The organism is Roseovarius confluentis, assembly GCF_002917925.1.
Lineage (GTDB): Bacteria > Pseudomonadota > Alphaproteobacteria > Rhodobacterales > Rhodobacteraceae > Roseovarius > Roseovarius confluentis.
In genome coordinates, this window is sequence record NZ_PPFE01000003.1 from 338,037 (window position 1) to 393,797 (window position 55,761).

Consider the following 55,761-nt stretch of genomic DNA (forward strand, 5'->3'; position numbering starts at 1 on the left):
GCTAGGCTCCACCAAATCCCGTTGAATTTATTGATGAAATTCGCACCGTGACCACTGTGCCCCGCCCATGCCCCTAAATTTCAATAGTTCATTTGCTCCAACAGAGCAGCAGTTGAGTGGACTTGAGTATGATACTGGATTTATCGGACATGACAGGCTTAGTAGTGTGAGTCGTTACTTGGTTTCTGGTGATTGTTTCTTGGTAAGTTTATTAAGTTACAATCAGAGTTAAGTGCCCCGGGTTGCCGGAATATTGCCTTGACGGCGGCACCATTCCGGCAGGCGAGGCGCTGCTGCACATGATAACCGACCGCGCGATCGAGCCCACGCGCAACGTGTTTCGCGCCAGCCGCCCACTGCGTACGATGTCCGGGGCAATCCCGTCCCTCGAGCGCTGCCACCCATTCCGCATCTTCCCGCGGCCATGGACTGCCGTGTCGCCGTGCGCCGGGCATTGCGGGCCGGACCCAACCGGGGGCTGCCGCTGTAGGGGTTGGGCGCGACCGCCACACGACGCCATTTCCCCACGCGGCAGGATGTTCTGGGCGACAACGAGGACATGCTGATCGCCGCGGTGACCCTGTTGCAGCAGCCGCCTCCCTGACCGGAGCAGCACCGACCGCGTGGCAACGCAGGGCGGAACCTTGCGCCTGGGCCGCACGTTGATCGGGCAGGCTTGCACACACTGCAGGCTGAAGTTCGCGAAAGGATTTTCCCGATGTTCCTGCTGCATTCGGTCGTTGTGGCCCTGACTCGCCGTGTTGCAACTCAACCCGTTCGCATCGCGCCCTGGCGGCTAAGCGTCGGTGCAGAGCGTGACAGGTCGTGATGACCGACAGCGACCACACCGCGCGACTGGCTCGGCTGGACCGGTTGGCCAACACTCTGGATTCCAAGTTCCGGATTCCACTGCTCGGCATCCCGGTCGGGTGGGATTCGATTTTGGGGCTGATACCGGGGGTGGGTGACTTGGTCCCCCTTGGGCCCGGTGCCTGGATCATCGTCGAAGGGCACCGGATGGGGGCGCGCAAGCGGGTGCTGGGGCGCATGGCGCTGAACACCGGGGTCGACACGGTAATTGGTGGCATTCCCCTGATCGGCGACGCGTTTGACCTGTTCTTCAAATCCCACCGCCGCAACGTGGCGCTACTGCGCCGCGATCTGGATGTTCCGTCGGCAGCAGGAGGGCAGACGCCCGAATTTGCACGCAGCTGAAGTGGTGCTCTGGCGCAACCTGCAAAAGGCTTGGCAGATCAAGAAGCCGTTGTTCAAAGTACTCGGTTTCCTATAGGCTTTGCTTGTCAGGAGGACGCATGGCAGACCACAGGGATTTCCCAATCGTCGGTATCGGTGCTTCCGCCGGAGGGCTGGATGCCTACAAGCGGTTTCTGAAGGCGTTGCCGGGGGATACCGGAGCTGCCTATATCCTGATTCAGCACCTGGATCCGAACCATCCCAGCATGATGGCGGACCTGTTGACGCGGCAGACCTCGATGACCGTGGTGCAGGCCGCGGATGACATGTTGCTGGAGCCGAACACCGTCTACGTTATCCCGCCGGGCAAGTTCATCCGCCTGATCGACCGCAAACTGAGCCTTGATGCGCCGGTCGAGGAAAAGGGCATGCGCATGGCGATCGACTATTTCTTCCGGTCGCTGGCCGAGGAGCGAGAGGAAAAGGCGATTGGCATCGTTTTGTCGGGCACCGGCAGCGACGGCACGCTGGGCCTTCGCGAGATCAAGGCGGCGGGTGGCATGGCGATGGCGCAGGACGCTGTTGAGGCCGAACATGACGGGATGCCGCGCAGCGCTTTCAACACCGGACTTGTGGATTTCGTCCTGCCGGTGGCCGAGATGCCCGAGCGGTTGACGCAGTTCTTCGAGCATCCGTATCTGCGCAAGCCGGCGGATGCGGACAAGTCCCTGTCGCAGCAGGCTGGCGAAGGGTACAACGAAGTCCTGCGGCAGCTGCGGCTGCAGACCGAGTATGAATTTGGCAACTATAAGCGCGGCACGGTGGAACGGCGCATCCAGCGGCGCATGGGGCTGGGCCAGTTCCGGGAGCTGTCCGATTATGTCGCTTACCTGACCCAGACTCCCGAGGAAGTGCACTGCCTCTTTCGCGACCTTCTTATCGGCGTGACGCGGTTTTTTCGCGAGCCTGAAGTCTGGGAGGCTCTTGCCGACAAGGTGATCGAGCCGATGCTGGACGGCAAAAAGAAGGGGGAAGCGATCCGTGCCTGGGTGCCCGGTTGTGCCAGCGGGGAAGAGGCCTATACGCTTGCCATGACGATCTTCGACCGGCTGGACAGGCGTCGCGTGGATTGTCCGGTTCAGGTGTTTGCCACGGATCTCAACTCGAAGGCCATCGAAGTCGCCCGTAGCGGCGAGTATCCCGCCGCTGCGCTGCCCGACATACCCGAGCGGTTGCGGCGCAATTTCGTCGTCGAGCATAACGACACGTTCCTGGTCAGCAAGCGGCTGCGCGAAACCGTGGTTTTTGCCACTCAAAACGTGATTTCGGACCCGCCCTTTTCGCGGTTGGACATCATCAGCTGTCGCAACGTGATGATCTATCTCGAAACCGATGTGCAGCAGCGGATGATCGAGATGTTCCACTTTGCGCTGGGCGAGGGCGGGCACCTGCTGCTGGGCAATTCAGAGAACGCGGAACGGCCCGGTCGCCTGTTCACGGCGGTCGACAAAAGCAGCCGGATCTATCGCAAGGCAGTCAACAGCCGGGTTCGGCCGGGGAAGTTCCCCGCTCCGCCGAGCGGAACGGGTGACGGTCCGAAACTGGCGTCGCGCCCGCGCTCTTTCGCGCCGGTTGCCGAAACCGCGCGACGGCAACTGCTGGAGCGCTTCGTGCCGCCCTGCGTGGTCGTCAACAAGAGCCTCGAGGCGCTTTATTTTCACGGGACGATGCGCGACTATCTGCAGTTTCCGGATGGCGAGCCGACCAGCCGGTTGCCTGAAATCGTAGTGCCCGAGTTGCGCGGCAAGCTGCGCATGGTCCTGAACACGATGCGATCGGGCGGCGAAGAGGCGGAGGCGGTTGCGCTGAACGTGCCGCGCGGCGGCGGCCAGATCAGTGTCCGGATTTTCGCTGAGAAAGTCGACGGGAGCGACGGTGAGCCCAACTATCTTGTCTGCTTCGAAGATGCTTCGGACTTGCGCGATACCGATGCAGAGGCAGACGCGCGGGCCAAGGCCCGCAAAGCGGCCGGACCGGGTGAGCGCGATGCGGTCGAAACGCTGGAATACGAACTGCAATCAACGCGCGAAGACCTGCAATCGACCATCGAGGAGATGGAGACCTCGAACGAAGAGCTGAAAGCCTCGAATGAAGAGGTCATGAGCATGAACGAGGAGTTGCAGTCGACCAACGAGGAACTGGAGACCTCGCGCGAGGAACTGCAATCGCTCAATGAGGAATTGTCTACGGTCAACAGCCAGCTCGAGGACAAGATCGAGGAACTGGAGCAGACCAACAACGATCTCAACAACCTGCTGACCTCGATCGACATCGGCGTGATCTTCCTTGATACCGACCTGCTGATTCGCCGGTTCACGCCAGCGATGAAGGAGGTGATGCGCATCCTTGACGGCGATATCGGCCGGCCGGTCGAGGACATCGTGATGCGGGTGCAGGACCCGAACCTGATCGAGGACGCGCGGACCTGTCTTGATAAACTGAGCGATATCGAAGCCGAGATCAGTACTGATGACGGCAGGCACCGCATCCGCCGCCTGCGCCCTTACCGGACGTCGGACAACAAGATCGGGGGGGTGGTGGTTTCATATACCGACGTCACCAACCTTCAGAGAGCCCGTGCTGCCGCCCGACGTCGCGAGGCGCAACAGGAGGCTGTTGCCGAATTGGGCCGCCTGGCGCTTTCGGGGGCGGAACTTCAGGATGTTCTGGACATGGCCGTGCGCGAATTGTCGGAGCATATGAACGTGCGGTTCACCAAGGTGCTTCAGCTTGATCCTGGCGGCGGCCGATTGACCCTCCGGGCAGGCGTCGGTTGGACCGAGGCGACGGTTGGGGAGTCGACAGTCGGCACAGGCGTCGAAAGCCAGGCGGGGTATACGCTGCAACAGCGCAGTGCCGTGGTGGTCAGGGATTTCCGCGAAGAAAAGCGGTTTACAGCGCCGAGACTGCTGAAGGATCATCACATCCTGTGCGGTGCCAGCGTGATGATCGGCCCGCATGAAGCGCCATGGGGTGTTCTGGGCGTGCATGAATGCAGCCTCGAACGCTGTGGCTTTGACGCCGACGACATAAATTTCCTACAGGCGACGGCGAATGTTCTGTGGCTGGTGATTGCGCGCGGGCGGGCGCTGGACAGCATCGAGGAAGAGCGCCGACAACTGCGCGACATGGCGGACAGTCTGCCGATCCTCTTTGCCGTGATCGACGGCGACCAACGTTACGAGTTCGTCAACAAGGCCTACGAGTTCTGGGGCCGGACCGCGGACGAGATCGAGGGGCTGCGGATGTCGGACCTGGTGAACCCCGCGGCCTACGAGGTCGTTGCCCCTTATGTCGCCGGCGCTCTTCGCGGCGAAGAGCAGACATTCGAGGTGTCGATCGGGTCGGACACGAACGGCGCGCAACGCGATGTATTGGTCAGTTATGCGCCGAGACGGAATGCGGCGGGTGCGGTGACGGGGTTTTATTCCGCCGCGCTGGACGTGAGCGAGCGCAAGCGGTTGGAGCGCGACCTTGCAGAGCGCTTCGACCAGTATCGCACGCTGGGTGAATCGATTCCGTTCGGGGTGTGGATCAACGATGCGGAGGGCAATCTGACCTATGTCAGCCCCGCTTTCCTGGAACTGGTCGGCAAGACGCTGGAAGAGGCACAGACCGCAGGCCTGAGCGACTGCGTCGCGCCCGAGATGCGCGACGAGATCAAGGAACTGTGGACCGAAACGCTGCGCACCGGAACGCCGTGGGAGCGAGAGCTGGATATCATCGGCAAGGACGGCAAGATCTATCACACACTGGCGCTGGGGCGGCCTATCCGCGATGCCACTGGCCGCATCACCTCTTGGGTTGGGCTGAATCTGGACATCACCGAACGCAAGGCGGAGGCGGCACGGTTGGCGGTCATCTCGGCCGAACTGGATCATCGGGTGAAGAATATCCTGGCGACGGTGTCGACCATCACCCGGATGACAGGGCGGTCGTCGAACACGTTGGAGGGCTATCGCGACGCGCTTCAGGCGCGGATCAGGGCGATGGCGGCGGCGCACCGGCAACTGGCGGATGCCAAGTGGCAGGGCATGTCGTTGAGGAGCCTGATCGAGACCGAGATCGACCCTTATCGCGCGAGCCGGGTGGATGCGATCCATCTTGACGGGCCTTACGTGGAATTGCCACCTGGCCTTGTGCAGACGCTGGCGCTGGGCTTTCACGAACTTACGACCAATTCCAGCAAGTACGGCGCGCTGTCGACCGAGGAAGGGCGGCTGGATGTCAGTTGGCAAAATGAGGACGGCTTGGAAATAAACTGGATCGAATCCGGTCTTTCGGGCGTTGAGGCCCCGACGTCGGCAGGGTTTGGCACAACGCTGTTGACGCGCATCCTTGCGGCCCAAGGCGCTGACGTGACAATAGACTATCGCGATACGGGTATTCATGTAAGGATTGCACTGTCGGATTTGACGTGAAGCCGCGTCGGGAGCAACCGCGATGAAGGTACTGGTACTGGAAGACGATCCTCTGTTGCAGGTCGACTTGGCGGAAATGCTCGAGATGATGGGGCACGAAGTGGTCGGGCCGTTCAGCGCAGAGGCGCCCGCCATGCAGTCCTGCGACGCGGCCCTGCCCGATGCGGCTTTCGTGGATTTCAATCTTGGCAAGGACCGCAATAGTTCAGTCTTCGCGCGGCGCCTTCACAAGGATGGGGTGCACTTCGCTTTTCTGACGGCGCATGGACGGCAATACTTGCCGGCCGATCTTGGAGAGGTGCTGGTGATAGAAAAGCCGTATACCGAGGCGCAACTGGAGTGGTTTCTAGGGGGTGCTCGTCACTGACGGGGTTACCGGCTTGGACGGTGTGCTGCGGCCCATGCGCGACAAAGCTTCGATCACGATTTCCGCTGGTTCGGTTTTGTCGATGGTGATCACGGATGGGTCGAGATCAGTGATGCGGCGTTGTTCGCCAAGGATACCGCTGTAGATCACGGTGGACACGCCCCGAGACTGCAGTACGGCCAGAAGGCGTTTGCCCTCGGGCTCGTTCAGGAATGCGTCTGAAAAGGAATTGCCCAGATCGAGGTCGAGGATGCAGTAGTCGAAACCGCCGGAATCGATCGCGGCAAGCGCATCCCGGTAGGAGCATGCGCTTTTCAAAGACTGATATCCGGCGTCACTGAGCGCGACTTCGAGGCCGACACAAATGAACGGATCGTCTTCGACGACAAGGACCGAAGGCAAGGAAATGACACTATCCTCAGATATTCTGTTCGCGCCTTAGTGTAGCGTTGTCGCCGAAGAATCGCAATGTGGTTGAGCCGAGTTGAGCGGGGCGCCGCCTTGGGCAGAATCACAGAAACTGTTGCAGCAGGATCTGCGTGGCGCGGTCTGCAGGCAGAAACTGATTGTGAATTTTCACGCCGGGTTTGGGGCCCGGTGCGGCGCGTGCGGGACTGCTGCGAGATTTCATGATCGTTATCCTGATTGTTGCGTGATCATGGGTCTTGCGCAGATGTGTTTTGGTTCAATCACGGTCCTGCGCTCGGGGCTTGTAAAGCGCCGGGGACAGGCCATTTTTCAGAGGAACGCATCAAACGGGGGTATCCATGACCTACCAAAAGACTGAAGACGCGGTGGCACGACTGACGCCAGAGCAATACCGCGTCACGCAAGAGAACGGCACCGAGCGGCCGTTTACCGGCGAATACAACGACACCAAGGAAGCTGGTATCTACGTGGACATCGTTTCCGGCGAGCCGCTGTTCGCCTCGTCTGACAAGTTCGAGAGCGGCTGTGGCTGGCCCAGCTTCACCAAGCCGATCGAGCCGGCGCATGTGACCGAGTTGCGAGACGCCTCGCTTGGCATGGTTCGCACAGAAGTACGCAGCGCCCATGGCGACAGCCATCTGGGCCACGTCTTTCCCGACGGGCCGCAGGACAGGGGCGGGCTGCGATACTGCATCAACTCTGCTTCGCTGCGGTTTATCCCGCGTGACGAGATGGAGGCCGAAGGCTATGGTGACTACCTGGATCAAGTGGAGGACGTGTAATGGCTGAAGAACGCGCAGTGCTGGCAGGCGGATGTTTCTGGGGCATGCAGGAGCTGATCCGCAAGATGCCGGGTGTGGGCAAGACCCGGGTGGGTTACACTGGCGGTGACGTGCCCAACGCCACCTATCGCAATCACGGCACCCATGCCGAGGGGATTGAGATTTGGTTTGATCCCGACAAGATCAGCTACCGGCAGATCCTGGAGTTCTTTTTCCAGATCCACGATCCGACCACGCCTAACCGGCAGGGCAATGACGTCGGGATGAGCTATCGTTCGGCGATCTACTATGTGAACGACGAGCAGAAAGCCGTGGCCGAAGACACGATTGCCGACGTGAACGCCTCGGGCCTGTGGCCGGGTAAGGTCGTGACCGAGGTGGAGCCGGTGGGCGATTTCTGGGAGGCTGAGGCCGAACACCAAGATTACCTGGTGCGGTTCCCAGCCGGCTATACCTGCCATTTTCCCCGGCCCGACTGGGTGCTGCCGCGACGCGACGCGGCGGAATAACCCGCAGAAATTCGCGCTTCGATCTGACTCTCAGGGCCGTCCCACCGCGGGCGGCCCTGTTCGTTTCCTAAAGATCTACCCAAAATTACCCTGTTGCTTCGTGGGTCGAGACACTTAGTATTCCCCGCACAAACAGGGAGAGAGAACCAATGAACAAGATGATCGGAGCCGGCGTTACCGCCGCGCTGTCCTTCGCTTTTGCCGGAGAAGCCTTGGCCGTCGAATGGAACGTGTCCGTCTGGGGCAAGCGCCGCGCCTTTACTGAGCACGTCGAGAAACTGGCCGAGCTGGTCGCCGAAAAGACCAACGGCGAGTTCACCATGAACGTCAGCTATGGCGGCCTTTCGAAGAACCGCGAGAACCTTGACGGTATCTCGATCGGCGCGTTCGAAATGGCGCAGTTCTGCGCGGGCTATCACCCGGACAAGAACCGCGTCGTGACCGTTCTGGAGTTGCCGTTCCTGGGTGTCAGCAACCTCGATGAGGAGGTCGCCGTGTCCACCGCCGTTTATAATCACCCGGCCGCCGCCGAGGAGATGGCGCAGTGGAACGCCAAGCTGCTGATGACCTCGCCGATGCCGCAATACAACCTTGTCGGAACGGGCGAGCCGCGCGACGAACTGGCCGACTTCGAAGGGATGCGGGTGCGCGCCACCGGCGGTCTTGGCGAGGCGTTCAAGGCGGTGGGGGCGGTGCCCACCTCGGTGACCGCGACCGAAGCCTATCAGGCGATGGAATCGGGCGTCGTCGACACCGTGTCGTTCGCCCAGCACGCGCATCTGAGCTTTGGCACGATCAACCAGGCGGACTGGTGGACGGCCAACCTGAACCCCGGCACGGTGAACTGCCCGGTGGTGGTGAATATCGACGCCTATGAAGGGCTGAGCGACGAACACCGCGAGGCGCTGGACAGCTCGGTGCCCGAGGCGCTGGACCATTACCTTGCCAATTATGCAGAGCTTCTGAAGCGCTGGGACAGCGTTCTGGAGGAAAAAGGCGTCGAGAAGGTGATGATCTCGGACAGCGTGAAGGAAGAGTTCAAGGCCCAGGCCGCAGACCCCGCACGCGAGGCCTGGATCCAGGAAATGGAAGCGCAGGGCCTGCCGGGCCAGGAGCTTTACGATCTCGTGCAAAGCACGCTGGAAGAGCATCGCGCGTCGAACTGAGCGCGGCTGGCCGTCCGGGGGCTGACCCCGGACGGCCTCTTCAAGAAAGGTGCCGAGCATATGGTCGTAGAAGTGAACCAACTGCCGCTGATCATTCTTCTGAAGGTGTCTGACCCGGATGGTCATAAGATCCATACCGAGGAATATCGTATCTCGGCCACCTCTTACGCGCCGCCGATCCCCGATGTCGGGCAGTCGTGGAACCTGTGGGTCGACGGCAAGAACTGGCCCTGCATTGTCCTGAAAAAGACGGTGACGACCAGCTTTGGCGGTAACGGGTTGGGCACCACGTTGAGCATCGCCGTCGAAAGAACGGACTAGCCGATGGCCGGGGCCGCGACCGTTCTGAGCGACAGCAGCCTGTTGAGCCGGCTGGACCGCGCGCTGCTGCCCGTGGAGCGGTTCATGGCGCTGCTCAGCGGGATCGCGGCGTTTTCCCTCATGTTCCTTGCGGCCTACTCGGTGTCGGGGCGCAAGTTCTTCGGGGCGCCGTTGGCGGGATACGTGGATTACATCGAGGTGCTGATGCCGCTGATCGCCATCATGGGCGTGTCATACGTGCAGCGCGAGGGTGGGCACATCCGCATGGATATCCTGATCGGCAATCTGCACGGGCGTATCCTGTGGTTGCTGGAGCTGATCACGGTACTTCTGGTGCTGTTGCTGATGGTCGCATTGATGTGGGGGGCTTGGGCGCATTTCGACCGGTCTTTCGACTGTGCGCGCCCCTTGTGTTCACGCGATAGCACGATCGATATCGGCTTGCCGGTCTGGCCGGCCAAGCTGGTGGTGCCGGTGGCGTTCGGTGTGCTGGTGCTGCGGTTGGTGTTGCAAGTGGTGGGCTATGGGCGTGCCTTTTTCCTTGGACTGGAGCGGCCCGTGGCCGTGCCGTTGACGCTGTCGGTGGCCGATCAGGCGCGGCTTGAGGCCGAGCAACTGGAAGGGCGCGACTGATGGAACCGATCACCATCGGCCTTTGGACCACCGGCTTCATGCTGGTGATGGTGGTCATCGGGATGCGCGTGGCCTTTGCCGCGGGGCTTGCGGGGTTTCTGGGGCTGATCGTCATCTTCTGGTCCAAGAAGGATTTCGGCGGCGAGGATTTCTGGTGGGCTTTGACGGTGGCGGTCAAGACCGCGGGGCAGGTGCCGCATTCCAAGGTGTCGGCGAACGCACTTTCCCTGATCCCGACCTTCATCCTGATCGGGTACCTGGCCTATTACGCCGGCCTGACACGCGCCCTGTTCGAGGCCGCCAAGCGGTGGATCGCCTGGGTGCCCGGGGGCCTCGCCGTGTCGACGGTTTTCGCCACAGCCGGGTTTGCGGCTGTGTCGGGCGCGTCGGTGGCCACGGCGGCTGTCTTTGCCCGCATAGCTATCCCGGAAATGCTTAAGATTGGGTATAACAAACAGTTCGCTGCTGGTGTGGTGGCCGCGGGAGGCACGTTGGCCAGCCTTATTCCGCCCTCGGCGATCCTTGTGATTTACGCGATTATCGTGGAGCAGGACGTGGGCAAATTGCTGCTCGCCGGCTTCATTCCGGGCGCGTTTTCGGCCATCGTCTATGCCGCGCTGATCATCGGAATCGCAGTCATTTTCAAGTCGGTGGGGCCGCCGGTGGGCGGGTTCACCTGGCGCGAGAAATTCGCCTCTCTGCCTGCCGCGCTGCCCATCGTGGCGGTGGTCGTCATCATCATCTTCTTCGTCTACAACCCGTTCGGCGACGCCTGGGGCACGCCCACCGAGGGCGGGGCCGTGGGGGCGTTCATCGTGTTCCTGATGGCGCTCTGGCGCGGCATGCGGTTGGGCGAGTTGAAGTCGGCCCTGATCGAGACCGCCAAGCTGACGGTGATGATCTTCACCATCATCTGGGGCGTGTTGATTTACGTGCGATTCCTGGGGTTTGCGGACCTGCCGGGGGCGTTTGCCGACTGGATCACCTCGCTGACCGTGTCGCCGATGCTGATCCTGATCTGCATCCTGCTGGCCTATGCCGTGCTGGGCATGTTCATGGATGCGATCGGGATGCTGTTGCTGACGCTGCCGGTGGTCTATCCGGCGGTCATGGCGCTGAACGGGGGCGAGTTCGTCAGCGTCGAGGACAGCGCGTTCGGCATGTCGGGCGAGATGTGCGCGATCTGGTTCGGGATCCTGGTGGTCAAGATGGCGGAGTTCTGTCTGATCACGCCCCCTATCGGCCTGAACTGTTTCGTGGTGGCCGGGGTGCGGCCGGACCTGAGCGTGCAGGACGTGTTCAAGGGCGTGATGCCGTTCTTCATCGCGGATGCGGTGACGATCGGGCTGCTGGTGGCGTTTCCGATCATCGTGCTGTGGCTGCCGGGGTTGGCGTAGGCCGGCGAATCACTTGGTTAATCAGGGGCTTTGGCCGAAAAACCGGTGTCGGTATCGCGTCGGTATCCGAGTGGTATGTCGACGGTGCGATTTCTTCCGGCGTCCGGTGTTAACGGATCGGGCGTTGCGCATCGGGTCCGTGTGGCGGTTTTGAGTATTTTTGGAACGATGAAAGCCGGGGTCGGGTCATCTGCGGCAGACGGTCCGCGCGGTGGCGAGGATCGTGTCCGCCGAGGGCATGGTGGCGGCATAGGCCGGTCCGGTGGCGATGAAGCTGTCGGTGGCGGTGAGGCGGCTGTGGGGGATGTCGGTGTGTTCGGTGAAGAGCGCCATCAGCGCCTCGGCCACGCCGCCGGAATGGCGGGTTTCGTCCACGATCAGGATGCGGTTGCAGTCCGCCACGGCGTCCAAGAGGGCGGGGCCGGGCAGGGGTGAGAGCCAGCGCAGGTCGATGACGCGGGATTTGATGCCGTCGGCGTCAAGTTGGGCCTGCGCCTGGCGCGAAAGGTGGTGGCCGTTGCCGAAGGTGACGATGGCCAGATCGGTACCGTCGCCGTGCTGGCCGACCTGGCCCAATGGGATGGTTTCGGACGGGTCGGGATAGGTCGTAAGCCAGGCGTTGTCGCCCGTCTCCGTGAGGTCGCGCATGGGGTAGAGGGCGATCGGTTCCAGGAAGACGACGACGCGCTGTTCCTCGCGCGCGAGGCGGACGCATTCGCGCAGCATGCGGGCGGCGTCGGCGCCGGTGGAGGGGCAGGCGAGGACCAGGCCGGGAATGTCGCGCAGGACGGCGATGGAATTGTCATTGTGGAAATGCCCGCCGAAGCCCTTTTGATAGCCGAGGCCCGCGATGCGGAGGACCATGGGGTTGGTGTATTGGCCGTTCGAGAAGAAAGGCAGGGTCGCGGCCTCGCCGCGCAGCTGATCCTCGGCGTTGTGGAGGTAGGCGAGGAACTGGATTTCCGGGATGGGCAGAAAGCCGTTATGGGCCATGCCGATGCCGAGGCCGAGGATGGAGGTCTCATCGAGCAGGCTGTCGATCACGCGCGCGGGGCCGAAGCGGTTTTGCAGCTTTTGCGTGACGCCGTAGACGCCGCCCTTGCGGCCCACATCCTCGCCCATGAGGGTGATTTCGGGGTGGGTGAGCATGAGATCGGTGAGCGCCCAGTTGATGTGACGCGAGAGGATCTGCGGCTCTTCCATCGCCTTGAGGTCGGGGCCAAAGGCCTGCGCGCGGGCCTCGGCGCTGGGACCGTTGGTGGGGGCGCATTCGCGTTTCGGCGGGATGAGGGAGGCCATGACGTCTTGCGCGGTTTGCAGGCGCGGCCGTGTGGCGGCGCGGTCGCAGGTCTTTTCGACCTCGGCGCAGGTTTCGGTGTAGAGGGTGCGGGCGTCCTGTGGGGTCAGGATGCCGGCGCTTTGCAGCAGGCGGACGGAATGCAGCAGGGGGTCGTTGGCCTCGTCGGCCTCGACCTCGGATTTGGGCAGGTAGGTGGTGGGCACGTCGGCGCCGGCATGGCCGTAGAGGCGCACGGTGCGGATGTGCAGGAAGACCGGCTGGCGGTGCGTGCGGGCGTGGTGGGCGGCGCGCTGGGCGGTGGCGTAGGTGTCGTAGATATCCAGCCCGTCGCAGGCCATGTAGGTCAGGCCCGGACGGTGCGCGAAATTGGCGGCGATCCAGCCCTTGGGGGTCTTGACCGAGATGCCGATGCCGTTGTCCTCGCAGACGAAAAGCATTGGCAGGGGGACGTTCTGATAGGCGGTCCAGGCGGCGGTGTTGAAGGCGGCCTGGGCGCTGGCGTGGTTGGCCGAGGCGTCGCCGAAGCTGGCCATGACGATGCTGTCGCGGGGCAGTTGTTCGTGCTCTGGCGCGTGGCGGCGGGCGAGGCCGAGAGAATAGGCGGTGCCGACCGCCTTGGGCAGGTGGCTGGCGATGGTGGAGGTCTGGGGCGGGATGTTGAGCGCCTTGGACCCCAGCACCTTGTGGCGGCCGCCCGAGATGGGATCCTCGGAGGAACAGGCGAAGGAGAGGGCCATGTCCATGGCGATGTCCTCGTGGCCGGTTTGCAGGGCGCGGGCGATCTGGAAGGCGGCGTCGCGGTAGTGCAGGAAGGCCATGTCGGTGGGGCGCAGGGCCGCGGCGACGGCGGCGAGCCCCTCGTGCCCCGAGGAGCCGATGGTGTAGTAGCCTTGCCCGGCCTTTTGCATGACGCGCGCCTGGGCGTCGAGCGCGCGGGAGAGGCATTGCGCGTGGAAGATGAGGCGGGCGGTGTCGGGATCGAGCGGGCCGGAGGGATCGCGGCCCGGGGGCAGGTCGCCGGTGCCTGTGCGGTTCAGGAAGTTTTCATGCACGATCTGGGCGCGGTCCATGGGCTGGCTCCTTCTTGTGAGAAAAGGCGTAGCCAAGCGGCGCGGGAATGGGAAGGGTCAGGTGCCGGGATCGTGGCGGGTGACGCCGCCGATGGCCGTGGTGAGGTCGGTCGCGGCCTGCATCACGGCGGCGCTGAGCCGGTCGATGTCGCCGGTGCCGACGCGGCTGGTGGGGCCGGACACGGAAATGCCGGCGACGGGCTCGTTGTTGAAATCGAAGACCGGGGCGGCGATGCAGCGCATGCCGATATTCTTTTCCTCGCCGTCGATGGAATAGCCGCGGGCGCGGGTGCGGGCGAGTTCGGACCGCAATATGTCGGCGTCGGTGATGGAGTGTTCGGTGTAGGCTGTCAGGGTCTGACCTTGCAGCAGCCGGGCAAGGCGGGCGTCGTCCATTTCGGCCATCAGCGCCTTGCCGATGCCCGAGGCATGCATCTGCGAGAGCGTCCCGGGCGGAAAGAAGGCGCGGATGCTGGCATGTGTTTCGACCTGGCTGACGAAGAGGACCTGGCCGGAGGTTTCGACGCCCAGGTTGGCGGTTTCGCCGGTCGCTTCCATCAGGCGGCGCAGGATGGGGCGGGCGCGTTCGACAAGCGTGGTGCGGCGCAGGAAGCGGGCGCCGATGATGAACGCCTGCGGGCCGATATGCCAGGCCTGTTCCTCGGGGTCGAATTCCACGAGGCCGCGCGTTTCCAGAGTGACGAGCACGCGGTAGAGGGTGGCGGGGGACTGATCCATCTCGGTCGCTAGTTCGGAGAGCGCCTTGCCCTGGTGCTGGCTGACGTAATCGAGCACCTCCATGGCGCGGTCGAGGGATTTGATGGTGTTCTGATCGGTCTTGTCGTCCCAGCCGCGGGGGCGGCCGCGGGCGCGTCTTGGGGAGGGATTCGGGTCGGCCATTTGGTGCCTCGATATAATTTTGAAATATTACTTCACAATATGAAAAATATAAGCATCTGACAAGTATAAATAAATCAACCCTGATCAAAAATGAAAAACGATTTCAAAAAAATTTTCAAGCGTGGGCAAGCCCTGTACACAGGCGGTGAGTTTTGGAGGAGACGAACATGAGTTTTCAGAATCCCGTTTTCATTCCCGGCCCGACCAACGTGCCGGAGAGCCTGCGCAAAGCCTGCGACATGCCGACGATCGACCACCGATCGGCCATCTTCGGGGATATCCTGCACCCTGCACGCGCGGGCGTGCAGAAGGTGCTGAAGTCGACCTCGGCGGAGGTGTTCATCTTTCCGTCGACCGGCACTGGCGGCTGGGAAACGGCGCTGACCAACACGTTGTCGCCGGGCGACAAGGTGCTGATCGCGCGCAACGGCATGTTCAGCCATCGCTGGATCGACATGTGCGAGCGCCATGGTCTTGACCTGGTGGTTGATGAGACCCCCTGGGGCGAAGGTATTTCCGCCGCGCGCTATGGCGAGATCCTGAGTGCCGACAAGGGGCACGAGATCAAGGCGGTGCTGGCCACGCATAACGAGACGGCGACCGGCGTGAAGTCGGATATCGAGGCGATCCGCAAGGCGATGGACGCCGCCGGCCACCCCGCGATGTTGTTCGTGGACGGCGTCAGCTCCATCGGGTCGATGGATTTCCGTATGGACGAATGGGGCGTGGACGTTGCCGTGACCGGCTCGCAAAAAGGGTTCATGCTGCCTGTTGGCCTGGCCATCGTCGGGTTCAGCGAAAAGGCGATGGACGCGACGAAGTCGGCCAAGCTGCACCGGACGTTCTTTGACGTGCACGACATGCTGAAAGGCTACGCGGCCAGTGCATATCCCTATACGCCGGCGGTGGGCCTGATGAACGGTCTGAAAGTGTCCTGCGACATGCTGCTGGACGAAGGGCTGGACGCGGTTTTCGCCCGTCACACACGCATTGCCGATGGCGTGCGGGCGGCGGCAAAGGCATGGGGAATGCCGCTTTGTGCCAAGTCGCCGGAGGTTTACTCGGATACGGTGAGCGCTATCTGCACGCCTGAAGGCTTCAACGCGACCGAGATCGTGACCCATGCGGCGGATGCCTATGGAATGGCGTTCGGCGTGGGCCTTGGTGAGGTCGCGGGCAAGGTGTTCCGCTTTGGTCACCTTGGAAGCCTGACGGATGCGATGGCCCTGTCCGGCCTTGGCACGGCGGAAATGTGCATGGTGGACCTGGGTCTTGATATCGAACTTGGGTCCGGTGTGGCAGCGGCACAGGATGTGTGGCGCCGGCGCCCGGCCCAGAGCCAGAAGGACGCTGCCTGATGAAGGACGCCACGGAGATGTATATCCCCACATACCAGGACATGCTGGACGCGCATGAGCGGATCAAGCCGCATATCAACCGAACGCCGGTGTTGCAGTCGGCCTATCTGAACGAGTTGACCGGCGCCGAGCTGTTCTTCAAGTGCGAGAACTTTCAGGAGCCGGGGGCGTTCAAGGTCCGTGGCGGATCGAATGCCGTGTTCGGCCTGAGCGACGAACAGGCCGAGAAGGGTGTGGCGACGCACTCGTCCGGCAACCACGCGCTGTGCCTGAGCTATGCGGCGGGGCGGCGCGGGATCCCGTGCAACGTGGTGATGCCGCGCACGGCGCCGCAAGCCAAGAAGGACGCCGTGCGGCGCTATGGCGGGACGATCACGGAATGCGAGCCGTCCACCAGCAGCCGCGAGGCGGTGTTTGCCGAGGTACAGGAAAAGACCGGCGGCGAGTTCGTGCATCCCTATAACGACCCGCGCGTGATCGCCGGGCAGGGGACGTGTTCCAAGGAGTTCATGGAGCAGGTCGACGGGCTGGAAATGATGGTCGCGCCCATCGGGGGCGGCGGCATGATTTCGGGCACCTGCCTGACCCTGTCGAACCTGGCTCCCGAGGTGAAGATCATCGCGGCCGAGCCGGAGCAGGCGGATGACGCCTATCGCAGTTTCAAGGCCGGGCACATCATTGCCGACGACGCGCCGGACACGATTGCCGACGGGCTGAAAGTGCCGCTGAAGGACCTGACCTGGCATTTCGTGTCGAACCACGTCAGCGAGATGTACACCGCCAGCGAGGAAGAGATCATCGAGGCGATGAAGATCACGTGGAAGTACCTGCGGATCGTCATGGAGCCCAGCTGTGCCGTGCCTCTGGCGGTGATCCTGAAGAACAAGGATGCCTTCAAGGGCAAGCGCGTGGGTGTGATCGTGACCGGCGGCAATGTCGACCTGGACAAGTTGCCGTGGATGACGTGATTCCTTTGCACCCGGTTGCGGTTTCCGATAGGAAACTTACGTAGTTGATACGAACCGGCAGGGCGGCGTGGCCCTGCATGACCAAGATATTCATGGATAGGGAGAGATCCGATGAAAGACATGAGCAATCTCGACGATTTCGAAGTGGGCTTCGACATTCCGGCCAAGCCGGGGATGTCCGAGGCCGAGATCCAGACGCCCTGCCTGGTGCTGGACCTCGACGCGCTGGAGCGCAACATCAAGAAGATGGGCGACTATGCCAAGGAGCATGGTATGCGTCACCGCACCCACGGCAAGATGCACAAGTCCGTGGACGTGCAGAAGCTGCAGGAACAACTGGGCGGCGCGTGTGGCGTCTGCTGTCAGAAAGTCTCCGAGGCCGAGGTGTTCGCCCGTGGCGGCGTCAAGGACATCCTGGTGTCGAACCAGGTGCGCGACCCGGCCAAGATCGAGCGGCTGGCCAAGCTGCCGAAACTGGGCGCGCGGACGATCTGCTGCGTGGACGACCTGGCCAACGTGGCCGACCTGTCGGCGGCGGCGCAGAAGCACGGCACCGAGATCGAGTGCCTTGTCGAGATCGACTGTGGCGCAGGCCGCTGCGGCGTGACGACGACGCCGGAAGTGGTGGAGATTGCCAAGGCGATCGACGCGGCGGACGGGCTGAAATTCTCGGGCATCCAGGCCTATCAGGGCGCGATGCAGCACATGGACAGCTATGACGACCGCAAGGAAAAGATCGACATCGCCGTGGCGATGGTGAAGGACGCGGTCGACACGCTGAAGGCCGAAGGGCTGGAGTGCGACATCGTCGGCGGTGGCGGCACCGGGTCGTACTACTTCGAGTCGAACTCGGGCGTGTATAACGAGCTGCAGTGCGGGTCCTACGCCTTCATGGACGCCGATTATGGCCGCATCCTGGACAAGGACGGCAAGCGGATCGACCAGGGCGAGTGGGACAACGCGTTCTTCATCCTGACCTCGGTCATGTCCCACGCCAAGGCGGACAAGGCGATCGTCGATGCCGGCCTGAAGGCGCAGTCGGTCGACAGTGGTCTGCCGGTGGTGTTTGGCCGCGATGACGTCGAATACATCAAGTGCTCGGACGAGCATGGCGTGGTGAAGGACCCCGGCGGCGTGCTGAAGGTCAACGACAAGCTGAAGCTGGTGCCGGGCCACTGCGACCCCACCGCCAACGTGCATGACTGGTACGTCGGCGTGCGCGGCGGCAAGGTGGAAACCGTCTGGCCGGTGTCGGCCCGCGGCCACGCGTACTAAACCCAATTCTTCCTGTGGACTGTCGGGGTTGGCATTTCGCTGACCCCGCTTTTTTGAAAGGCCCCCAAACATGATCATTGTTCCCGAGCGCGAGATTGCCGACCTGATGACCCGAGAGGCGGCGTTCGATGCCGTCGAAAAGGTTTTTGCCGCGATGGCGGCGGGTGACGCGTATAACTTTCCCGTCGTCCGCGAGGCGATCGGGCACGAGGACGCGCTATACGGCTTCAAGGGCGGGTTCGACAAGGCCGGCCTGACGCTGGGGCTGAAGGCCGGGGGCTACTGGCCCAACAACCTTGAGAAGCGGGACATCATCAACCACCAGTCGACGGTGTTCCTGTTCGATCCCGATACCGGCAAGGCCAAGGCGATGGTGGGCGGCAACCTGTTGACCGCGCTGCGCACCGCCGCCGCATCGTCGGTGTCGATCAAGCATCTGGCACGCAAGGACGCCAAGGTGATCGGCATGGTCGGCGCGGGCCACCAGGCGACGTTCCAGCTGCGCGCGGCGCTGGAGCAGCGGGACTTCGAGAAGGTGATCGGCTGGAACTATCACCCCGAGATGCTGCCCAATATCGAGAAGGTCGCCAAGGAAGCCGGCGTGGCTTTCGAGGCGGTCGAACTGGAGGGCATGACGGAGGCGGACGTGATCATCTCGATCACCTCGTCCTTTGACGCGACGCTGATGGCCGACCATGTCGGTGCGGGGTGTCACGTGGCCTGCATGGGCACCGACACCAAGGGCAAGCAGGAGGTCGAGGCGGCGCTGTTGCAGAAGGCGACGGTGTTCACCGACGAGGTGGCGCAGTCGATCAGCATCGGTGAAGCGCAGCACGCGGTGGGCGAGGGCTTGATTACAGAGGGCGACGTTCACCAACTGGGCGCGGTCATCAACGGCACCCACAAGGGCCGCAGCAGCGATGACGAGATCACCCTGTTCGACGGTACCGGCGTTGGCCTGCAGGATCTTGCCGTTGCGGCGAGTGTTGTGGATCTGGCGGTCGAGCAGGGCCGCGCAATCGAGGTGGATTTCTGATCATCTGATACGAGGCCGCGACCGTGCACGCCGCATGACGTGCGTGGCGCTCGGGGCCAAGGCCGGGATTCGAGTATTTTCGGCAAGAAAAAGCAGGGGCGCGGGCGCAGGCTCGCGCCCTTTGCGTGTTGTGGTGCACCTTGGCGCCGGGATGCCTGCGGGCATGGCGGAGGCGAGTGTCAGCCCCTGGGGTGGCGATCAGGCGGCAAGTCTGAAGCATTTTATGCCTGCCACATACATCCTCGGAATGATCGGTGCGCCCAGCCTCAGCCAAATCGCCAGCCCAAGGGAGGGGCTGACGATGGCCGGGCCGCGTCGCGGCTGTTAACCGGCTGCGGGCTATGCTCCGATGTTTTAAAAGGGCTGACTACGAAAATCTCTGCGCTGCCGCAGCGGTCCGCAATCATCTGCGCGGCAACATGCAAAGGGCCGGCGTACAAGCCTGCGCCCTGTCTTCTGGCTCAGGAAGGTATTGTCGGAGACGCCGACGCGGATCACTGGCGCACCGGCGATCGTGGTGCGGAACGCACCGGGCGGATAAATCGTCGATGGCAGGAGGTGTGGGTGCAGTGCCCCGGGCGCGGACCTGCCGCGCCCGGGGACAGGGATCAGTCGGCGGTGTCTGCCACCGTGGTGGCGTTGCGCCTTTCGCGGGCCAGCTTGTACTGCCCGTAGAAGCCGTAGAGCAGCGAGGCGAGGCTGAGCAGCAGCAGCGCCGCGGTGATCGGCCGGGCGGCAAACTCCAGGTAGTTCTGATCGGCGATGATCAGGCCCTGCCGCAGGCTTTTCTCTGCGATGGGGCCCAGAACGAGGCCGATGATGAACGAGGCCACGGGGTATTTCATCACCCTCAGCAGCACGCCCACCACGCCGAAGGCCAGCATCACCCCGATATCGACCATGTTGCCGTTGAGCCCGTAGACCCCGGTCATGCACATCACGATGATGGCGGGGCCGACATAGGCATAGGGCACCGTCAGGATCAGCGCGAAGTAGCGCGCGGCGCGGACGCCGAAGGCCAGCATCAGGATATTGGCGAACATCATCGCGATGAAGACCGAGTAGACCAGCCGCGTGTTCTGTTCCATCAGCAGGGGGCCGGGGATGATGCCATGCACCGTCAGACCGCCCAGCATGACCGCCGTGGTGGCGCTGCCCGGGATGCCGAGGGCCAGGAGCGGGATCATCGAGCCGCCGACGGCCGAGTTGTTGGCCGACTCGGGCGCCGCGATGCCCTCGGCCACGCCGGTGCCGAATTTCTCGGGGTGGCGCGACCAGCGGACCGCTTCGGAATAGCTGATGAAGGAGGCCGTGGTGGCGCCGACGCCGGGCAGGGCGCCGATGATCGCGCCGATGACCGAAGAGCGCGCCAGCGTGCCGCTGCTGTCCTTCATTTCCTTGCGGGAGGGCAGCTTGGTCGACACGTCGGTGATCGCGGTCGAGGATTTGTTGCCTTCGCCCACGCGGGTCAGGACCTCGGCCATGGCGAAGGTGCCGATGATGACGGGCACGAAGCTGATGCCGGTCAGCAGCATGTTGTTGCCGAAGGTATAGCGGCCCATGCCGGTGATCGGATCAAGCCCCACGGTGGCGATGCCCAGGCCGATCAGGCCCGCGGTCAGCCCCTTGAGCACCGAGCCGCCGCCGATGGAGGCGATGGCCGAGATGCCCAGCACGGCGAGGGCGAAATATTCGGGCGGGCCGAATTCCAGTGCCAGTTGCGCCATGGGCGGGGCCAACAGCATCAGCACCGCCGTGCCGAAGATGCCGCCGATGGCCGAGGAGGCCAGCGCGATGCCCAGGGCCTTGCCGGCCTCGCCGCGCTTGGCCATCGGGTAGCCATCGAGCGCGGTGCAGGCGGCCTCGGGCGAGCCGGGCGTGTTGAAGAGGATGGCGGAGATCGACCCGCCGAACGTGGCCCCGACATAGACGCCGCCGAGCAGCAGAAGGCTTTGTTCGCTCTCGAAAGCATAGGTGAAGGGGATCAGCAGGGCGACGCCGACGATGCCGGTCAGGCCCGGGACGGACCCGAAGGCGATGCCCCAGATCACGCTGAAAACGATGAAGAAAAGGTTGGTCGGGCTGCTCACGATATAGGTGAGCGCGTCGAGATATTCGGCCATTGGCGCAGGTTCCCGTGGATCAGTAGAGGAGCAGGCTGAGTTCGTAGAACGGACCGACGCCGCGCGGCAGCGGAAGCGACAGGCCGTAGGCGAAGAGCAGCGTCAGCAAGGCGGTGAAGATCGGCGCGAAGGCGACTTTGACCCAGAAACGTCCGCTGGGGATCATCGCAGAGGCGGCCCAGAGGAACACGATCGTCGACAGCACGAAGCCAACCTTGCCGAAGGCGATGAAGTAAAACAGGACCAGAAGCCCCATTGCGCTCATGCGTCCGATGGTGCCCCAGTCCGCCGGGTTGACCGAGGTCGAGGCCGGGACGCGCCGGGCCGCGAGCATGTCGCGCAGGCTGCCCAGGGCGACGAGGCCCGAGGTGAGGGCCATCAGGCCGAAGGTGATCTTGGGCCAGAAATCTGTGTCGATGCCTTCGTAGCGGGGCGAGACGGGAAAGCCGTCCGCGATCAGCCAGAACCAGACTGACACCGCAAAGAGCCCGAGTGCGAAGGAAAATTCGATGATGTTCTTGGACATGTCCGCTCCTGCCGAGACAATCAAGGAACGGGGGGCGCGGTGAGGCGCCCCCCTGTCAATGCGATGCGGCGGTATTACTCGATATAGCCGAGTTCGCGCAGGACCGTGGTGTAGGTCTCGATCTCGCCGTCGATGAAGGTCTGGAATTCATCGGGACCCAGCAGTTCGGAGCGGTATTGAAGCGCGTTCTGCTCTTCGAACTTCTTGTAGCTTTCGGTCGCCACGGCTTCCTCGATGTCGGCATAGAGCGTCTCGGCGTTTTCGGCGGAGTCCTCGGCCTGCATCGCGAAGGCGCGCCAGCGGCCAAGGGTCACGTCCCAGCCTTTCTCGGTGGCGGTGGGCACGTCCTCGAGGACCGGCAGACGCTCTTCGGAGAACACGACCAGCGGGCGCATGTCGCCGGAATCGTAAAGGCCGCGTGCGGGGCCGTATTCTTCGAACATGGCGTCGACCTGGCCGCCGAGGGTGTTGGACACCATCTCGGACGAGGAAAACGGCACGGTGCCGAAGTCGGCTTCGGCTTCCAGGCCGAAGAGGCCGACGGTGATTTCGTCGAAGCCGGCCGCGCCGGACAGCGCGATCTTCAGGTCGCCCGGGTTGTCCTTGGCGTGCTGCACGAACTGGTCGATGGTCTCGAACTCGCTGTCCGCGGGCACCCAGATGAGGGCCTGGTCATATTGGACGCGGGCCAGCGGCTTGAAATCGGCCATGTCGATGCGGCCCTGCACGTGCGCGATGATCTGCGCCGGGCTGATCGCCATCAGCGAGTGACCGTCCGCGGGGCGCTGGGTGAAGTTCACGACTGCGGGGATGCCGCCGCCGCCCTGGACCGAGATCGACACCATGCTTTCGCCGGTGATCTCCTCGAACGGTTGCGCCACGGCGCGCACGAAACGGTCGGTGCCGCCGCCGGGGCCGTACTGGTGCACGACCTCGACGCTGCGCGACGGGTAGTCGTCCTGCGCGAGGGCGGGTCCGGCCAGCAGGCTGGAGCCGAGCAGGGCCGCGATGGCGGCGGGTTTCATGGTAGTATGGAACGTCATTTGGTTCTCCTCCCTTGGGTTCCGGTTTGCGCATCGAACGGATCCGATACGCGGATCGACTTGCGGCCTTGACGGCACCGCGAACCGGGGGCCGTCAAGACGAGGCCCGGCGCGCAGTGGCGGCCGGGCCCTGAATTCGTCATGCGGCGGTCAGTGCAGCCACGTCGGTTTCGTCAAGCACCTGCATGGCGGCGTCAACCCCGCCCTTCTGGTGCGGGATGCCGGCCTTCTTGAGGCCCATCTCGACGCCGGACAGCGTGCCCATCAGCATGGCGTCGTTGAAATCGCCCAGGTGCCCGATGCGGAACACGCGGTCGGCGACCTTGGACAGGCCGTTGCCGAGCGAGATATCGAAATGTTCCAGAGTGGTGGCGCGGAAGGCGTCGGCGCTGTGGCCCTCGGGCACGACGACGGCGGTCAGAACACCGCTTTCCTGCCCCTGCTGGCGGCAGAGCACGTCCAGCCCCCAGGCGCGGACGGCGGCACGGGTTGCCTGGCCGTGGCGCTGGTGCCGGGCGAAGACATTGGGCAGCCCCTCGTCATGCAGCATCGCGATGGCCTCGTTCAGGCCGTAAAGCAGGTTGGTGCCGGGCGTGTAGGGGAAATAGCCGGTCTGATTCGGGCCGCGCATATCCTGCCAGTCCCAGTAAGAACGACGCATCCCGCCGGTTTCGGAAATCTTCATCGCCTTGGCGCTGACCGCGTTGAACGACAGGCCGGGTGGCAGCATGAGGCCCTTCTGCGAACCTGAAACGGCGACGTCCACGCCCCACTCGTCGAAGCGGAAATCGACCGAGGCGAGGCCGGAAATCGTGTCGACCATCAAAAGCGCGGGGTGGCCGGCCTCGTCGATGGCGCGGCGTACCTCGGCGATGGGGGAGACCGAGCCGGTCGAAGTCTCGTTATGCACGACGCAGACGGCCTTGATCTCGTGGTTGGTGTCCTCGCGCAGGCGCTGGCCGATGGCCTCGGGGTCGGCGCCACCGCGCCAGTCGCCCTCGATGAACTCGGCCTCGATGCCAAGACGCTTGGCCATCTTGTTCCACAGCGTGGCGAAGTGGCCGGTCTCGTACATGACCACGCGGTCGCCTTCGGACAGGACATTGACGAGCGCGGCTTCCCAGGCGCCGGTGCCGGAGGACGGGAAGATGAACACGTCCTGCTCGGTCTTGAAGATCGTCTTCATGCCTTCGAGCGCCTGCAGGCCGACCGCGGCGAAATCAGGTCCGCGGTGGTCCATCACCTGGGCCGAAATGGCGCGCAGGACGCGGTCGGGCACCGCGCTTGGCCCGGGAATTTGCAGAAAATGGCGGCCAGCTTTGTGCGTCATGGTGTATTGTCCTCCTCCCGGATGCGGCCCTGTGTCACCGAACCCGATTGCATTTTTAATTTTGAATTATGTATCACGAAGCTGTATCACGATGTCAACACCGCAGCAGGGAGGAATGGGAAATGCTTGAAGAGGCGCTGAAAAAAGGCTTTCGCGGCGACATCATGTTCGACACCGCGTCACGTGGGCGTTATTCGACGGATGCGTCTATTTACCAGATCACCCCTAAAGGGGTGGCGGCGCCGACGGGGCGCGAAGACGTGGAGATCGCGCTGGCGGCGGCCGCCGAATCGGGTGTGCCGCTGACGGGCCGGGGTGGCGGCACCTCGCAATGCGGGCAGACGGTCAACTCGGGCCTGATTCTGGACAACGCGCGGTATTTCAACGGAATCATCGAGCTGGACGTGGAGAATCGCCGCGTGGTGGTGGAGCCCGGCATCGTGCTGGACGAATTGAACCGGGCGCTGAAGCCGCACGGGCTGTGGTATCCGGTGGATGTCTCGACCAGTTCGCGCGCGACCATCGGCGGGATGGCGGCGAACAATTCCTGCGGGGGGCGGTCGCTGCGCTATGGCACGATGCGCGACAATGTCCGGTCCATCGACGCGGTGCTGCATGACGGCAGTTTCGCGCATTTCGGTCCGGTTTCGCGTGACGCGCTGCGGGGTAACGGCACGTTCGACCGGATCGCGGCGGACATGCTGGACCTGGGTGAGGAGCACACGGCGCTGATCGACGCGCGGTTTCCCAAGCTGACGCGGCGGGTGGGGGGCTACAACCTCGATTCGCTGGTGCCCAACGGCGAGGACGTGAACCTGGCGCATCTGCTGGTCGGGTCGGAAGGGACGCTGGCCTATTTCACCGCCATCGAGCTGGACCTGTGGCCGCTGGTGGGCGACAAGGTGCTGGGCATCTGCCACTTCCCCACCTTCTACGAGGCGATGGACGCCACGCAGCACCTGGTCAAGCTGGACCCGTTGTCTGTTGAACTGGTCGATTCGACAATGATCGGGCTGTCGCGGCAGATCCCGATGTTCCGACCGACGATCGAGCAGGCGGTGCGCGGGGAGCCTGCCGCGCTGCTGCTGGTGGAATTCGACGAGGGTAGCGCGGAGGGCAATGCCGCCAAGCTGAAGGCGCTGCACGAGACGATGGGCGACCTTGGGTTCGACTGGTCGCATGAGGGCAAGGGCTGGGGCGGCGTTACGGATGTGACCGACGCCCGCCTGCAGGCGCAGGTGACAGAGGTGCGCAAGTCGGGCCTCAACATCATGATGTCGATGAAGCAGGAGGGCAAACCCGTCTCCTTCGTCGAGGATTGCGCGGTCGAGTTGAAGGATCTTGCGGAATACACGGCCGGCCTGACCGAGATCTTCGAGAAGAACGGCACGCAGGGGACGTGGTATGCCCATGCGTCGGTCGGGTGTCTGCACGTGCGGCCGGTCTTGAACCTGAAGCTGGATGAGGACGTCAAGAAGATGCGGTCGATTGCCGAAGAAGCGTTCGACCTGGTGGCGCATTACAAAGGGTCGCATTCGGGCGAGCATGGCGACGGTATCGTGCGGTCGGAATTCCATGAAAAGATGTTCGGACCCGAGATCACCACGCAATTCCTGCGGGTGAAGGACCAGTTCGATCCGGAGCGCCGCTTCAACCCCAACAAGATTGTCGAAGCGCCGAAGATGGATGACCGGTCGCTGTTTCGCTACACGCCGGACTACGAGGTGAAGCCGCTGAAGACCGCCTTTGACTGGTCGGCCTATCCCGGCGCGGGCGGCGGGTTCCAGGGCGCGGTCGAGATGTGCAACAACAACGGGGCCTGCCGCAAGCTGGCGGGCGGGGCGATGTGCCCGTCCTACCGCGCGACCCGCAATGAACGCGACGTGACGCGGGGCCGGGCCAACACGCTGCGGCTGGCGCTGTCGGGGCAGTTGGGGCCGGATGCGCTGACCTCGGACGCGATGGCCGAAACGCTGAAATTCTGCGTATCGTGCAAGGCGTGCAAGCGCGAATGCCCGACCGGCGTCGACATGGCCAAGATGAAGGCCGAGGTGACGGCGGCCCGGGTCGAGAAACACGGGCTGGGCCTGCACGAGCGGCTGGTGGGCTACATGCCGGATTACGCGCCCTACGCCGCGAAGGTGCCGTGGCTGATCAACATGCGTAACAGCATCCCGCTGCTGGCCCGGCTGATGGAAAAGCCCACCGGCTTTGCCGCGTCGCGGAAGCTGCCGCACTGGTCGTCCAAGCCGTTCCGCGACAGCGAGGCACAGGACGAGAACCCGGATGTCATCCTGTTTGCCGACATCTTCAACCGGTATTTCGAGCCCGAGAACCTGCGCGCCGCGCTTCGGGTGCTGCGGGCCGGCGGCAAGCGTGTGGCCGTGGCCACCGACGGCCAGTCGAAGCCTCTGGACAGCGGGCGGACCTACCTGTCGACCGGCCTGATGGAGAAGGCACGCAAGACCGGCCAGCGCCTGCTGGATGCGCTGGCGCCGCATGCCGAGAAAGGCCTGCCCATCATCGGGCTGGAGCCGTCCTGCCTGTTGACCCTGCGCGACGAGATTCCGGCGCTGTTGCCTGGCACACAGGCCGAGACGGTGGCGGCGCAGGCGCGGATGCTGGAGGAATACATCGCCGAGGCCGCCGAGGCCGGGGATTTGACGCTGCCGCTGAAGCCCGTGGGCAAGCCGCTGAAGCTGCATGGTCACTGTCACCAGAAAGCCCATGACGTGGTGCCGGCGATCCAGCGCACGCTGGCGCTATTGCCTGAAACCGATGTCGACATTATAGAATCCAGTTGCTGCGGTATGGCCGGGTCTTTCGGCTATGGCGTGGAAACGGAGGAAGTATCGCGCAAGATGGGGGAGCTGAGCCTCTTTCCAGCGGTGCGCGAGGCCGGGGATGCGATCATCGTGGCGGACGGCACGTCCTGCCGCCACCAGATCGCCGACGGGACGGAGCGCGAGGCGTTCCATGTGGCGCGGGTGCTGGACATGGCGCTGGAGGGACGGGGGAGATGAACGTGCAGAACAAGGGCGTTCAGACGCTACGGCGGACATCGCTGCACCAGGAACTGGCCGACGGGGTGCGGGAGCTGATTGTCAGCGGCCAGCTTGCGCCGGGCACGAAGGTGCCGGAGCGCGAGCTGTGCGAGATGTTCGGCGTGTCGCGGACCCCACTGCGCGAGGCGCTGAAGGTGCTGGCCTTCGACCGGCTGGTCGTGCTGGAGCCGAACCGCGGCGCCTGGGTCAGCCAGATCACGCTTGGCGACCTGGAAGAGGTGTTCCCGGTGATGGGCGCGCTGGAGGCGCTGTCGGGAGAGTTGGCTTGCGAACGGATCACGGATGAGGAAATCCGCACGGTCCGCTCTTTGCATGACGAGATGGTGGGCCATTTCGAGGCGCGGCGGCTGGCGGAGTATTTCGATCTGAACCAGCAGATCCACGAGGCCATCCTGGCCGCCGCCCGCAACGAGACGCTGACCGTGCAGTACCGGTCGCTGGCCACGCAGGTGCGTCGGGCGCGGTTCGTGGCCAACATGACCGATGCGCGGTGGAAAAAGGCGACCGAGGAGCACGAAGAGATCATGGCATGCCTCGAGGCGCGAGACGGCGCCGGGCTCGCGTCGATCCTGCGCCAGCATCTTCAGAACAAGTTGGAGACGGTGCGCGACTGGCTGATTGCCAACGGCGCAACGGACTGATCCGAGCCGGCCCGGCCAAGTGACGGGCGCTTTTGCATATTCCTGAGACTGGCATCCGAGGTTGCCCGGGGAGGGCCGGGCGCGCGGTGGCGGACGTCCGAAGTCCGCGCGGTCCGGCACGCGAATCCATCACACGCGTCACGCTCTCGCACGACGCTCCGATAGCGCATAAACTCCCGGAAACAGTGGTGAGCCGTGCAGGATTCGAACCTGCGACCCACTGATTAAAAGTCAGTTGCTCTACCAACTGAGCTAACGGCCCACTAGGCGGCCTATCTAGAAAGAGGGGACAGGGGGGTCAAGCCCCAATTGCAGGGAATTTTCCGCTGTGGCTGGATTCGTCGCGACGGGCGCTTTATATGCGCGGCCATGAGCGATGCGCAGGATACCGGGTTGCCCTTCATGAAGATGCATGGGCTGGGAAACGACTTTGTCGTGGTGGACGCGCGTGCGCGAGTGGTGGAGGTCACGCCGGCACTGGCGCAGGCGGTCGGAGACCGGCACCGCGGGATCGGATTCGATCAGTTGGCGGTGATCCGTCAGGGCGCGGATGACGTCGATGCGCACCTGGAATTCTGGAACAGTGACGGCACGCAGGCCGGGGCCTGCGGGAACGCGACGCGATGTATTGCCCGGTTTCTGCTGGATGAGACGGGCCGTGACAGGCTGCACCTGACCACGGCAAGGGGGGACCTTTACGCGGTGGATGCAGGCGACGGTCTGACCTCGGTCAACATGGGGGCGCCCTTGCTGGAGTGGGACGGGGTGCCGCTGGCCGAGGAGATGGACACGTTGGAGCTGCCCATCGAGGGCGGGCCAGTGGCCACCGGCATGGGCAATCCGCACTGTACCTTCTTCGTCGAGGATGCCGAGGCGATTCCGCTGGAGAGTTTCGGGCCGCGGTACGAGCATCATCCGCTGTTTCCCGAGCGGACCAACGTGCAGGTGGCCAGTGTGGTCGGCCCCGATCACATCCGGATGCGGGTGTGGGAGCGGGGCGTGGGCCTGACGCTGGCCTCGGGGTCTTCCTCCTGTGCTGTCGCGGTGGCGGCGGCGCGGCGGGGGCTGACAGGGCGCGATGTGCGGATCGACCTTGATGGCGGAACGCTTCGGGTCGAGTGGCGCGAGGATGGCGTCTGGATGACCGGGCCGACCGTGCATGTCTGTGACGGGGTGCTGACGCCCGATTTCCTGAGGGCCGCGTCATGAGCGCGCCGGTTTTCACAACGCTGGGCTGTCGGCTGAACGCTTATGAGACGGAAGCCATGAAAGAGCTTGCCGGCGAGGTGGGTCTGGAGAATGCCGTGGTGGTCAACACCTGCGCGGTGACCGCCGAGGCGGTGCGCAAGGCGCGGCAGGAGATTCGCAAGCTGCGGCGCGAGAACCCCGAGGCGCGGCTGATCGTGACGGGCTGTGCGGCGCAGACAGAGCCCGAGACGTTTTCCGCGATGGACGAGGTGGACGCCGTGATCGGCAACACCGAGAAGATGGTGCGCGACACCTGGGCCGGGTTGGCGGCGGACTTCATCGGCGAGACCGAGGCGGTTCAGGTGGACGACATCATGAGCGTCACCGAGACGGCGGGGCACCTGATCGACGGGTTCGGAACGCGGAGCCGCGCCTATGTCCAGGTGCAGAACGGCTGTGACCATCGCTGCACCTTCTGCATTATCCCTTACGGTCGCGGCAACTCGCGCAGCGTGCCGGCGGGCGTGGTGGTGGACCAGATCAAGCGGCTGGTCGACCGGGGCTATAACGAGGTGGTGCTGACCGGCGTGGACCTGACAAGCTGGGGCGCGGACCTGCCGGCGGAACCCAAGCTGGGCGATCTGGTGATGCGGATCCTGAAGCTGGTGCCGGACCTGCCGCGGTTGCGGATTTCGTCGATCGATTCGATCGAGGTGGACGAGAACCTGATGCAGGCGATTGCCACCGAAGCGCGGCTGATGCCGCATCTGCATTTGAGTTTGCAGCACGGAGACGACCTGATCCTGAAACGGATGAAGCGGCGGCATTTGCGGGATGACGCGATCCGGTTTTCCGAGGAGGCGCGCAAGCTGCGCCCCGATATGACCTTTGGCGCTGATATTATCGCCGGGTTTCCGACGGAGACCGAGGCGGCGTTCGAGAATTCGCTGCGGCTGGTCGAGGAGTGTGGGCTGACCTGGCTGCATGTCTTCCCCTATAGCCCGCGCCCGGGCACCCCGGCGGCACGGATGCCGCAAGTGGACGGGCGGGCCATCAAGGAGCGGGCGGCGCGGCTGCGGTCGGCGGGTGAGGCGCGCGTGGCGCGGCATCTGGACGAACAGCAGGGGCGGGTGCATCAGGTGTTGCTGGAGAATGCCCGGATGGGGCGGACCGAGCAGTTTACCGAGGTGACGTTTGGCAGTGATCAGCCTGAAGGGCAGATCGTGTCGGCCCGCGTGACCGGGCATGACGCGGCGCGGCTGACGGCGGACACGGCCTTGTGCTAGCGGGCGTGGTGCGTGCGGGGTCTTTTCCGCGAGCCATCGCAGCGCTTTGATTGTGACAGGGACAATTCTTTGCTGGCCGTGACGGAGGTCGTTGCGACATGGTGAGCGCAAAGGAGACCCGCCATGCATCCCAACCCGATCTTTCGCCAGACCCCGGAGGCGCGGAATGTCGCGTTCGCGCGGGCGCAAGGCTTTGGCGTGCTGGCGGTCGCGGCGGAGGGGGCGCCGCTGATGAGCCACGTCCCGTTCCTTTTGTCCGAGGATGGGGCGGTGGCGGAGTTTCACCTTGTGCGGTCGAACCCGATTGCGCGGGCGCTCTCCGCGCCCTTGCATGCACGGCTGGCTGTGGTGGGGCCTTACTCTTACGTGTCGCCGGACTGGTACGGGGCGGAGGACCAGGTGCCGACGTGGAATTACGTGGCGGTGCATCTGGTGGGGGTCGTGGAGTTGCGGCCGCAGGACGAGATGCACGATTTACTGGACCGGCAGTCGGCGCAGTTCGAGGATCAGCTCTTGCCGAAAGCTCCTTGGACAATGGAAAAGATGACGCCGGACGTGCTGGACCGGATGATGCGGCAGATCGTGCCCTGCCGGATGCAGGTGGACGAGATCCACGGCACATGGAAGCTGAACCAGAACAAGACGGATGACGTGCGCCTTCGGGCCGCCGAGGCGGTGGACGCATCGGGCATAGGCGTTGAGACCGGGGCCTTGGCGGCGCTGATGCGCGATGCGGGCAGCTAGACCACTGACCATCGAGGGCGTAGCTTTGGGAAGAATCGGAAGGACATGAATGATGCAACTGATCTCTGCCAAGCCGTCCCCCTATGGGCGCAAGGTGAAGGTGACCCTGATCGAGACCGGGCTGATCGACCAGGTCGAGATTGTCGAGGTTATGACAACGCCGGTGGCGACCGATGCGACGGTGGCGGCGGCGAACCCGGTGGGCAAGATCCCGGCGCTGATCCGGGACGAGGGGCCGACTCTGTATGACAGCAGGGTGATCTGCCGTTACCTGGATGCGCGGGCGGGCACGAAGCTCTATCCCGAGGGGCGGATATGGGAGACGCTGACGCTGGAGGCGACGGCGGACGGCATTCTGGATGCGGCGCTGGCGATGGTCTACGAGCGGCGGGTGCGGCCCGAAGACATGGTGTATGAACCGTGGATCGAGGCGCAGTGGGAAAAGGTCGCGCGCAGCGTGGCGGCGGTCAATGCGCGGTGGATGAGCCATCTGCGCGGGCCGCTGGACGCCGGCCAGATCGCGGTGGGCTGTGCGCTGGGCTATCTCGATTTCCGGCTGGACGACCGGGGCTGGCGCAAAGGGAATGACGCGCTGGCCGACTGGTTCAAGGCATTTGCCGAGCGCGATAGCATGACGGCCACCGCGCCCGACTGAGTCAGAAGATGAAGTCGTCGGCGGCAAGCGGCGCTTCGAGCCCGGTGAAAATGATCGAGTCACCGCCGCCGAGGTCGATCAGCGCCTGATCGCCGGAATAGGTGATAAGTCCTTCGATGTCGGCGAAGGAGGTGAAGCCGAAGCCGCCGATCCCGACCTGGTCGATGCCGGTCTCGAAATTGTCGATCACGTCGTTGCCGTTGCCCTGGATGAAATAGACCGTGTCCACATCGCCATCGTCTGTCAGGTAGATGAAATCGTCGCCCGTGCCGCCAAAGACGATATCGGCGCCGTCGCCGGTGTGGATGCTGTCGTTGCCGGCCTCGCCATAGAGATTGTCGTCGCCCTCGCCGCCCACGACCACGTCATCGCCGCCATTGGCGATGATCACGTCGTTGCCCAGCCCGCCGAACACGCTGTCGTTCCCCGCGCCGGTTTCGATCGTGTCGTCGCCGGCGAAGCCGTAGTATCGCGCACCATCTGCCGTGTTGGTGTCAAAGATATGGTCGTCGTCTTTCGTGCCGTGCACCTCGCCGGGCAGGACGCGGCCGCCGGGCGCGCCATCGTGGCTGTCTTCACCATCGGTGAAATCGCCGGGCAGGCCGGGGCGGCCGCCCAAGCTGAAAATGCCGTCATTGGGGGACTTCGTGCCGGTTAAGTCGTCGCTGGCACTGTCGATGAACTGGAAGCTGTCGCGTTTCATTGTGTGGTCCTCCGCGTTGAATATGACCCTGTGTCGGGTCGCGGAGCCGAAGCGTTCAAAGAAAGCGGCCCGGGGTGGAGACCCCCGGGCCCTTTCATGTGGCTCAGGTCAGCAGGCGCCGCAGCGGCGGGATGCGGGAGATTACCAGCACGTCAAGCGCGATGACAGCGATCAGGGTCAGGCCCGCCAGCGGAAAGGCCAGCGACACCAGCAGCCCCACCAGCACCGCGCCGGACCAGAGCGGCATGTTGGACGGCATCGGCGGCGGGGCGAGGCGGGCGCTGCCTGACGGGCGGCGTTTCCACCACATGACCACCGCTGTGACGCAGAGCATCAGCACGGTCAGGCAGAAGGCGGTGTTGGCCAGAACGCTCCACAGGCCCAGCGTGCCCATGTGCAGCGCGATGCCGACGGCCATGGCCTTGCCCGCGAGCGAGTAATCCTCGTAGCGGATATCGGCGAGGATGCGGCCGGTGTAGCGGTCCACATGGGTGGTGCGGTCGGTCGTGGGGTTCACGTCATCGGTGTTCATCGAATCCCGTCCGAAGGTGTAGACGCCGGTTTTGCCCGAGGGCAGGTTCATCTGGTAGCGTCCGTCAAAGCCGATCCGGCGCGCGAGCGCATCCATGCTGTCGATATTGACCGGGGTGCCGGGGGCGAGGCCGTCGGTGCCGGCCATGCTGCCCGAGGCGGGCAGGGGTGTCAGTTCCAGCACCCAGGGCACATCGGCGCGACCGGCATTGAGGCTGGCATGTGTGGCGTCGGAGAGCGGGACGTTGTCCCATTTCTCGGCAGGGAACTGGCTCCAGGCCTGGACCATTTTGGCGCCCCAGATGCCGGTCCAGGACAGGCCCGAAAGCAGGAAGAAGATCAGGATGATCGAGATCCAGAAGCCGGCGGCCCCATGCAGGGAGCGCCAGCCGGCGCGGCCACGGCCAAGCCGGGGCAACAGAGCCTCGCGCCAGGTGCCGCCGCCGCGAGGCCACCACATGTAAAGGCCGGTTGCGATCAGGACCATGCCGATGGAGGCGGCGATTTCCAGCATCCGGTCGCCGGTGACGCCGAGCCTGATGTCGCTGTGCAGGCTGTCGGCAAAGTCGTACCAGCCGCTGCGGCGCGGCCAGCTTTGGATGACCTGGGCGGTGTAGGGATCGACGGCGACCATCTGGGGGCCGGTGGCATCGTCGACGCGGAAGATGGCGGCGACATCGTCGGTGCGGGGCGCGATATAGGCGCGCAGTTCGCCCTCGGGGATGGCGGCGAGGGCGGCCTTGGCCTGATCGGAGACGGCGGTGGGTGCCTCCAACGCGGTGACGGGAATGCGTTCGCCATCGCGCCCGTCGAGGTGCGCGATCCAGAGCATCATCATGCCGGTGATGGCCAGAAGGGCGAAGAAGGGGATGACGTAAAGCCCGGCGTAAAAGTGCCAGCGCCACGCGGCGCGGTAGAGTTTCTGCGGATCATGCGCAGCGGTCTGGGCCGCGCCCATGGGGGTAGGGTCGGAAACCATGAGGTTCTCCTTTGAAATGAAGCCGTTGGGTAAGTGCAGTCAGATCAAAGGTATGCAGGCGGTGCGCGGGGTTGCGCCGGAGGGAAGCCGGGGCGCGGAAGCGGGGCTGCCGCGTGGATGCGAACCGCGTCGCGATGGGTGGCGCGGATTGTGCGCGCTGCGACGATCGGGGCGATGACCGGATCGGCGGCTTTGGCATGTGTGACCCAGGGGCAGGGCACGTCCTGCGCCTCGACCGGGGTGCCGGTTTCATCGACCGTGATGCTGCGCTGGGCGTCGCCGGTACACAGCACGACGGTGATGCCGCCGGGCTGGAACTGGGGCATGGTGCCCGGCGCGAAGGACGAAAAGGCGGTGAAGACGGACAGAAACGCCCAGAGCAGCATCAGGCCGATGCTGCGGGTCGCGCCGGAGCGGGGAGGGCGTTTCGTGGTCATGCAAGGTCAATAGCGCGCGCCAAGGGAGCGCGCCAGACCTCAGAAGCTGTAGCTGATGCCAAAATTGACCGCGTGGGTCAGCAGGTCGGTGCTGAGGCGGCCATCGGGCTGTCCGGGGTCGCCGTCGATGGTGATGTCGTTCTCGGAATACGTCATCTGGTATTCGCCGAAGAGCGCCCAGCTTTCAGTGAAGTCGTACTTGATGCCGGCGATGCCGCGCACGGCGATGCCGGTGTTTTCGTAGTCGTAGGTCCGGTTGGTCGCGCCAACGGCCAGCGCGTCCACATGCGGAACGGCCACACCGAGGCCGCCGCCGACATAGGGCGTGAAGCGGCCCTGGTTGAACGCGCCCGGCCAGCGTTTCATCACGTTGGCGGTAAAGATGTTGTGGCCGTCCGACAGCTCGAACCGGCTGAGGCCCACGGCGGCGGCGTCACCGGCGGGCATGTAGGCCTTGGTGTGTGTGCCCTCAAGCCCGAAGCCCCAGTTGGTGTCGGTCCAGTACATGACGCGGCCACCGTAGTAGATGGGCGCATCGAAAGGCTTGCCTTCCCAGCCGATATTGCGGTTGAACGCAGCGCCACCGTTGGGCAGGACACCACTGGCGGAGCTTTCGGTCACGCCTTGCGCACCAAGATAGAAGCTGAGCTCGATCTCGGCGGCGGCGGGGCTGGCCATGGCGACGAGGGCGAACAGGGAAACACGAGCGGAATTCAGCATGATACGGGCCTTTGAAACAGAAGGGCGGGTTGCAACCGTCCTTACACCCATGGGCAGACCCTCACAAGCGCGACAGATGAGCACCCTCTTCAAATGATTGGCATTGTGCACTGGACGCCTCAGGCAAGCTTGGATAAATACGCGCATGATCGCGGTTTGAGCGGAGTCGTCCGTCTGCCGCATACGGGGATTTGCCTAGAAGGCTCAGACAGATTGGAGATTGGCTCGTGTCCCACGCAGAAGACCACGAAGGTACACGCAGAGATTTCATCTACTACGCAACCGCAGGCGCGGGTGCCGTGGCGGTCGGGGCAGCGGTTTGGCCGCTTGTCAACCAGATGAACCCCTCTGCAGACGTCCAGGCGCTCAGTTCGATCCGTGTGGATGTATCCGGTGTCGACCAGGGCTCGCAACTGACGGTGAAATGGCTGGGCAAGCCGGTCTTCATCCGCCGCCGCACCGAGGCCGAGATCGAGGCCGCGCGCAGCGTGGATGTCTCGAGCCTGCCCGACCAGGTGGCGCGCAACGAGAACCTGCAGGGCGAGGCCGCGGCAACCGACGAGAACCGCGCGCTGGACGAGACCGGCGAATGGCTGGTTCAGATCGGCGTCTGCACGCACCTTGGCTGTGTGCCGCTGAGCAATGCCGGCGATTACGTGCTGGACAGTGGTGTGGGCGGCTGGTTCTGCCCCTGCCACGGGTCGCACTACGACACGGCGGGCCGAATCCGCAAAGGCCCCGCGCCGGAGAACCTGCCGGTGCCGGTTGCAGAATTCGTCGACGAAACGACCGTTAAGCTGGGATAAGGAATAACACTCATGGCTGGAATTCCTCACGACCATTACGAGCCGAAAACCGGTGGCGAGAAGTGGCTGAATCGCCGCCTTCCCATCGTCGGTCTTCTGTATGACACGATCATGATCCCCACGCCCAAGAACCTGAACTGGATGTGGATCTGGGGGATCGTGCTGACCTTCTGCCTGGCGTTGCAGATCGTCACCGGGATCGTCCTGGCGATGCATTACACGCCGCATGTTGACGAAGCGTTCGCGTCGATCGAGCATATCATGCGCAACGTCAACGGCGGACATATGCTTCGGTACCTGCACATGAACGGTGCCTCGCTGTTCTTCTTTGCGGTCTACCTGCATATTTTCCGCGGTCTCTATTACGGCTCCTACAAGGCGCCGCGCGAGATCACGTGGATCGTGGGCATGCTGATCTACCTGTTGATGATGGGCACGGCGTTCATGGGCTACGTGCTGCCTTGGGGTCAGATGTCTTTCTGGGGCGCCACGGTGATCACCGGGCTCTTCGGGGCAATCCCGCTGATCGGTGAGCCGATCCAGACCTGGCTGCTGGGCGGGCCGGCGGTGGACAACGCCACGCTGAACCGGTTCTTCAGCCTGCACTACCTTCTGCCCTTCGTGATTGCCGCGCTGGTTGCGGTGCACATCTGGGCGTTCCACACCACGGGCAACAACAACCCCACCGGTGTCGAAGTGCGCCGCACCTCGAAGGCCGAAGCCGAGAAGGACACCGTTTCGTTCTGGCCCTACTTCGTGATCAAGGACCTGTTCGCGCTGGCCGTGATCCTGGCGGTGTTCTTTGCGATCGTGGGCTTCATGCCGAACTACCTTGGCCACCCCGACAACTATATCGAGGCGAACGCCCTGGCGACGCCGGCGCATATCGTGCCCGAATGGTATTTCCTGCCATTCTACGCGATCCTGCGGGCGTTCACGTCGGAAGTGTGGGTGGTGCAGTTCGCATCGTTCATCACCGGCGGCATCATTGACGCCAAATTCTTCGGCGTGCTGGCCATGTTCGGCGCGATTGCCGTGATGGCGCTGGCCCCTTGGCTGGACACATCGATGGTGCGGTCGGGCCGGTATCGTCCGATGTTCAAATGGTGGTTCTGGCTGCTGGCGATCGACTTCGTCGTGCTGATGTGGCTGGGGGCGCGTCCGGCGGAAGAGCCCTATGCGACCTACTCGCTGATCGCGTCGGCCTACTGGTTCGCCTACTTCCTGGTGATCCTGCCACTGTTGGGCGTGATCGAGAAACCGTTGCCGCAGCCCGAGACCATCGAAGCGGATTTCGAGGCACACAAGGCGGCAAGCGGCGGCACGGCCACCGTAGCCAGCCCGGCCGAGTAAGAGAAAGGATCAGGCAAATGATGAAGACATTCGCGATCAGCGCAGTCACGGCCCTGGCCCTTTCGACCGGCGGCGCGCTCGCCGCCGGTGAAGAAGGCCACACCAAGGACGTGGACTTTTCCTTCGAGGGGCCGTTCGGCAGCTTCGATCAGTACCAGCTTCAGCGGGGGCTGCAGGTCTATACCGAGATCTGTTCTTCCTGCCACGGCCTGCAATACGTGCCGCTGCGCACGTTGAGCGACGAGGGTGGGCCGCATTTCTCGGACGCCGAGGTGCGGGCCTATGCCGAGCAGAACTTCGAGGTCTTCGACGAGGAACTGGACGACTTCCGTGCGGCACGCCCTGTCGATCACTTCCCGGGTTCCAACCTGGAAAACGCGCCGGACCTGAGCCTGATGGCCAAGGCCCGCGCCGGGTTCCACGGGCCGGCCGGCACCGGGATCAACCAACTTGTCAAAGGCATGGGTGGTCCGGAGTATATCTATTCACTTCTGACCAGCTATACCGGCGAGACCAAGGAAGAGGCCGGCACGACGTTCTATGAGAACGAGGCGTTCCCCGGCGGCTGGATCGCCATGGCGCCGCCGCTTTACGGTGAAGACGTGGAATATGCCGATGGTCACGCCAATGACCTGAGCGCCATCGCCAAGGATGTATCGGCCTTCCTGATGTGGACGGCGGAACCCAAGATGATGGACCGCAAGCAGGCGGGCCTGACCGGTGTGATCTTCCTGACGCTTCTGTCGGTGCTGCTGTACCTGACGAACAAGCGGATCTGGAAGCCGATCAAGAAGAAATACGAAAGCTGAGGGTTCAGCCTTCGCCGAGATTTCAGAGCCCCCGTTGCCATGCAGCGGGGGCTTTTGCTTGGGCGATGCGCGGCGGCTCAGCTTGCTGCGCCTCGATTCCGCGCAGGCTCAACGACTAACGCGGGAGCGGGTTCAGCGCCTTGTTGTAAGGCTTCCAATCGGTGATCTCGGGGTAGTATTTCTCGCGCCAGCGCCGCACGCGGGGGTTCATCACCCGGCGCCAGAGCGGCGGGATCATCGCGGCCACGGTCATCACCGGGTAGCCGTAGGGTAGTTGCGGAGCCTCGTCCTCGGAGTAGTTCTGCAACAGCGGAAAGCGGCGGTTGGGCTTGTAGTGGTGGTCGGAATGGCGTTGCAGGTTGATCAGCAGCCAGTTCGATGCCTTCTGCGCGGCATTCCAGCTGTGCTGGGGTTTGACGTGTTCATATTTACCGTCGCCGAGATGCTTTCGGGTGAGGCCGTAGTGCTCGACGTAATTGACCAGTTCCAACTGCCAGATGGCGATAAAGGCCTGCCAGAGGAAAAGCGCGAGGCCGATCCAGCCGCCGATCAGCGCGGCGAGAAGCAGCATAAAGCCTTGCAGCGCCCAGTATTTCCAGAACGGGTTCTTGAGGTCCCACCATGGCTTGTCCTTGCGGGCCAGCATGGCCTTTTCGGCCTCCCACGAGGACACCAGGCTTTCGCGCAGGACGCGGGGGAAGAAGCGGTGGAATCCCTCGTTGTAGCGGGCCGTAACGGGGTCGCGCGGGGTGCCGACATGGCGGTGATGGACCTGAAGGTGCTCGGACCGGAAGTGGGAGTAGAGCACCATCGACAGGAGTGCGTCGCCCAGGAAACGCTCGCCTTTGTCCTTTTGGTGCATGAGTTCGTGCGAGAAGTTGATGCCGACGGTGCCGGAAATCACGCCCATGCCGAAGAAGAGCAGGATGGTCTCCAAAGCGTTCAGGTGCGCGTCGCCGGGGCCGGTGGCGTACCAGATCATCCAGAAAAGCAAGGCGAACTGCACCGGCGGCCAAAGCACGGTGACGGCGGTGTACATGCGGATATGCCGCTCGCGCGTTTCGGGGTCGAGATTGTCCAGCTCCAGCCCCAGCACTGCGTCGAGCGCGGCGAAGAAATACCAGGTGAAGAGCGGCAGGAGGATCACCGTCCAACCGCCCTGCGTGGCGCTGAGGATCGCCAGCGGGACAAGCGAGAAGGCCGCCCAGAAGGGCAGCGCGCGTTGCAGGCGCGCAACCTTGTCGGGGCCGAGATACTTGGGCGTGGTGGTCTGCATGGCCTTCACCTTTTTGCCCGCGATTATAGTGCGATGCGCGGGGGCGGGGCGATTGCGCAAATCGCCTCAGGACGTGTTCGAGGTGCAGTCTTGCAAGGCTTCGCGGGCCAAGTCAAAAACCTTGCGCATGACGGTGGGTAACTCCGTCGGTTTGAAGGTGTGGGCGGGGACAAAACAGGTGGAGTCGGATGGAGTGTCCGCGTCCGGGCCAAGGCAGGCATAGGCGATCTTCAGGCGCAGGTGAAAATGGGTGAAGGTGTGGCGGGCCTCGGCGTCGAGCATTTGCCAGTCAGCGTCGAGCGGCGGGGCGGGGGTGGGCGCGTCGGACCAGTCGCTGCCGGGCCAGCCGAGCATTCCGCCCAGCAGGCCGCTGTCGGGGCGGCGTTCCAGCAGCCAGGCACCATCGGCGCGGCGGGCGACATAGGCGATGCCAAACCGGGTGGGCTTGGCCTTTTTCGGGGCCTTCTTCGGCAATTCGGCCTGCGTGCCGTTCGTGCGGGCGATACAGGGCGTGCGCCACGGGCAGATGCCGCAGGCGGGCGAGCGGGGCGTGCAGATGGTGGCGCCGAGGTCCATCACCGCCTGGGCATAGTCGCCGGGGCGGGTGTGCGGCGTGAGGGTCGCCGCGGCCTCTGTCAGTTCGGGCTTGGCGGTGGGCAGGGGCGTGTGGATGTCATGCAGGCGGGCCATGACCCGCTCGACATTGCCATCGACCACCACCGACGGCTGATCGAAGGCGATAGCGGAGATGGCAGCGGCGGTATAGGGGCCGATGCCGGGCAGCTTCTGCAATTCGGCGGCGGTGCCGGGGAACTGACCGTCATGGTCCGAGGCGACGACGCGGGCGCATTTCAGCAGGTTGCGGGCGCGCGCGTAATAGCCAAGGCCGGCCCATTCGCCCATGACCTGCGCGTCCTCGGCGGCGGCGAGGTCGGTCACGGTGGGCCAGAGCGCGGTGAAGCGTTCGAAATAGCTTTTTACGGCGGCGACGGTGGTTTGTTGCAGCATCACCTCCGACAGCCAGACGGCATAGGGAGCGGGGCGCACGCCCGCCTTTTTGGCCTCGGGGGGCACGCGCCATGGCATCTGGCGGGCGTGGCGGTCGTACCAGTCCAGCAGCTCTGCGCTCATCTCGCTGTCACGCATCTGTTATCCCGCCTTTGCCAGCTTTGCGTTTGTTGTTCACTCTCATACCCCCTACATTAGGGCGAGGAAACGGGAGGTCAGCCATGCCCGCACATCGGGGCACGACGAAAGGCTTCAAGCGCAGCGGTGCCCTGTTGGGGGCGCAGATCCGGAAAGCGTCGGAAAGCCGGGGCTTTGCGGTGTCGCGCGTGGTGACCCACTGGCCAGAGATCGCGGGAGAAGAGATCGCCGCGATCTGCCGCCCGGTCAAGGTGAGCTATGCACGGCAGGGGTTTGGCGCGACGCTGGTCGTGCTGACGACGGGCGCACAGGCGCCGATGCTGGAGATGCAGAAGGAAAAACTGCGCGAACGGGTCAACACCGCCTATGGTTACAACGCCATCGCGCGGGTGCAGATCACGCAGACCGCGCCCACCGGCTTTGCCGAGGGGCAGGCGAGCTTCGAGCACCGGCCCAAGCCGGCAGCCAAGCCCGCGCCCAGCGAAATGACAGTGGCCGCGGCCGCCAAGCTGGCGCAGCCGGTGGGCGACGACGGCCTGCGCGATGCGCTGGAAACGCTGGGCCGGAACGTACTATCGAAAAGCAACACGCAGAAATCGTAAGGTGATAAGATGAAAAACGTGCTTCTTTCCGGGGCCGCGGCCCTTGTCCTGGCGGCCGGCGGCGGCTGGTGGCTGAGCGGGCAGACCGGCAACACGACGCAAGGCAGTGGCATGACCGACCTGCCCGGTGCGGCCAATGCGCAGGAGGCCTCGGACGCGCCGGCGGAAGAGATCGACACCTCCTCGATCGTGGAAATGACACTGGGTGAGGAAAGCGCGCCGGTGAAGATCGTGGAATACGCGTCCTTCACCTGTCCGCATTGCGCGAATTTTCACGAGAACCAGTTCAAGCAGCTGAAATCCGAATATATCGACAATGGCGACGTGCATTTCACCTATCGCGATGTCTATTTCGACCGCTACGGCCTGTGGGCGTCGATGGTGGCGCGGTGCGGCGGCGAAGAGCGGTTCTTTGGCATCACGGAGATGATTTATGACCAGCAGAAGGACTGGATCGGCGACGGGCAGGACCCGGTGGGCATCTCAGAGCGGCTGCGCAAGATCGGCAAGGTCGCGGGGTTGGACGATGAGCAACTGGATGCTTGCCTGAACGACGCCGACAAGGCTAAGACGCTGGTGGCGTGGTTCCAGGAGAACGCCGAGGCCGACGACGTGAATTCGACGCCGACGCTGGTCATCAACGGCGAGACGCATTCCAACATGTCCTATGACGAGTTGAAGGCGATGATCGACGACCAACTGGCCGAATGAAGCCCGCGCCGCTGGCCGGGCTGAAGGTTGTCGAACTGGCCCGGATCCTGGCCGGCCCGTGGGCCGGGCAGGTGCTGGCCGACCTGGGCGCGGACGTGATCAAGGTGGAAAGCCCCGCTGGCGACGATACGCGCCAGTGGGGCCCGCCGTTCATAGAGCGGGACGGCGACCGCTCGGCCGCCTATTTCCACTCCTGCAACCGCGGCAAACAGAGTGTCACGGTCGATTTCCGCACCGAGGCGGGTCAGGCCCGTGTCCGTGAGTTGGTGGCGGAGGCCGACATCCTGATCGAGAATTTCAAGGTCGGCGGGCTGGCCAAGTACGGGCTGGATTATGCGAGCCTCGCTAACGTGAACCCGGGGTTGATTTACTGCTCGATCACCGGGTTCGGGCAGGACGGGCCTTATGCGGGCAAGGCCGGATATGACTACATTATCCAAGGCATGTCGGGTCTGATGAGCATGACCGGCGATCCTGAGGGCCAACCGGTGAAAGTGGGCGTGGCCGTGACGGATATCTTCACCGGCGTCTATGCCAGCACCGCCATCCTGGCCGCATTGCACCAGCGGCAGGCGACGGGCAAGGGCCAGCATATCGACATGGCGCTCTTGGATACTGCGGTGGCGGTGACGGCGAACCAGGCGATGAATTACCTTGCCACGGGCACGCCGCCGCAAAGGCTGGGGAACCAGCATCCGAACCTGGCACCTTACCAGGTGTTCGAGTGTTCGGACGGCTTCCTGATCGTGGCGGTGGGCAATGACGCGCAGTTCGGGCGGTTCTGCGACGTGCTGGGCGCGGCGGAGGTGAAGACCGCGCCGGACTATGCCACCAACGCCGACCGGGTGGCGCATCGCGATGCGCTGACCGAGGTTTTGACCGGATACACGATGCGTCTGACAAAGGCCGAGTTGCAAGCCGGGTGCGAGGCGCAGGGCGTGCCGGTGGGACCGATCAACGACATGGCGGAGGTTTTCGCCGATCCGCAGGTCGTGGCGCGGGGCCTGAGGGTGGAGGTGGACGGGGTGCCGGGCGTACGAAGCCCGATGCGGTTTTCCGATGCGGACCTGTCGTTGCGCCGCGCCTCGCCGAAGCTGGGCGAGGACGATCTGGCGTGATCCGATTGTGTGGCTGCGCCACGCTTTATTTTTTGGATTTGAGTATTTGAGGAACAGTGAAAGCCGGGTCAGAGGCCGAGGTTTTCCAGCTTGGCATCGATTGCCGACCAATCGGATAGGTTGAGGCGGACCGGCAGGGTCAGCACCTTGCGGCGGAAGGTCGGGGGCAGGCGAACGGCGTCCTTTTCGGTGGTGACGAGCTGGGCATGGATGAGCGCGGCCTCGTTTTCCAGCCGGGTCATCAGCGCCTCGGTCAGGGGCTGGTGATCGTCCAGCGCCTCGGCCCGCGAGAGGGTGGCACCGAGACCGCGCAGGGTGGCGAAGAATTTCTCGGGGTGGCCTATGCCCGCGAAGGCGAGAAAGCGGGTGCCTGTCCAGTCCATGCCGGTTTGCAGCGGTTCCAGCTTGCCGCCCACATGGGGGATCAGGATGACGTGGCCCCATGTCTTGCGGAACTCGATCTGGGCGGCGTCGGGGCCGATCGAGAGCAGCAGGTCGGCGCGGTCGAGGCCGGTCTGAACGGGTTCGCGGAGGGGGCCGGCGGGTATGCAACGGCCATTGCCGAAGCCCTTGACCGCGTCGACCACCACGACCGAGAGGTCACGGGCCACCGACGGGTTCTGGTGGCCGTCATCCATGACGATCACATCTGCGCCGGAGGCGGCCGCGGCCTCGGCTGCAAGCGTCCGGTCGCGGGCGATCCAGGTGCGGGTGAAGGCGGCGATCAGCAGGGGCTCGTCGCCGACATCGGCCGCGGTGTGGCTGCGCTCGTCGACCTCGACGGGGCCCTCGAGACTGCCTCCGTGGCCGCGCGAGATGACGGCGGGGGTGCGCCCGCGCGCCTGCAGGTGCTGCACGAGCGCGATGACCGTGGGTGTCTTGCCGGTGCCGCCGGCGTTGATGTTGCCGACACAGATCACCGGAACGGGCGCGCGATAGCCCGGCGGTGTGGCCACGCGGCGGGCGGTGGCGCGGGCATAGAGTGCGCCGAGTGGCGATAGTGCACGGGCGCGCAGGGATGGGCGGCGCGGCGGGGTGTCCCAGAAGGCGGGTGCGCGCATCAGCGGACCTCCAGTTGGTCGAGGCGGTCGTTCAGAAGATCGGCGATCCGGTCGGTCAGTTCGGCGCTGCGCGAGGCGACCTCCCACGCGGCATGGGCCATGGCGGCGGATTGATCCGGGGGGATCAGGCGCTTGACTGCGGCGGCCAGTGTTTCGGCATCGCGGACGATACGGGCAGCGCCGGCCTCGGCAAAGCGCGAATAGCTGGACAGGTAGCGGCGGATGTTGGGGCCGTAAAGGATGGCCGAGCCGTGGGCGGCGGGTTCGTTCGGGTCGCAGCCATGGGCGCCGGAGATCAGAGAACTGCCCATGAAAGTGATCGGCGCGAGCCGGTACCACAGGCCCATCTCGTCATAGGTGTCGGCGAGGATGACCTGTGTCGTCTCATCGGGGAAGGTGCCGGTCGACCACGTGATATGGCGCATCCCGGCCTCGGCCAGGGCGTCGGTGAAGGGGGTGGTGTCCTCGGGCGTGTCGGGGACGACGATCAGAAGGGTGCGGTGGGAAAAGCGGCTGACCTCGCGGTGGGCAGTGAGGATCGTGCCGATTTCCTCGGGGCGGAGCATGGCGGCGAGCCAGACCGGACGGCCAAGCAGCAGGGCGGCGAGTTCGGTGCGGTCGGTCTCGTTATGGGGCAGCGAAACGGTGCCTTCGAGGAGCGGGCCGGTGACGGAGAGTGTGCGTTCCGGCACGCCCATGCGACGCAGGTAGCGGGCTGATGCATCGTCCCTTGCCATGACGAACTCGAACTGCCGCAACAGGGCGCGGGGCAGGTCGGGAAACCAGCGCCAGGCGGGGCGGGACATGGCGGTTTCGGTGGCGTCGATCAGAGCCATGGGGATGCCGGTTTCGGCCGTGCGATCCATCAGTGCGGGGTGAAGGGCGCCGCCGGTCCAGAGGGCGATGTCGGGCTGCCAATGGGTGAGGAAGGACGCGGCGTTGGCGACGGTATCCTCGGGGAGTTGTTCGACCATGACCTCGGCCCGGGCCTTGAAGGGGGCGTCGGGCGCGGCGCCGGCGGTGGTGAGCAGAAGCGACAGTTCGGGCCGGTGCAGGCGCAGCCGGTCGAAGAGTTGCAACAGTGCGTCGATATGGATCGTGTCGGCGGCGTGCGCCCAGAGCAGACGGCCCGGCGGGCGCGGCGCGGCGGGCGTGTAACGGCGTGCGGGGCCGCGCCTTGCATAGGCGAGATAGGCGGCGAGGCTGAGCGAGCGGCTCATGGCCGAAGCATGTGGACTTGGGTGAATAAGTCCCGGAAATCAGGGTTGTAGGAGCGCTGCACCATGGGGTCCTTCGCGGCGGGCCGGGTTCTGCGCAGGGTATTGGATTGCCGGGCGGGGTCAAGAGAGGCCGGCGGGTTGACCCTGGCTGCGGAATGGGGCCAATGGATGGGATGATACCGGAGAACGCCCGATGACGAAGCCCTTTTTGATCCTTCAGCTGCGCCCCGAGACGGAAGCCGCGGATGACGAGTTTGCGGCGATCCTGCGCAAGGGCGGACTGGAGGCGGGCGGCACGCGCCGTATCCGGATGGACCAGGAGCGGCTGCCGGAAGATATTGTTCTGGAAGATTATTCCGGCGTGATCGTGGGCGGAGGGCCGGGCTGTGTCAGCGATGCGCCGGAGGACAAATCCGAGATAGAGGCGCGGATCGAGGCGGATGTGCTGGGGCTGATGCCAAAGGTGACGGCGCGGGATTTTCCTTTCCTGGGTTGCTGTTACGGGATCGGAATTCTTGGCGCGCACCTGAAGGGCGATGTCAGCAAGCGGGCCTTTGGAGAGGCGGTGGGCACGTCGGCCTGCGACGTCACGCCGGAGGGCAAGGAGGACGCGCTGCTGGTCGGCGTGCCGACGGCGTTCGACGCCTTCGTGGGGCACAAGGAGGCGTTGCAGGATCTGCCAGAAGGATGCGTGCATCTTGTGAGGTCCGAGGCGTGCCCCTACCAGATGTTGCGGTACAAAGAGCATGTCTATGCCACCCAGTTTCACCCCGAGGCGGATGCGGCAGGGTTCGAGACGCGGATCAGGATCTATCGCGACCGGGGTTATTTCCCGCCCGAGGATGCCGATGACCTGATTGCCATGTGCCGGGCGGCGGACGTTTTCGCGCCCGAGATGATCCTGCGGAATTTCGTGCAGCGTTACGCGCAAGGGTAACGCCTGCGAACAGATGCAAACCCGCGTCGGTATCACGTCGGTATCCGGGTGGTATGGCGACGGTGTGATTTTTTGCGTTCCGGCGGTTCACAGAGCGTGCGATGCGAGGACACCTTTGACGGCGGTGCCGATCAGATCGCGAACGCGCCCCCGCTCGACCGGGTTGTTGGCGTCATGTATCATCGGTCGTCGGGTCGATCATCGTTTCGATGAGCGTGATCTTTGTCGCCGGGAAGCCACTGAGTTCGGCGTGCCGGGTGATGGCGTCCTCGTCGTCTGCAAGATAGACGCAGAATGTCTTGTCCCCGGCAACGTACGAATGCTGCCACTGCACCTTTGGGGCCAGTTGCGCCAGCGCCGCGTTCGACGTGTTGGCAGCACCGCACAGTTCGTCACCGCTCATCGCACCGACACCAGGGATGTCTCTTTCGATCATGTACTTGTTCATTGGTCGGTCTCCTTTCAAATCCGGGCCTTCGGCGCGTGGCGTCAGGCCTGCAAAACGGGTTCCGGCATCGCGTGGGCGGCGAGCGCGGTGGCATAGGACGGGGTCTCGCGCACCGTGCTGCACAGCCGAGCCAACGCGGGTCGTTGCGACAGGGCCTTGTCCCGGTCGCTGATCCACTCCGCCAGCATGGCTAGGTAGAAATCGAGAACCGTCAGCCCGCGCGGCAGAAAATAGGGGGCGCCCGCGATGTGATTTTCCATCAGATCGAAGAAGGCAGCGTAGTCCTTGTCGCCCTGCGCCTTGACCTGACGGATCGCATCCCTGTCCCGTGCGTAGCGTTCTGGATGGCCGACCCGGCCGGAGGTGATATAGCCGGCCGTCGACATCACGCTGAGCCAGAACAGAAAGTCTCCACGATCGGGGTCGCCGGGACGTGGCGTCAGACCGGACGTCGGGGCCATTTCGCCAAGATGCGTCACGATGGCGCTGGTTTCGCCCATGATGCCGCCATCAGGAAGTTGGAGTGCGGGGACGCGGCCCGCTGGATTGCGCGCGAGGAATTCGGGCTCGAGATGTTGTCCGGCGCTCATGTCGACATACTCCATTCGGTAGTCGGCATTCATCGCTTCGAGCGTGGCCTGCACCACGATCGACCCGGCCATGTATTCCCAGAAAAGCGTGTACATTTGCAAACCCCCAATATGCTGTGCGTCGCGGTCAGGTTCAGTATCCGAACAACGGCTAAAGGATGCACGGCAGATTTTGCTTGGTGTGGCTAAAGGAAAGCTTTAGCCTTGACGTCATGAAACTCTCGCACCTCAATGCATTGAGGGCGCTGGAAGCGACCCTCAGGTTGGGCAACTTCTCTGCCGCGGCGATGGAAATCGGCATAACGCCAGCAGCGGTGGGTCAGCGCGTGCGTGCGCTGGAAGACTATCTTGGTCGACCGTTGTTCGAGCGGTCGGGTACCGGGGCGGTGGCGCGGCCAGAGGCGCGGCAGGTCGCGCGTGGCCTGAACGGCGGTTTCGCTGCGATCGCCGAGGCCCTGGAACAGTTGAAAGCACAGGAGGCGTCGCAGCGGCTTCGGGTCACGCTGCCGGAATCCTTTGCCGAAAACTGGCTGTCGTGGAGCCTGTCGCAGTTTCAGAGGGATCACCCCGTCGTCGAGCTTGATCTGGATGCGTCGAACCGGGACGTGGACCTGATGGCAGAGGATTTCGACCTGGCCGTGAGATACGGGTCCGAGCCGGGCGAAGACTACGACTCTCGCCTGCTTTTCGGGGACGCGGTGCTGCCGGTCTGTGCGCCGGACTTCGCACGCGCGCATGCGATCGACGGGTCGGCGCGCGACCTGTCGGAGATCCCGTTGATCCATGTGCTGAACCGGACCGGCGACCCGGATTGGGTCGGATTCCGTGAATGGGGCGCGCGCTTTGGGTTCGCGCCAGCGGACATGGAGCATGGCGTGCGGTTTTCCAAGACAAGCTCGGGATTGCAGGCGGCGGTTTCGGGGCAGGGCCTGATCATGGCAGGGATGGTTGAGGCCTATCACGGTCTGCGCATCGGCCAACTGGTCGCGCCGTTCGGCGCCGCGATGACATATCCGACAGCGTATGCCTATCGTATCCTGTGGGATCGAAGGAAACGGCTGTCGAAGGCGGCGGAAGCCTTTGTCACCTGGCTATTGCAGCAGGCGGAACACCATGAACAAGAGTGTCCGAGGGTGCTGGGCGCCACACCCGACTGACAGTTTAGATGCGCGGAGAAAAAAGCCCTGCCGTCGGAACGGCAGGGCTTTTCGGTGTTCGGTAACGCTCCGAACGGAGGAAATCAGATGCGCAGGAACGGCTGCGCGATGCGGGGGATGAAGCCGCGGAAGCGCAGGGGCGCGTCGGTGACGGCGAGGCAGATGCAGTCGGCCCCAACCTCGGCCACCGGCGTGTGGTCGAGGTCTTCGTCGGCGATCTCGATGTCGCCGGGGCCGAAGCGGTCGACCTCGTCCGCGAAGGCGCCTTGCAGAACCAGCGTCAGTTCCGTGCCGCGGTGGCCGTGGTCGGGCACGGCGGCGCCGGCGGGGATGTAGAGCAGGCGGGCCGTGGCCTCGCGCGACGTGGGCAGGATGGCCTGTTTCACGCCCATGCCGACGGATTTCCATTTCACCGCGTCGAGGTCGCCGCCGATGTAGTCCTGCACCGGGCGCGGCAGCGTGCCGATGGCGGGTGCGGCCGTTGCGGGGGCGGTCATGTCGACCGCGTCGATCAGGGCCAGCGTATCCTCGAAGGCGGTTTCGGACAGGTCGGCATCGCTGCACTCTTCCATCAGGGCACCGCCGACGGCGTCGAAGGATGCGAGCCGGGCACGGCATTCATCGCACATGGAAATATGCGCGGCCACCGCGAGGCTGAACGCCTCGGGCAGGGTGCCCGCGGAGTAGGCCATGAGCAACTTGTCACTCAGGTGATGTTTGATCGTGTCTGTCATCGTCTCAATCACTTCATCTGGTGGCGCAGGCGGTCCAGCGCCAGTCTGATCCTCGATTTTATGGTCCCGAGCGGGAGGCCGGTTTCCTCGGCGATCTCGGAATGGGTGAGGTCGCCGAAATAGGCCTTTTCGATCAGGTCCTTCTGTTTTTCGGGCAGCTGCGCGATGGCGGCGCCCAGTTTTTCGCTCTCCTGTTGCAGGGCCAGGGCATCGGCCTGGTCTGGTTCCTGCTCCGGGCCCCAGGGCAAATCCTCGGGCTCGGGTCGTCTTTGCTTGCGGATCGCATCAATCCTGCGATTCCGCGCGATGGTGAAGATCCAGGTCGCCGCGCTGGCGCGGGAGGGATCGAACATATGGGCCTTTTGCCAGAGGGTCGCCATGACCTCCTGTGCGCATTCCTCGGCCAGTGAGGCATCTGTACCGGACTTCATCAGGAAGGCTTTGACCCGCGGCGCGAAATGCGAAAACAGCCGCTGAAAGGCGGCGCGGTCGCGCTTGTCGCGTATCCGGGCGATGACTTGCGCCCAGTCCTGGGTATGCTCTTCCGTCTTCTCGATCACCGGTTCAATACTCTTGCCGTTGCCACGGATCGAAAGCAGCGCGCCCACCGGAGGCGGGACGTCGGCACTGGTGCCGGTGATCTCGAGGGCGTCAGCATCACTGAACATGTGAACGGTACGCTGGTTCGATCAGACCGGATCAAAAATTCGGGCGTTTTCTTTGTCATCCGATAGTGCTGGTTTCGCGTAGACTTCTGTAAAGACAAGTTAGGGTACTACACGTAATGCCAGTTAAGAAAGTTGCGCTGACGCGCAAGAAAGTCGCAGTCGTCGGCGCGGGGATCAGTGGTCTGGGGGCTGCGTGGCGGCTGGCCGGGGACTGCCATGTCACGATTTTCGAAGCCGCTGCGCGGCTGGGCGGCCATGCCCGCACAAAGATGGCCGGGAAGTACGGGACGCAGCCGGTGGATACCGGGTTCATCGTGTTCAACTATGCCAACTATCCCAACCTGGCGAACCTTTTCGACGTGCTGGACGTGCCGGTGGTCAAGAGCAAGATGAGCTTTGGCGCATCGTTCCGGGATACGCGGTTCGAATACGGGCTGGACGGGGCGCAGGCGTTCTTTGCCCAGACACGCAACGTGCTGGACCCGCGCATGTGGATGATGCTGCGCGATATCCTGCGGTTCAATGCGCGGGCCGTACGCACGTCGAAGGCCTATCCAGACGCCAGCATCGGTGAACTGTTGCGGACCATGGGGCTGGGCAGGTGGTTTCGCGAGCGGTACCTGAGCCCGTTCACCGGCGCGATATGGTCGACGCCGACGGAGAAAGTGATGGATTTTCCCGCGCAGGCGCTGATCCGATTCATGGAGAACCACGCGCTGCTGGGCTATGACGGGCAGCACCAGTGGTACACCGTCGATGGAGGGTCGATCCAGTACGTGCATCGCTTGGGCAAATGGCTGGGACGCGCCGGAGTGGAGATCAGGACCAGTGCGCCGGTCGTCGCGGTTCGGCGGTCCGACGGCGGCGTCGAGCTGCGTGCGCAAGGTGGCGAGAGGGAAACATTCGACGAGGTGGTTTTCGCCACCCACGGCGATGACAGCCTGAAGATGCTGACCGACCCGACCCCCGAAGAGCAGCGCGCGCTGGGCCGGGTCAAGTATCAGCCCAATGACGTGGTACTGCATTGCGATACGTCGGTGATGCCGAAGCGTCGGGCGGTGTGGTCGTCCTGGAACTACATGGAAGGGCCGGCCAAGCGGGACGGTCAGATCGACCTGACCTACTGGATGAACAGCCTGCAGCCGATCCCGATGGACGACCCGCATTTCGTGACGCTGAACAGCACGCGGCGGATCCGGGAGGAAAAGATCTATGACAGCTGCGTGCTGCGGCATCCTGTCTACGACATGGACATGCTGCACGCGCAGGCCGAGGTGGCCCGGATCAATGGCGACAACGGGACGTGGTTTTGTGGCGCCTGGATGAAGAACGGGTTTCACGAGGACGGGTTGTCGAGCGCCTATGACGTGGCGGACGCGATCCTGGCGCGGGACAGCGCGGCGGCGGCGGCGTGAATGGGCCCGACCATATCGCGGGCCATACGTGGCATGGGCGCAAGGGCGAGGTCCGCAACGCGTTCCGGTACAGCATCGATTACGTGATGGTGGATGCGGAAGCCGCGCTGCCATCCGGCCGGGTGTTCGGGCGCAACCGGGCGGGGCTTTTCAGCCTGCGCGACCGCGACCATGGCGGCCCGCCGGGGCAGGGACGCGGTGCCGCGTGGGTGCGCGAGGTGCTGGAGGCGCACCAGTTCGCCGCGCCCGTGCGGATCGAATTGCTGGCCCAGCCGCGGGTGCTGGGACATATCTTCAACCCGGTGTCTTTCTGGCTGTGTTACAACGCGGCGGATGACCTGACGGTGGTGATCGCGGAAGTGACCAACACCTATGGCGACCGGCATTCCTACCTGTGTCACCATGATGATCGCAGTCCCATCGGTCCCGAGGACCGGCTGCGGGCAAAGAAGGTGTTTCACGTCTCGCCGTTCCAGACGATCGAGGGGGAATACACCTTTCGGTTCGACATCCGGCCCGACCGGATCGGCATCTGGATCGACCTGAGCCGGGGCAAGGGCGGGGTGATCGCGACGCTGGTGGGGGACCGCAGGCCGTTGACGACCGGCGGTGTTCTGAAGGCGCTGGCGCGGCGGCCGCTGGGGTCACGCCGGGTGCTGGCGCTGATCCACTGGCAGGCGCTGAAGCTGTGGTGGAAGGGCGCGAAATTCCAGAACCGGCCCGAGCCGCCGACGCGGGAAGTGAGCCGATGAGCGACGTGGGCAAGAGGCCGCGCCTGCCGGCCTTTGCGCTGTTCGCGGCGATGCTGTCGGCGGCGGGGCTGCCGCTTTACATGCATGCGCCGAAGTTTTTCGTCGACGAGTATGGCGTGTCGCTGGCGGCACTGGGCACCGTCCTGGGGGTGCTGCGTTTGCTGGATTTCGTGCAGGACCCGCTGTTGGGGCGGGTGTCGGCGATGACGGCACGCTATCGCGGGCTGACCGTGGTGATCGCCGGGGTGGCGATGATCGCGGGGATGCTGGGGCTGTTCGCGGTGGAGCCGATGCTGCCGCCCTTGTGGTGGTTCGCGGTGATGCTGACGCTGGTGTTCTCGGCGTTCAGTTACCTGACGATATGTTTCTACGCGCAAGGCGTGTCGGTGGCGGGCCGCATGGGCGAAGGCGGGCACCTGCGCGTGGCCCGGTGGCGCGAGACCGGGGCGCTGTTGGGCATTTGTGCCGCCGCCGTGGCCCCCGTGGCGCTGGGCGGGTACGCGGCGTTTGCCGTGGCGTTTGCCGGGCTGGGGCTGGTGGCGCTGTGGGCGATGGGGACCGAGTGGCGCGGGCAGCCGCGCGAAGAGGGCGTGACCTCGCAGATCGGCACGGTGCTGCGCGACCCGGTGGCGCGGCGGCTGTTGCTGGTGGCGCTGGCCAACTCGGCGCCGGTGGCGGTGAGCAGCACGCTGTTCCTGTTCTATGTCGAGGACCGGCTGGCGGCGCCGGGCTGGGAAGGGCCGCTGCTGTTGGTGTTCTTCCTGAGCGCGGCGGCGGCGGCGCCGATGTGGGGCAAGCTGGCCGAGGCGCACGGGCCGCGACAGGTGCTGATCTGGGCGATGGTGCTGGCGATTGCCGCCTTCGGCTTTGCCGTGATGCTGGGCGCGGGAGATGTCTGGGCCTTTGCGGTGATCTGCGTACTGACCGGCGTGGCGCTGGGGGCCGACATGACGCTGTTGCCGGCGCTGTTCGCGGACCGCATGGCGGAGGTGTCGCCGGGCGCGGCCGAGGGATTCAGCCTGTGGTCCTTCGTTTCGAAGATCACGCTGGCCATCGCGGCGGTGGGTTTGCTGCCGCTCTTGGAGTCGGTTGGCTATGCCTCGGGGCAGGAGAATTCCGACGCAGCCTTGTGGGCGCTGAGCCTGCTTTACGGGGCTGTGCCCTGTGTTTTGAAATTGGCGGCGATTGCGCTGCTGGCAACGGTGCCCGGGGGCGGGGACGCGCCCGTGGGGACCATGGTTGAAGCGGGGAGACGGAGATGATGTTCGAAGGATTTCTGATCATGTGCGGGGCGGCGCTGGCAACCGGGGTTGCGATGCTGCGCAACCGGTTCGCCGGGTTCCGGGCGCAGAGCGTCGACGATTACGCCGACACGTTGCCGCGCTTCGACCTGCGCCAGCACCTGAACGGCGCGCTGCGCTGCGAGGGCGTGATCTACGGGCCCCTGGGGCGCGTGGCCTCGCGGTTTTCGGCGCGGTTCGATGCAAGCTGGGACGGCAACAAGGGGGTGATGGCCGAGCATTTCACCTATGACAGCGGCACGGTACAGGAGCGCGAATGGCGGCTGGAACTGGGCAATGACGGGCGCATCCGGGCCGAGGCCGATGACGTGGTCGGCACCGGGCAGGGCCGGCACGCGGGGGCGGCGGTGCAATTGTGCTATGATATTCGCCTGCCCGCCGAAGCAGGTGGTCATGTTCTGAGCGTCGAGGACTGGATGTACCTGACGCCGGGTGGAACAATTGTGAACCGCAGCCAGTTTCGCAAGTATGGGATCAAGGTCGCCGAGCTTGTGGCGACCATGCACAAGTTGGACGACACGGAAATTCAGAAAGCGGCATGATGGACTGGACTGGAAAACGCTATTGGCTGGTGGGCGCGAGCGAAGGGCTTGGCGCGGCGCTTGCGCGGAAACTGAGCGCGGTGGGGGCGGAGGTGATCCTGTCGGCCCGCAGCGAGGACCGGCTGAAAGAGGTGGCGGAGATGCTGCCGGGGCGATCCAGTATCGTGACCATGGACGTGACCGACGAGGAAAGCGTGAAGGCGGCCGCCGAGGAGGTCGGTGAGATCGACGGCGTGGTGACGCTGGCCGGGGTCTATTGGCCGATGAAGGCGACCGAGTGGGAGCCTGAGCAGGTCACCGCCATGGCGGACGTGAATTTCACCGGCACGGTGCGGGTGCTGAACCACGTGGTGCCGAAGATGGTTGCGCGGGATCACGGGCATATCGTCGTGACAGGCTCGCTGGTGGGCTTTCGCGGTTTGCCGGGGGCGATCGGGTATGGCGCGTCGAAGGCCGGGATCATGTCGCTGGCGCAGAGTATGCGGGCGGACCTGTGGCGCACGGGTGTGCTGGTGCAATGCGCCAATCCGGGGTTCATTCGCACGCGGCTGACCGACAAGAACGATTTCAGGATGCCGGGCCTGATGGAGCCCGAGGACGCCGCGCAGGTGATGTTCGAGCTGATGAACGACGAGAACGCGTTCGACCGGAATTTCCCCAGCTGGTTCAGCCTTGTTTTCCGCGGTGCGCGCTTCCTGCCCAACTGGCTGTATTTCCGCTTGTTTGCGTGAGATCAAGGTCGGCGCCTGTCCCGAAGGCCATATTCTTGGTAGACTCACTGCCGGAAAAGGAGGTCGGGACATGCTGGATATCAGCACTTACAAAGTCGCCCAGGTGATCCTCATGTCGCGCGAACTGGACCGCGCGGAGGGAGAGCTGAGGGCGTTCATCGAGCGGCTGGCCGAGGACGAGCAGGCCAGCCTGGTGGCGTTGATGTGGATCGGGCGCGGCAGTTTCGCGGCCGACGAGATCGAAGAGGCCAAGGCGACGGCGCGCGACGAGGCGACGACGCCCACCGCCGATTACCTGCTGGGCACGCCGCACCTGTCGGATCATCTGGAGAACGGGCTGGACGAGCTGGGCCTGTCGGCGCAGGACGACGAGGACGACCTGGTGCGCGGGGGCTGACGGTTAGCGCGGGGGTGGGTTCTCACCCACCCTACGTGGTGTTGCGCCTTTGCCCGCGCGGTCCGAAAAATGTGACGGGACGCGCAAAGACCGTCCGAAAAGGCGGTTTACGTGGTATCATCCCCCTGAAGGCGTTTCCAGGAGGGTGAAATGAAAGCATTTGTACTCGTCGCAGCCATTGTTTCGATCACGACCGCCCCTGCATTTGCGGGCAACATCACGCCGCCGGCGGATCCTTACGTGCCGCCGCCACCCGCACCGGTTTCGGACTGGGCCGGCCCTTATGTCGGCGTGCAGCTGGGCTTTGGTGATCTTGACCTTGACGCGACTTTGCCACCTCCTGCCGGGGCGAACATTCCGCAGGTCATCAATCTTGGCGATGATGGCTTTCTTGGCGGTGTCCATGCTGGCTACAACTGGGATCGTGGCACGCTGGTTTACGGCGTCGAGGGGGATATCGACTTTACCGACATCTCTTTCAACGCGGTGGACGTTGACTCGATTGCGCGGCTGCGGCTGCGGATGGGCGTCGATGCAGGCAACGCTTTTGTCTATGGCACCGCAGGTGCGGCCCATATGAGCGGTGGCGGTGGTGGTGTCAGCCTGGATGGCTGGGGCTGGGTTGCTGGTGCCGGGGTGGATTTCAAGCTGAACGAGACGTGGGTGATGGGCGCGGACGCGCTTTACCACGAGTTCGACGACGTCTCGCCCAGTGGCAGCGTCGATGGCATGACCTATCGCGCGCGGGTGTCCTACCGGTTCTAGGGCCACGGCAAGCATAGCGAGGGTGGCGCGTGGGCTTTCGCCCACCCTACGCCTTTTGACCATGC

General features: G+C 64.2%; 53 protein-coding genes and 2 tRNA genes (1 of these 55 cut by a window edge). 35 read left to right on the forward strand and 20 right to left on the reverse strand.

The annotated features are described in order from the left end of the window. From C2I35_RS09610 to C2I35_RS09630, 4 genes are all read left to right on the forward strand, one after another. Positions 1-14 (forward strand) — tRNA-Ala (locus C2I35_RS09610) (it extends 62 nt beyond the left edge of the window). Between the two features lie 814 nt (positions 15-828). Next, on the forward strand, positions 829-1,215 hold the full coding sequence (locus C2I35_RS09620) for a DUF4112 domain-containing protein (protein WP_103762817.1): 387 nt from the start codon (positions 829-831) through the stop codon (positions 1,213-1,215). A 98-nt stretch (positions 1,216-1,313) separates the two neighbouring features. After that, entirely contained in the window at positions 1,314-5,675 is a 4,362-nt protein-coding gene (locus C2I35_RS09625) for a chemotaxis protein CheB (protein ID WP_103762818.1), read from the forward strand. Positions 5,676-5,697: 22 nt separating this feature from the next. Then, positions 5,698-6,042, forward strand: a complete 345-nt coding sequence (locus tag C2I35_RS09630; protein WP_103762819.1) for a response regulator — start codon at positions 5,698-5,700, stop codon at positions 6,040-6,042. Here the strand turns inward: C2I35_RS09630 and C2I35_RS09635 are convergent. Next, positions 6,022-6,444 carry a response regulator gene (locus tag C2I35_RS09635; protein WP_170067170.1) on the reverse strand — a complete coding sequence of 141 codons (423 nt, stop codon included), beginning with the start codon at positions 6,442-6,444 and terminating at the stop codon, positions 6,022-6,024. The two genes, C2I35_RS09630 and C2I35_RS09635, sit on opposite strands and share 21 nt — an antisense overlap. 365 nt (positions 6,445-6,809) lie before the next feature. Between C2I35_RS09635 and msrB the strand changes: the two genes are divergently transcribed. The 6 genes from msrB (at position 6,810) to C2I35_RS09665 (ending at position 11,279) form a co-directional block, all read left to right on the forward strand. After that, positions 6,810-7,253, forward strand: coding sequence for a peptide-methionine (R)-S-oxide reductase MsrB (gene msrB, locus C2I35_RS09640; protein ID WP_103762821.1), 444 nt, complete (start codon positions 6,810-6,812; stop codon positions 7,251-7,253). Next, positions 7,253-7,762: a peptide-methionine (S)-S-oxide reductase MsrA gene (msrA, locus tag C2I35_RS09645; protein ID WP_103762822.1), complete on the forward strand. Its 510-nt coding sequence runs from the start codon at positions 7,253-7,255 to the stop codon at positions 7,760-7,762. Before msrB ends, msrA begins: the two co-directional genes overlap by 1 nt. A gap of 149 nt (positions 7,763-7,911) precedes the next feature. Further along, positions 7,912-8,928 (forward strand): C4-dicarboxylate TRAP transporter substrate-binding protein, encoded by a 1,017-nt coding sequence (locus C2I35_RS09650; RefSeq protein ID WP_103762823.1) that lies wholly within the window; start codon positions 7,912-7,914, stop codon positions 8,926-8,928. 60 nt (positions 8,929-8,988) lie between these two features. Continuing rightward, positions 8,989-9,249, forward strand: coding sequence for a hypothetical protein (locus tag C2I35_RS09655; RefSeq protein ID WP_103762824.1), 261 nt, complete (start codon positions 8,989-8,991; stop codon positions 9,247-9,249). Between the two features lie 3 nt (positions 9,250-9,252). Further along, complete coding sequence (locus C2I35_RS09660; RefSeq protein WP_103762825.1) at positions 9,253-9,882, forward strand: TRAP transporter small permease subunit; 630 nt, start codon at positions 9,253-9,255, stop codon at positions 9,880-9,882. After that, on the forward strand, positions 9,882-11,279 hold the full coding sequence (locus C2I35_RS09665) for a TRAP transporter large permease (protein WP_103762826.1): 1,398 nt from the start codon (positions 9,882-9,884) through the stop codon (positions 11,277-11,279). Before C2I35_RS09660 ends, C2I35_RS09665 begins: the two co-directional genes overlap by 1 nt. 186 nt (positions 11,280-11,465) lie before the next feature. Here the strand turns inward: C2I35_RS09665 and C2I35_RS09670 are convergent, their stop codons facing one another. Both C2I35_RS09670 and bhcR read right to left on the reverse strand, forming a co-directional pair. Continuing rightward, positions 11,466-13,649, reverse strand: a complete 2,184-nt coding sequence (locus tag C2I35_RS09670) for a dehydrogenase E1 component subunit alpha/beta (RefSeq protein WP_103762827.1) — start codon at positions 13,647-13,649, stop codon at positions 11,466-11,468. Positions 13,650-13,706: 57 nt separating this feature from the next. Beyond that, positions 13,707-14,549: an HTH-type transcriptional regulator BhcR gene (bhcR, locus tag C2I35_RS09675; protein ID WP_103762828.1), complete on the reverse strand. Its 843-nt coding sequence runs from the start codon at positions 14,547-14,549 to the stop codon at positions 13,707-13,709. Positions 14,550-14,716: 167 nt separating this feature from the next. Between bhcR and bhcA the strand changes: the two genes are divergently transcribed. The 4 genes from bhcA to bhcD all read left to right on the forward strand — a co-directional run bounded on the left by bhcA (position 14,717) and on the right by bhcD (position 19,186). Beyond that, the gene (bhcA, locus tag C2I35_RS09680; protein ID WP_103762829.1) at positions 14,717-15,907 is read left to right on the forward strand and encodes an L-aspartate--glyoxylate aminotransferase BhcA; all 1,191 of its coding nucleotides are present in this window, start codon (positions 14,717-14,719) and stop codon (positions 15,905-15,907) included. After that, positions 15,907-16,875, forward strand: a complete 969-nt coding sequence (gene bhcB / locus C2I35_RS09685; RefSeq protein ID WP_103763003.1) for a beta-hydroxyaspartate dehydratase BhcB — start codon at positions 15,907-15,909, stop codon at positions 16,873-16,875. The genes bhcA and bhcB overlap by 1 nt, the downstream gene beginning before the upstream one ends. Positions 16,876-16,986: 111 nt before the next feature. Beyond that, positions 16,987-18,150 carry a 3-hydroxy-D-aspartate aldolase BhcC gene (gene bhcC / locus C2I35_RS09690; protein ID WP_103762830.1) on the forward strand — a complete coding sequence of 388 codons (1,164 nt, stop codon included), beginning with the start codon at positions 16,987-16,989 and terminating at the stop codon, positions 18,148-18,150. A gap of 70 nt (positions 18,151-18,220) precedes the next feature. Continuing rightward, positions 18,221-19,186 (forward strand): iminosuccinate reductase BhcD, encoded by a 966-nt coding sequence (bhcD, locus tag C2I35_RS09695; protein WP_103762831.1) that lies wholly within the window; start codon positions 18,221-18,223, stop codon positions 19,184-19,186. Positions 19,187-19,794: 608 nt separating this feature from the next. Here bhcD and C2I35_RS09705 read toward each other — a convergent pair. The 4 genes from C2I35_RS09705 to C2I35_RS09720 all read right to left on the reverse strand — a co-directional run bounded on the left by C2I35_RS09705 (position 19,795) and on the right by C2I35_RS09720 (position 24,208). Beyond that, entirely contained in the window at positions 19,795-21,309 is a 1,515-nt protein-coding gene (locus C2I35_RS09705; protein ID WP_103762833.1) for a tripartite tricarboxylate transporter permease, read from the reverse strand. 19 nt (positions 21,310-21,328) lie between these two features. After that, entirely contained in the window at positions 21,329-21,835 is a 507-nt protein-coding gene (locus tag C2I35_RS09710) for a tripartite tricarboxylate transporter TctB family protein (RefSeq protein ID WP_103762834.1), read from the reverse strand. Positions 21,836-21,909: 74 nt separating this feature from the next. Further along, complete coding sequence (locus C2I35_RS09715; RefSeq protein WP_245890461.1) at positions 21,910-22,878, reverse strand: Bug family tripartite tricarboxylate transporter substrate binding protein; 969 nt, start codon at positions 22,876-22,878, stop codon at positions 21,910-21,912. A 139-nt stretch (positions 22,879-23,017) separates the two neighbouring features. Continuing rightward, entirely contained in the window at positions 23,018-24,208 is a 1,191-nt protein-coding gene (locus C2I35_RS09720) for a pyridoxal-phosphate-dependent aminotransferase family protein (RefSeq protein ID WP_103762836.1), read from the reverse strand. A gap of 122 nt (positions 24,209-24,330) precedes the next feature. Between C2I35_RS09720 and C2I35_RS09725 the strand changes: the two genes are divergently transcribed. After that, positions 24,331-27,231: an FAD-binding and (Fe-S)-binding domain-containing protein gene (locus C2I35_RS09725; RefSeq protein ID WP_103762837.1), complete on the forward strand. Its 2,901-nt coding sequence runs from the start codon at positions 24,331-24,333 to the stop codon at positions 27,229-27,231. Next, the gene (locus tag C2I35_RS09730; protein WP_103762838.1) at positions 27,228-27,914 is read left to right on the forward strand and encodes a GntR family transcriptional regulator; all 687 of its coding nucleotides are present in this window, start codon (positions 27,228-27,230) and stop codon (positions 27,912-27,914) included. Before C2I35_RS09725 ends, C2I35_RS09730 begins: the two co-directional genes overlap by 4 nt. A gap of 186 nt (positions 27,915-28,100) precedes the next feature. On the opposite strand, the gene C2I35_RS09735 is transcribed toward C2I35_RS09730, so the two are convergent. Then, positions 28,101-28,176, reverse strand: a tRNA-Lys gene (locus C2I35_RS09735). Positions 28,177-28,283: 107 nt separating this feature from the next. Here C2I35_RS09735 and dapF point away from each other — a divergent pair. The 4 genes from dapF to C2I35_RS09755 all read left to right on the forward strand — a co-directional run bounded on the left by dapF (position 28,284) and on the right by C2I35_RS09755 (position 31,787). After that, on the forward strand, positions 28,284-29,123 hold the full coding sequence (gene dapF, locus C2I35_RS09740) for a diaminopimelate epimerase (protein ID WP_103762839.1): 840 nt from the start codon (positions 28,284-28,286) through the stop codon (positions 29,121-29,123). Then, complete coding sequence (gene mtaB / locus C2I35_RS09745) at positions 29,120-30,388, forward strand: tRNA (N(6)-L-threonylcarbamoyladenosine(37)-C(2))-methylthiotransferase MtaB (RefSeq protein ID WP_103762840.1); 1,269 nt, start codon at positions 29,120-29,122, stop codon at positions 30,386-30,388. The genes dapF and mtaB overlap by 4 nt, the downstream gene beginning before the upstream one ends. A gap of 123 nt (positions 30,389-30,511) precedes the next feature. Then, positions 30,512-31,132, forward strand: a complete 621-nt coding sequence (locus C2I35_RS09750; protein ID WP_103762841.1) for an FMN-binding negative transcriptional regulator — start codon at positions 30,512-30,514, stop codon at positions 31,130-31,132. 52 nt (positions 31,133-31,184) lie between these two features. Then, the gene (locus C2I35_RS09755) at positions 31,185-31,787 is read left to right on the forward strand and encodes a glutathione S-transferase family protein (protein ID WP_103763004.1); all 603 of its coding nucleotides are present in this window, start codon (positions 31,185-31,187) and stop codon (positions 31,785-31,787) included. 1 nt (position 31,788) lies between these two features. Here C2I35_RS09755 and C2I35_RS09760 read toward each other — a convergent pair whose 3' ends face one another. The 4 genes from C2I35_RS09760 to C2I35_RS09775 form a co-directional block, all read right to left on the reverse strand. Further along, positions 31,789-32,490 (reverse strand): calcium-binding protein, encoded by a 702-nt coding sequence (locus C2I35_RS09760; RefSeq protein ID WP_103762842.1) that lies wholly within the window; start codon positions 32,488-32,490, stop codon positions 31,789-31,791. Positions 32,491-32,593: 103 nt separating this feature from the next. Further along, positions 32,594-34,000: a PepSY-associated TM helix domain-containing protein gene (locus C2I35_RS09765; RefSeq protein WP_103762843.1), complete on the reverse strand. Its 1,407-nt coding sequence runs from the start codon at positions 33,998-34,000 to the stop codon at positions 32,594-32,596. 44 nt (positions 34,001-34,044) lie between these two features. Further along, the gene (locus C2I35_RS09770; protein WP_103762844.1) at positions 34,045-34,437 is read right to left on the reverse strand and encodes a hypothetical protein; all 393 of its coding nucleotides are present in this window, start codon (positions 34,435-34,437) and stop codon (positions 34,045-34,047) included. Positions 34,438-34,476: 39 nt separating this feature from the next. Then, a complete protein-coding gene (locus C2I35_RS09775) occupies positions 34,477-35,157 on the reverse strand; it encodes an outer membrane protein (protein WP_103762845.1) in 681 nt (226 codons plus the stop codon). Between the two features lie 227 nt (positions 35,158-35,384). On the opposite strand from C2I35_RS09775, the gene petA reads away from it, so the two are divergent. The 3 genes from petA to C2I35_RS09790 are packed head-to-tail and all read left to right on the forward strand — an operon-like array spanning position 35,385 to position 38,125. Beyond that, positions 35,385-35,963, forward strand: a complete 579-nt coding sequence (gene petA, locus C2I35_RS09780) for a ubiquinol-cytochrome c reductase iron-sulfur subunit (protein WP_103762846.1) — start codon at positions 35,385-35,387, stop codon at positions 35,961-35,963. A gap of 12 nt (positions 35,964-35,975) precedes the next feature. After that, positions 35,976-37,316 carry a cytochrome b gene (gene petB, locus C2I35_RS09785; protein ID WP_103762847.1) on the forward strand — a complete coding sequence of 447 codons (1,341 nt, stop codon included), beginning with the start codon at positions 35,976-35,978 and terminating at the stop codon, positions 37,314-37,316. 17 nt (positions 37,317-37,333) lie between these two features. Then, entirely contained in the window at positions 37,334-38,125 is a 792-nt protein-coding gene (locus C2I35_RS09790) for a cytochrome c1 (protein ID WP_103762848.1), read from the forward strand. Between the two features lie 115 nt (positions 38,126-38,240). Here C2I35_RS09790 and C2I35_RS09795 read toward each other — a convergent pair whose 3' ends face one another. Then, positions 38,241-39,401: an alkane 1-monooxygenase gene (locus tag C2I35_RS09795; protein ID WP_103762849.1), complete on the reverse strand. Its 1,161-nt coding sequence runs from the start codon at positions 39,399-39,401 to the stop codon at positions 38,241-38,243. Positions 39,402-39,467: 66 nt separating this feature from the next. Beyond that, positions 39,468-40,547 (reverse strand): A/G-specific adenine glycosylase, encoded by a 1,080-nt coding sequence (mutY, locus tag C2I35_RS09800; protein ID WP_103762850.1) that lies wholly within the window; start codon positions 40,545-40,547, stop codon positions 39,468-39,470. 83 nt (positions 40,548-40,630) lie between these two features. Between mutY and C2I35_RS09805 the strand changes: the two genes are divergently transcribed. Genes C2I35_RS09805 through C2I35_RS09815 form a run of 3 tightly spaced genes read left to right on the forward strand, consistent with a single transcriptional unit; the run spans position 40,631 to position 42,978 of the window. Then, on the forward strand, positions 40,631-41,149 hold the full coding sequence (locus C2I35_RS09805; protein ID WP_103762851.1) for a DUF721 domain-containing protein: 519 nt from the start codon (positions 40,631-40,633) through the stop codon (positions 41,147-41,149). 9 nt (positions 41,150-41,158) lie between these two features. Then, a complete protein-coding gene (locus C2I35_RS09810; RefSeq protein WP_103762852.1) occupies positions 41,159-41,860 on the forward strand; it encodes a DsbA family protein in 702 nt (233 codons plus the stop codon). After that, complete coding sequence (locus tag C2I35_RS09815) at positions 41,857-42,978, forward strand: CaiB/BaiF CoA transferase family protein (RefSeq protein ID WP_103762853.1); 1,122 nt, start codon at positions 41,857-41,859, stop codon at positions 42,976-42,978. The genes C2I35_RS09810 and C2I35_RS09815 overlap by 4 nt, the downstream gene beginning before the upstream one ends. 68 nt (positions 42,979-43,046) lie before the next feature. On the opposite strand, the gene lpxK is transcribed toward C2I35_RS09815, so the two are convergent. Together lpxK and C2I35_RS09825 are read right to left on the reverse strand one after the other, a co-directional pair. Beyond that, positions 43,047-44,039, reverse strand: a complete 993-nt coding sequence (lpxK, locus tag C2I35_RS09820; protein WP_103762854.1) for a tetraacyldisaccharide 4'-kinase — start codon at positions 44,037-44,039, stop codon at positions 43,047-43,049. Next, complete coding sequence (locus C2I35_RS09825) at positions 44,039-45,259, reverse strand: 3-deoxy-D-manno-octulosonic acid transferase (RefSeq protein ID WP_103762855.1); 1,221 nt, start codon at positions 45,257-45,259, stop codon at positions 44,039-44,041. The genes lpxK and C2I35_RS09825 overlap by 1 nt, the downstream gene beginning before the upstream one ends. Positions 45,260-45,452: 193 nt before the next feature. Here C2I35_RS09825 and C2I35_RS09830 point away from each other — a divergent pair, with 193 nt between their 5' ends. Next, positions 45,453-46,196, forward strand: coding sequence for a glutamine amidotransferase (locus C2I35_RS09830; RefSeq protein WP_103762856.1), 744 nt, complete (start codon positions 45,453-45,455; stop codon positions 46,194-46,196). 172 nt (positions 46,197-46,368) lie between these two features. On the opposite strand, the gene C2I35_RS09835 is transcribed toward C2I35_RS09830, so the two are convergent. Next, entirely contained in the window at positions 46,369-46,644 is a 276-nt protein-coding gene (locus C2I35_RS09835) for a DUF4242 domain-containing protein (protein ID WP_103762857.1), read from the reverse strand. 41 nt (positions 46,645-46,685) lie between these two features. Continuing rightward, positions 46,686-47,330, reverse strand: a complete 645-nt coding sequence (locus C2I35_RS09840; protein ID WP_103762858.1) for a glutathione S-transferase family protein — start codon at positions 47,328-47,330, stop codon at positions 46,686-46,688. A gap of 116 nt (positions 47,331-47,446) precedes the next feature. On the opposite strand from C2I35_RS09840, the gene C2I35_RS09845 reads away from it, so the two are divergent. Then, the gene (locus tag C2I35_RS09845; RefSeq protein ID WP_170067171.1) at positions 47,447-48,391 is read left to right on the forward strand and encodes a LysR substrate-binding domain-containing protein; all 945 of its coding nucleotides are present in this window, start codon (positions 47,447-47,449) and stop codon (positions 48,389-48,391) included. Positions 48,392-48,474: 83 nt separating this feature from the next. On the opposite strand, the gene C2I35_RS09850 is transcribed toward C2I35_RS09845, so the two are convergent. Next, a complete protein-coding gene (locus tag C2I35_RS09850) occupies positions 48,475-49,125 on the reverse strand; it encodes a ChrR family anti-sigma-E factor (protein ID WP_103763005.1) in 651 nt (216 codons plus the stop codon). 8 nt (positions 49,126-49,133) lie between these two features. Beyond that, a complete protein-coding gene (locus C2I35_RS09855; RefSeq protein ID WP_103762860.1) occupies positions 49,134-49,793 on the reverse strand; it encodes a sigma-70 family RNA polymerase sigma factor in 660 nt (219 codons plus the stop codon). Between the two features lie 116 nt (positions 49,794-49,909). On the opposite strand from C2I35_RS09855, the gene C2I35_RS09860 reads away from it, so the two are divergent. The 7 genes from C2I35_RS09860 to C2I35_RS09890 all read left to right on the forward strand — a co-directional run bounded on the left by C2I35_RS09860 (position 49,910) and on the right by C2I35_RS09890 (position 55,696). Then, positions 49,910-51,208: an NAD(P)/FAD-dependent oxidoreductase gene (locus C2I35_RS09860; protein WP_103762861.1), complete on the forward strand. Its 1,299-nt coding sequence runs from the start codon at positions 49,910-49,912 to the stop codon at positions 51,206-51,208. Beyond that, on the forward strand, positions 51,205-51,960 hold the full coding sequence (locus C2I35_RS09865; RefSeq protein WP_103762862.1) for a DUF1365 domain-containing protein: 756 nt from the start codon (positions 51,205-51,207) through the stop codon (positions 51,958-51,960). The genes C2I35_RS09860 and C2I35_RS09865 overlap by 4 nt, the downstream gene beginning before the upstream one ends. Next, positions 51,957-53,222, forward strand: coding sequence for an MFS transporter (locus tag C2I35_RS09870; RefSeq protein WP_146049995.1), 1,266 nt, complete (start codon positions 51,957-51,959; stop codon positions 53,220-53,222). Before C2I35_RS09865 ends, C2I35_RS09870 begins: the two co-directional genes overlap by 4 nt. Further along, complete coding sequence (locus tag C2I35_RS09875) at positions 53,222-53,803, forward strand: DUF3833 domain-containing protein (RefSeq protein ID WP_425442902.1); 582 nt, start codon at positions 53,222-53,224, stop codon at positions 53,801-53,803. Before C2I35_RS09870 ends, C2I35_RS09875 begins: the two co-directional genes overlap by 1 nt. Then, entirely contained in the window at positions 53,800-54,534 is a 735-nt protein-coding gene (locus C2I35_RS09880) for an SDR family NAD(P)-dependent oxidoreductase (protein ID WP_103762864.1), read from the forward strand. The genes C2I35_RS09875 and C2I35_RS09880 overlap by 4 nt, the downstream gene beginning before the upstream one ends. Positions 54,535-54,604: 70 nt before the next feature. After that, complete coding sequence (locus C2I35_RS09885; RefSeq protein WP_103762865.1) at positions 54,605-54,931, forward strand: DUF3775 domain-containing protein; 327 nt, start codon at positions 54,605-54,607, stop codon at positions 54,929-54,931. A gap of 150 nt (positions 54,932-55,081) precedes the next feature. Continuing rightward, the gene (locus C2I35_RS09890; RefSeq protein WP_103762866.1) at positions 55,082-55,696 is read left to right on the forward strand and encodes an outer membrane protein; all 615 of its coding nucleotides are present in this window, start codon (positions 55,082-55,084) and stop codon (positions 55,694-55,696) included. Positions 55,697-55,761: the final 65 nt, after the last annotated feature.

Coding starts and splice junctions, on each gene's coding strand:
- C2I35_RS09840 (WP_103762858.1), bottom strand. CDS start 47,330: ATGTACACGCTTTTCTGGGAATACATGGCCGGGTCGATCGTGGTGCAG.
- C2I35_RS09875 (WP_425442902.1), top strand. CDS start 53,222: ATGTTCGAAGGATTTCTGATCATGTGCGGGGCGGCGCTGGCAACCGGG.
- C2I35_RS09665 (WP_103762826.1), top strand. CDS start 9,882: ATGGAACCGATCACCATCGGCCTTTGGACCACCGGCTTCATGCTGGTG.
- C2I35_RS09775 (WP_103762845.1), bottom strand. CDS start 35,157: ATGCTGAATTCCGCTCGTGTTTCCCTGTTCGCCCTCGTCGCCATGGCC.
- bhcA (WP_103762829.1), top strand. CDS start 14,717: ATGAGTTTTCAGAATCCCGTTTTCATTCCCGGCCCGACCAACGTGCCG.
- C2I35_RS09815 (WP_103762853.1), top strand. CDS start 41,857: ATGAAGCCCGCGCCGCTGGCCGGGCTGAAGGTTGTCGAACTGGCCCGG.
- C2I35_RS09860 (WP_103762861.1), top strand. CDS start 49,910: ATGCCAGTTAAGAAAGTTGCGCTGACGCGCAAGAAAGTCGCAGTCGTC.
- C2I35_RS09810 (WP_103762852.1), top strand. CDS start 41,159: ATGAAAAACGTGCTTCTTTCCGGGGCCGCGGCCCTTGTCCTGGCGGCC.
- C2I35_RS09655 (WP_103762824.1), top strand. CDS start 8,989: ATGGTCGTAGAAGTGAACCAACTGCCGCTGATCATTCTTCTGAAGGTG.
- C2I35_RS09710 (WP_103762834.1), bottom strand. CDS start 21,835: ATGTCCAAGAACATCATCGAATTTTCCTTCGCACTCGGGCTCTTTGCG.
- C2I35_RS09770 (WP_103762844.1), bottom strand. CDS start 34,437: ATGACCACGAAACGCCCTCCCCGCTCCGGCGCGACCCGCAGCATCGGC.
- C2I35_RS09850 (WP_103763005.1), bottom strand. CDS start 49,125: ATGACAGACACGATCAAACATCACCTGAGTGACAAGTTGCTCATGGCC.
- C2I35_RS09855 (WP_103762860.1), bottom strand. CDS start 49,793: ATGTTCAGTGATGCTGACGCCCTCGAGATCACCGGCACCAGTGCCGAC.
- petB (WP_103762847.1), top strand. CDS start 35,976: ATGGCTGGAATTCCTCACGACCATTACGAGCCGAAAACCGGTGGCGAG.
- mutY (WP_103762850.1), bottom strand. CDS start 40,547: ATGCGTGACAGCGAGATGAGCGCAGAGCTGCTGGACTGGTACGACCGC.
- C2I35_RS09765 (WP_103762843.1), bottom strand. CDS start 34,000: ATGGTTTCCGACCCTACCCCCATGGGCGCGGCCCAGACCGCTGCGCAT.
- C2I35_RS09750 (WP_103762841.1), top strand. CDS start 30,512: ATGCATCCCAACCCGATCTTTCGCCAGACCCCGGAGGCGCGGAATGTC.
- C2I35_RS09755 (WP_103763004.1), top strand. CDS start 31,185: ATGCAACTGATCTCTGCCAAGCCGTCCCCCTATGGGCGCAAGGTGAAG.
- C2I35_RS09715 (WP_245890461.1), bottom strand. CDS start 22,878: ATGACGTTCCATACTACCATGAAACCCGCCGCCATCGCGGCCCTGCTC.
- C2I35_RS09870 (WP_146049995.1), top strand. CDS start 51,957: ATGAGCGACGTGGGCAAGAGGCCGCGCCTGCCGGCCTTTGCGCTGTTC.
- msrA (WP_103762822.1), top strand. CDS start 7,253: ATGGCTGAAGAACGCGCAGTGCTGGCAGGCGGATGTTTCTGGGGCATG.
- dapF (WP_103762839.1), top strand. CDS start 28,284: ATGAGCGATGCGCAGGATACCGGGTTGCCCTTCATGAAGATGCATGGG.
- lpxK (WP_103762854.1), bottom strand. CDS start 44,039: ATGCGCGCACCCGCCTTCTGGGACACCCCGCCGCGCCGCCCATCCCTG.
- C2I35_RS09620 (WP_103762817.1), top strand. CDS start 829: ATGACCGACAGCGACCACACCGCGCGACTGGCTCGGCTGGACCGGTTG.
- C2I35_RS09660 (WP_103762825.1), top strand. CDS start 9,253: ATGGCCGGGGCCGCGACCGTTCTGAGCGACAGCAGCCTGTTGAGCCGG.
- C2I35_RS09790 (WP_103762848.1), top strand. CDS start 37,334: ATGATGAAGACATTCGCGATCAGCGCAGTCACGGCCCTGGCCCTTTCG.
- C2I35_RS09825 (WP_103762855.1), bottom strand. CDS start 45,259: ATGAGCCGCTCGCTCAGCCTCGCCGCCTATCTCGCCTATGCAAGGCGC.
- C2I35_RS09805 (WP_103762851.1), top strand. CDS start 40,631: ATGCCCGCACATCGGGGCACGACGAAAGGCTTCAAGCGCAGCGGTGCC.
- C2I35_RS09880 (WP_103762864.1), top strand. CDS start 53,800: ATGATGGACTGGACTGGAAAACGCTATTGGCTGGTGGGCGCGAGCGAA.
- C2I35_RS09705 (WP_103762833.1), bottom strand. CDS start 21,309: ATGGCCGAATATCTCGACGCGCTCACCTATATCGTGAGCAGCCCGACC.
- C2I35_RS09720 (WP_103762836.1), bottom strand. CDS start 24,208: ATGACGCACAAAGCTGGCCGCCATTTTCTGCAAATTCCCGGGCCAAGC.
- C2I35_RS09630 (WP_103762819.1), top strand. CDS start 5,698: ATGAAGGTACTGGTACTGGAAGACGATCCTCTGTTGCAGGTCGACTTG.
- C2I35_RS09670 (WP_103762827.1), bottom strand. CDS start 13,649: ATGGACCGCGCCCAGATCGTGCATGAAAACTTCCTGAACCGCACAGGC.
- msrB (WP_103762821.1), top strand. CDS start 6,810: ATGACCTACCAAAAGACTGAAGACGCGGTGGCACGACTGACGCCAGAG.
- bhcR (WP_103762828.1), bottom strand. CDS start 14,549: ATGGCCGACCCGAATCCCTCCCCAAGACGCGCCCGCGGCCGCCCCCGC.
- C2I35_RS09890 (WP_103762866.1), top strand. CDS start 55,082: ATGAAAGCATTTGTACTCGTCGCAGCCATTGTTTCGATCACGACCGCC.
- bhcD (WP_103762831.1), top strand. CDS start 18,221: ATGATCATTGTTCCCGAGCGCGAGATTGCCGACCTGATGACCCGAGAG.
- C2I35_RS09725 (WP_103762837.1), top strand. CDS start 24,331: ATGCTTGAAGAGGCGCTGAAAAAAGGCTTTCGCGGCGACATCATGTTC.
- C2I35_RS09625 (WP_103762818.1), top strand. CDS start 1,314: ATGGCAGACCACAGGGATTTCCCAATCGTCGGTATCGGTGCTTCCGCC.
- C2I35_RS09845 (WP_170067171.1), top strand. CDS start 47,447: ATGAAACTCTCGCACCTCAATGCATTGAGGGCGCTGGAAGCGACCCTC.
- C2I35_RS09730 (WP_103762838.1), top strand. CDS start 27,228: ATGAACGTGCAGAACAAGGGCGTTCAGACGCTACGGCGGACATCGCTG.
- C2I35_RS09885 (WP_103762865.1), top strand. CDS start 54,605: ATGCTGGATATCAGCACTTACAAAGTCGCCCAGGTGATCCTCATGTCG.
- C2I35_RS09760 (WP_103762842.1), bottom strand. CDS start 32,490: ATGAAACGCGACAGCTTCCAGTTCATCGACAGTGCCAGCGACGACTTA.
- mtaB (WP_103762840.1), top strand. CDS start 29,120: ATGAGCGCGCCGGTTTTCACAACGCTGGGCTGTCGGCTGAACGCTTAT.
- bhcC (WP_103762830.1), top strand. CDS start 16,987: ATGAAAGACATGAGCAATCTCGACGATTTCGAAGTGGGCTTCGACATT.
- C2I35_RS09830 (WP_103762856.1), top strand. CDS start 45,453: ATGACGAAGCCCTTTTTGATCCTTCAGCTGCGCCCCGAGACGGAAGCC.
- C2I35_RS09650 (WP_103762823.1), top strand. CDS start 7,912: ATGAACAAGATGATCGGAGCCGGCGTTACCGCCGCGCTGTCCTTCGCT.
- bhcB (WP_103763003.1), top strand. CDS start 15,907: ATGAAGGACGCCACGGAGATGTATATCCCCACATACCAGGACATGCTG.
- C2I35_RS09795 (WP_103762849.1), bottom strand. CDS start 39,401: ATGCAGACCACCACGCCCAAGTATCTCGGCCCCGACAAGGTTGCGCGC.
- C2I35_RS09835 (WP_103762857.1), bottom strand. CDS start 46,644: ATGAACAAGTACATGATCGAAAGAGACATCCCTGGTGTCGGTGCGATG.